Source organism: Massilia sp. CT11-108 (genome assembly GCF_047302915.1).
Lineage (GTDB): Bacteria > Pseudomonadota > Gammaproteobacteria > Burkholderiales > Burkholderiaceae_D > Telluria > Telluria orientalis.
This window is the reverse complement of record NZ_JBKYMO010000003.1, coordinates 1-56,339: the sequence shown is the minus strand read 5'-3', so window position 1 is coordinate 56,339 and position 56,339 is coordinate 1. Positions and strand designations below refer to the sequence as shown.

The following is a 56,339-nucleotide window of genomic DNA, read 5'->3' as shown; positions in this document are numbered from 1 at the left end:
ACGGCGAGCCGCGCGTGCTGGGCTGGCGCCGCTCCGGCGCGTATCCGCTCGTGGCCCTCGTCGCGCTGTCGCATACGGCCGTGCTGGAAGCGGCCGACGCCTACTGGACGGACAGCCGCAACCACACGCTGGTGGCCACCGCCGTGCTGACCCTGCTGGCGCTGGGTGCGAGCATGCTGTCGCTGCGCGCGGCGGCGCGGGCGCGCGAGCGGGCCGAGATCCAGCGCGCCTACCGCACGGCCACCGACAGCGGCAACGACGGTTTCTACATGATCGCGCCGGTGCGCGACCGCAAGGGGCAGACGGTCGACTTCCGCATCGTCGACTGCAACGAGCGCGGCGCCTTCTTCTACGGCACGACGCACGCGCAACTCGTCGGCAGCCTGATTTCGCAGCTCCACCACGGCAAGTCCTTCGACGACCTGACCGCCAATTACCGTACGGCGCTGGCCGTCGGCTTCCACCAGGAAGACCGGCGCATGCCCGACAACAACCGGCTGAACATCCGCTGGGGCCATCGCCGCATCGTGCGCGTGGGCGACAACCTCGCCGTCACCCTGCAGGACATCAGCGAGCGCAAGGAACACGAATCCCAGCTCGCGCGCCTGGCCAACGAGGATAGCCTCACCGGCCTGCCGAACCGCCACTGGTTCCTGAACTTCGTGCCCGTGGCGCTGGCGCGCGCGGACGACGGCGACCACGGCGCGGCGCTGCTGTTCATCGACCTCGACGAATTCAAGCAGGTCAACGATACGCACGGCCACGCCGTCGGCGACCGCCTGCTCCAGCTGGCGGCCGAGCGCCTGCTGTCGCAACTGCGTCCGGGCGACAGCGTGGCGCGTTTCGGCGGCGACGAATTCGTCGTCTTGCTGAGCCCCTTCGACAGCGACCAGCAGGTGGCCATCGTCGCCACGCGCATCGTCGAAGCCTTCAGTAAACCGTTCCCGATCGCCGACGACCAGCACATGATCGGCGCCTCGGTCGGCATCGCCGTGTACCCGCGCGACGGCCTCGATGCGGCCACCTTGATCCGCCACGGCGACATCGCCATGTACGCGGGCAAGGCCGAGGGCAAGGGCCAGTACCGCTTCTTCGACCCCGCGCAGTCGAACATCCTCAAGACGCGCACCCAGCTGCGCCAGCGCCTGCTGGAAGCGATCGACAAGCGCCAGTTCGTGCTGCACTACCAGCCCCGCGTGGACACGTGCACGGGCGAGCTCCTGAGCATGGAAGCGCTGCTGCGCTGGGAGCATCCGCAGCTGGGCATGATCCGCCCGGACGAATTCATCCCGCTGGCCGAATCCAGCGGCCTGATCGTGCCGATCGGCGCCATCGTGATCGACCAGGCCTGCGCCCAGCTGGCGGCCTGGCGCGCGCACGGCGCCGTGCCGGTGCCGGTGTCGATCAACGTCTCGCCGAAGCAGTTCCTGCGCGGCAGCGTGCAGCGCGAGCTCGAAGACGCGCTGGCCCGCCACGCCGTGCCGGCCGGCCTGCTCGAAGTGGAGATCACGGAGTCCGCGATGATGGGCGACCAGGCCGAGATCCTCGCCGAGCTGGCCGCGATCCGCGCGCTGGGCGTCAAGCTGCACGTCGACGATTTCGGCACCGGCTACTCGTCGCTGTCGCAGCTGCAGCGCATGAAGATGGACGTCCTGAAGGTCGACCGCTCGTTCACGGCCGAACTGGGACGCTCGCGCGAAGGCACCGTGTTCTTCCAGGCCATCGTGTCGATGGCGCACGCGCTCGGGATGGAAGTCGTGGCGGAAGGCGTCGAGAACGAGGAGCAGCTGCAGATCCTGCGTGCGCTGAAGTGCAACGAGGTGCAGGGGTATTTTGTTGCGAGGCCGCTGCCGGCGGCGGCGATCGCGCCGTTGCTGGCGCAGCGTTACCTGTTCAAGGAAGCGCTGGCCGCCTAGTCGTCGTCCCCGCGAAAGCGGGGATCCATGCTGAGCTTCCGAATCCTGCGCCTCAGCATGGATTCCCGCGTGCGCGGGAATGACGGTTCAGGCGCCCAACAGACTCCCCGTCCGCCAAGCCTCCGCCCCCGCGATCTTGCAGACGTGCATCCCGCGCAGCAGATGCCGATGCGCCGTACTGGCGAACAGCACGCCCGACTGCGTGGGCCGCAGGGTCGTCGTCCTGCCGCTGACCGGATCGACGATGTCGGCGACGGCGTCGCCCGCCTGCACCTGGTCGCCCAGTTTTTTCAGGAACACGAGCACCCCCGCATGTGGCGCGTGCAGCGGTTCCACGCCTTCCAGTGGCGTCGGTTCGCACAGCGGCGCCGGCAGCGGCGCGACGGGCAGGTCGACGACGCCTTCGCGCGCCAGGTATTGCAGCAGCGCGTGCGCGTCCCGTTCGGCCAGGTCGTAGCGCACGTCGTTCTCGCCGCGCAGCTCGACCGTCACGCCCACGCAGCCGGACGGGATCGGGAAGCGGCCGCCGAAGTGTTCCGCCAGTTCCCACCACACGCGGCTGCACGCTTCGTCGAACGGCTCGCCGCCGGATTCCGTCGCCAGCAGCACGGCGTGCGCGCCCATCAGCGCGGCCAGCGGTTTTACCCGCCCGGCGAGCGGCGTGCCCGTGTACATGTGCAGCACGGCCTCGTTGTCGCAGTGGAGGTCGAGCATGATGTCGGCGTCGATCGCCATGCCCAGCAGCGTCTTCTTGAGCTCTTCCGTCGCGCTCGATGGCAGCCATGCGGCCACCTCGCGGCGCGCGTGCTCGCGCACGAGGGCCGCGTTGGCGGCGGGATCCGCGCCGAGCTTGTCCTGCAGCGACGCCTTCAACGCCGCGGCCACGTGCCGGTACGAGCGGTTGAAATTGGTGCCGGTAGCGAGGTCGAAACGCCCGAACGGCGCGCCGTGGATCACCTGCGACAGCCCGATCGGATTCGCGGCCGGCACCAGGATGATCTCGCCGGTGACCTTGTTCTCCGCATCCAGCCGGCCGAGCTCACGGCGCAGCACGTGCGCGACGAGCATCGCGGGGACCTCGTCCGCGTGCAGCGAGGCCTGGATGTAGACCTTCCTGCCGCTGCCTGGCGTACCGTAGTGGAAGGAGGTCAGGCGGTAGGCGGCGACGTTGTCTTCGGTGGCGATCGGGTGGGTCTGCTGGCGCATCGGTGGCTCCTGGTTGCAACAGATGCATTATGTCCGAGATCGCGGCCGGAAAGCGCCGGGTTATAATGGCGCCCGTTTTTTCCTCATTCTTTCATTCCCCATGTCCGCCGATACGCCTACCAACGAGCAGGGCCGCCCGATGCTCTACGACCCGACCGACCGCCGCATCCGCAGTTTCGTCACCCGCGCCGGCCGCCTGTCGACCGGCCAGGCGCGCGCGCTGGAAGCGTATGGTCCGCATTACCTGATCGAGTACCGCAAGGCCCAATTCGATTTCCACGCCCCGTTCGGCCGCACCGCGCCGCTGATCCTGGAGATCGGCTTCGGCATGGGCGACACGACGGCGCACATCGCGAAGGCGATGCCGGACAAGGATTTCGTCGGTGTCGAAGTGCACACGCCGGGCGTGGGCAGCCTGCTGAAACTGGCCGGCGAACAGGACATCCAGAACCTGCGCCTCATCCAGCACGATGCCGTCGAGGTACTGAACAACATGATCGCCGACGGTTCGCTGGCGGGCGTGCACATCTTCTTCCCCGACCCGTGGCACAAGGCGCGCCACAACAAGCGCCGCCTGATCCAGCCGCCGTTCGTGCAACTGCTGTGCCAGAAGCTGGCGCAGGGCGGTTACATCCATTGCGCGACGGACTGGGAAGATTACGCGGTGCAGATGCTGGAAGTGCTGGGCAACGAGCCGGCGTTGCAGAACACGGCCGAGGGCTATGCGGAAAAGCCGTCGTACCGGCCGCTGACCAAGTTCGAGAACCGCGGCCTCAAACTCGGCCACGGCGTGTGGGACCTCGTCTTCACGAGGAGATAACGACGCGTGGGGTGATTGATGCCGGGGGCATCAATCACGGTGCCCACGAAAAAAACACCTCAAACCATCTCGCTGATGATCCCGACGATCTCGTCGCCGTAGGACGTCAGCTTCTTCTCGCCGACGCCCGAGACGCCGCGCAACTGGTCGAGCGACACCGGCTTGACCTTGGCGATCTCGCGCAGCGTGGCGTCCTGGAACACGACGTACGCGGGCACGCCGTGCGCGCGCGCCGTCTCGACGCGCCACCAGCGCAGCTTGTCGAAGATCGCCTGCTCGGACTTCGACAGCTCGACTTCCTCGTAACTGCCGCGCGGCGTCGACGTGCGCTTGGGTTTCACGGGCTTCTGGTACTGGCGCAGCTGCACTTTCTGCTCGCCTTTCAGCACCGGCCGCGCCGCTTCCGTCAGCTTGAGTGAACTGAACGCGTCGTGGTCGACGGTGACGAGGCCCAGGGCGATCGTCTGGCGCACGATGGCGCGCCATTCCTGCTCGCCGCGCTCGGCGCCCACGCCGAACACGGTCAGCTTGTCGTGGTGCCACTGGACGATGCGTTCGGACGACACGCCGCGCAGCACGTCGATCACGTGGCCGGCCGCGAAGCGCTGGTCGACGCGGTAGATGGCCGACAGCAGCTTTTGCACGGGCACCGTCGCGTCGAACGACGTCGGCGGAATGAGGCAGGTGTCGCAGTTGCCGCACGGGCCGGAGCGCTCGCCGAAGTATTCGAGCAGGCGCATGCGCCGGCAGCTGAGCGTCTCGCACAGGCCCAGCATCGCGTCGAGCTTCGACGACAGCACGCGCTTGAAATTCTCGTCGGCCTCGGACTCGTCGATCATCCGGCGCTGCAGCACGACGTCCTGCAACCCATAGGCCATCCAGGCATTGGACGGCAGGCCGTCGCGGCCCGCGCGGCCCGTTTCCTGGTAATAGCCCTCGAGCGATTTCGGCAGGTCGAGGTGGCAGACGAAGCGCACGTCCGGCTTGTCGATGCCCATGCCGAACGCGATGGTGGCCACCATCACGATGTTGTCTTCACGCAGGAAGCGCGCCTGGTTGTCGGCCCGCAGCGAATACTCCATGCCCGCGTGATAGGGCAGGGCGCGGATGCCGTTCTCGTTGAGGAATTCCGCCGTCTCCTCGACCTTTTTTCTCGACAGGCAGTAGACGATGCCCGAGTCGCCCGGGTGTTCCGCCGTGATGAAGTCGAGCAGCTGCTTGCGGCCGTTCGTCTTTTCGACGATGGAATAGCGGATGTTCGGGCGGTCGAACGACGACACGAACTGCCGCGCCTCTTCCAGCTGCAGGCGCTGGGCGATTTCCGCGCGCGTGAGCTGGTCGGCGGTTGCCGTCAGCGCGATGCGCGGCACGTGCGGGAAGCGCTCGTGCAGGATTGACAGGCGGATGTATTCGGGCCGGAAGTCGTGGCCCCATTGCGACACGCAGTGCGCCTCGTCGATGGCGAACAGCGAGATGTGCGCGGACTCGAACAGTTCCAGGCAGCGCGGCGTCATCAGGCGCTCGGGCGCCACGTAGACGAGGTCCAGCTCCCCGGTGCGCACCATGCGTTCGATGCGCAGGGTCTCTTCGAACGTCTGCGTCGAGTTCAGGAACGCGGCGCGCACGCCCACTTCGGCCAGCGCGTCGACCTGGTCCTGCATCAGCGCGATCAGCGGGGAGACGACGACGCCGACGCCGTCGCGCAGCAGCGCGGGAATCTGGTAGCACAGCGACTTGCCGCCGCCGGTGGGCATCAGCACGAGCGCATCGCCGCCGGACGCCACGTGCTCGACGATGTCGGCCTGCTGACCGCGGAAGGCGGGGTAGCCGAAGACCGTCTGCAGGATCTGCAGCGCGCGTTGCTCGATGTCGCTCGTCATGATGGTACTTGCTGCTCTCGAATTATTCGGCCCAGACCACCCAGCCGAAATGGGCGGTGATCAACACGACCACACCGAACACGATACGGTACCAGGCGAAGCCCGTGAAGTCGTGCGTGCTGATGAAGCGCAACAGCCAACGTACGCACAGGAAGGCGGAAATGAACGCCGCCACGCCGCCGATCAGGAACAGCGGCAGGTCGGACGCGTGCAGGTCGTGGCGCGCCTTGAAGACGGAATACACGGTCGCGGCCAGCAGCGTGGGAATCGCGAGGAAGAACGAGAACTCCGTCGCGGCCGTGCGCGACAGGCCGAACAGCATGCCGCCGATGATCGTCGCACCCGACCGGCTCGTGCCCGGGATCAGCGCGAAGCACTGGGCGCAGCCGACCTTGAACGCGTCGAGGATGCTCATGTCGTCCACGGTCTGGATGCGGTGCGCGCCCGGCAGCACCTTGTGGCGGCGCTCCGCCCACAGGATCACGAACGCGCCGACGATGAACGCCAGGGCCACGGGCACCGGCGCGAACAGGTGTGCCTTGATCGCCTTGCTGAACAGGAAACCCAGCACGGCCGCCGGCAGGAACGCGACGATCAGGTTGATGACGAGCTTTTGCTGGCGCGGATCGGACGTGATGCCACCCAGCACGGCACCGATGCGCGCACGGTATTCCCACATCACGGCCAGGATCGCGCCGGCCTGGATGGCGATTTCGAACACTTGGGCCACTTCGCCAGTGAAATTGATCAGACTACCGGCCAGGATCAGGTGTCCGGTGGACGAGATCGGCAGGAATTCGGTGAAGCCCTCGACGAGGCCCATGATGATCGCTTTCAGGGCGAGAATGATATCCATTGGTGTGTGCGGTTCGGTAGGGTTGGGGACGCGTGCGCGGCAGATATTGCGCGGGCCGCAAGCTTACCATGAGGAAGGGGACTGCCGTCGAGTTACCGTGTCGCCATGTCAGGCTGTCAAGCGCTCCAGTTCGGCCAGGAAGAACATCGCGTGCTCGCGCGTGTCGCCGCACATCTCGCGCGACGGCGGCAGGCTGCCGCACACGCGCGGGCGGCCCGGCTGCCCGAAAATCTTGCAGCCGTCGTGCTCGTCCAGCTGCACGCAACGCACGCCCGCAGGTTTGCCGTTTGGCATGCCTGGAATCGGAGACGTGATCGACGGCGCGATGCAGCAGGCGCCGCAGCCGGGGCGGCAGGAAACAGGAGAAGGCGGGATATGCATGTAAAGACCGGGGACAGGCAAGCAGACAGTATACTACGGTGAAGGCGGCCGTTCTTGACTGTCCCTATCCCCAGGTCTATATTTGCTGACTCAATAGTTAGTTGTCGGACAGAAGCATGCCATGCCCTTTTGACACCAAGCCGCGCTGGGAGCGCCGTAAGGACGCGCGGCCCCAGGAGTTGCTGGAGGCGGCCATCGACCTGTTCGTCGAGCGTGGCTACGCCGCCACACGCCTGGAAGACGTCGCGCGCCGCGCCGGCGTGTCCAAGGGCACCTTGTACCTGTATTACGAGAACAAGGAAGAGCTGTTCAAGGCCGTCGTGCGCAGCAATATCGTGCCCGTGATCGGTGAGGCGGAGGCGTCCGTCGCCGAGTTCGACGGCCACAGTGCCGACCTGCTGCGCCAGCTGATCCACTCCTGGTGGCAGCGGCTGGGCGCGACCAAGGCCTCCGGCATCATCAAGCTCGTCATGGCCGAAGCGGACAATTTCCCGGAACTGGCCCGCTTTTACCAGGAAGAAGTGATCACCCGCGGCACCAATGCCATGGCGTCGATGCTCGAACGGGGCATCGCGCGCGGCGAATTCCGCAAGATCGACGTCAACACGATGACCCAGGTGCTCGTCGCCCCGATGCTCACCCTGATCATCTGGAAGCATTCGGTCGGCCCGTGCCCGCGTGCGGAGCTGGAGCCGCTGGCCTTCCTCGACACCTTCCTCGACATGGCGCTGCATGGCCTCCTGCCGGCCGCGCCTCCCGTTTGACCCCGTTTTCCTACGTCAAGACGCTGTTTTCCGGGGTTCATGCCCCGGAAACTGCAGACTGTCGCAATTTCCGCTGGCACTCAGCCCCATGTCGTTAAGATATGTTTGCTGAAGCCGTTCAACGATAAAATATCGGATTATTTATTTTCCCACCGAGTCTAAAGATGAATATCGAACAAGCCCGCTTCAACATGATCGAACAGCAGATCCGTCCGTGGAACGTGCTGGACCAGGATGTGCTCGACCTGCTGCACGTCGTCAAGCGCGAACAGTTCGTGCCGGCAGCGTACCAGAACCTGGCGTTCGCCGACGTCGAGATCCCGCTGCCGGGCGGTGACGCCATGCTGGCGCCGAAGTTCGAGGCGCGCATCCTGCAGGAAACAGGTGTGAAGAAGCACGAGACCGTGCTGGAAATCGGTACGGGTTCGGGCTACATGGCCGCCCTGCTGGCGCACCGCGCCGCCAAGGTGACCACCGTGGAAATCAATCCGGAAACGGCGGAACAGGCCAAGAAGAACCTGGCCAATGCCGGCGTCCACAACGTGACCGTCGAAGTCGGCAACGGCGCCCAGGGCTGGGAAAAAGGTGCGCCGTACGACGTGATCGTGATCTCGGGCGCGCTGGAAGTGCTGCCGGAAGCGATCCTGAAGCAGGTGAAGGTGGGTGGCCGCATCGCCGCCATCGTCGGCCAGGCACCGGTGATGGAAGCCTCGATCATCACCCGTACCGGCGACAACGCCTACAGCACGGTCAAGGTGTTCGAGACCAACGTGCGCTACCTGACGGGCGCCCCGGTGCCGTCGCACTTCCAGTTCTGAGAGGCGAACGACGCATGCAGCACATTACCGCCCCCGAGTTGGCCGCCTGGCTGGCCGACTCGTCGCGTCCGCAGCCGCTGCTGCTCGACGTTCGGGAAAACTGGGAATTCGAGACCTGCCATCTCGAAGGCTCGACCCAGATCCCGATGAACCTGATTCCGATCCGCGTGAGCGAGCTGGACGACGGCCAGGACATCGTCTGCGTGTGCCACCACGGCGCACGCAGCATGCAGGTGGCCGCCTTCCTGGAGCGCAACGGATTCAGCAACATTACCAACCTTACAGGCGGGATACACGCCTGGGCCGTGCAGGTCGACCCTTCGATGCCGAAGTATTGACTCTGCGTCCTTAACTATTGATGACTCCGACGGAGAAAGTAATGCAGAAGCCCCTCATCGCCGTACTGTTGGCCAGCGCGTTTTCGCTCAATGCCCAGGCGGCCGATCTGATCCAGGTGTACCAGCAGGCATTGGCGAACGACGCCACATATGCCAGCGCCCGCGCGTCCGCCGCGGCGGGTCGCGAACGTATCACCCAGGGGCGAGCCGGCCTGCTGCCGACCGTCGGCATCAATGGCGACATCACCAAGAACAACAGCAGCACCGACCCGTGGAACAACGTACCGAGCCCCGGCAGCAACCTGCGCACCAACGAGATCCAGGTGACCCTGCAGCAGCCGCTGTTCCACTGGGACCGCTGGCAAACCTACCAGCAGAGCAAGCTGTCGCAAGCCATTTCCGAAGCACAGTTCGCCCAGGCCCAGCAGGACCTGATCACGCGCGTCGCGCAAGCCTATTTCGACGTGCTGGCCGCCCAGGACACGCTGGAATCCACGCGCGCACAAAAAGTCGCCGTGACCGAGCAGCTGGCTTCCGCCAAGCGCAACTTCGAAGTCGGCACGCAGACCATCACCGACACCCATGAAGCGCAGGCCGCATACGACCTCGTGGTGTCTCAGGAAATTGCTGCCGTCAACGATCTGGAAACCAAGAAGACGGCGCTGCAAGCCATCATCGGCACGCCGCCGTCCACGCTGGCGACCTTGCGCACGGGCGTGTCCCTGACGGCGCCGCAGCCGATCAACGTCGACCAGTGGGTGTCCGCCGCCGAGAACCAGAACTACGCCGTGACCGTGGCCCAGCTGCAATTGGAATCGGCCAAGCGCGACATCTCGAAGAACCGCGCCGGCCACTATCCGACCGTGGACCTCGTCGCATCGTCGCTGCACCGCGACGTCAATGGCCAGACGATCCAGTCGGGCAAGACCACGAGCAACTCCATCGGCATCCAGTACAGCATCCCGATCTTCAACGGTTTTGCAGTGACGAGCAAGGTGCGCGAATCGATCGCGCTGGAAGACAAGGCCCGCAACGACCTGGAAGCGAACCGCCGCAACGCCGCGCTGGTGGCGCGCCAATCGTTCCTCGGCGTGAACAGCGGCCTCGCGCAAGTGAAGGCGCTGGAAGCGGCCGAAGTGTCGAGCAATTCCGCGCTGGAATCGAACAAGCTCGGTTACCAGGTCGGCGTGCGTATCAACATCGACGTGCTGAACGCGCAGCGCCAGCTGTACCAGACCCGCACCGACCTCGCGCGGGCGCGCTACAACACGATCCTGGCCGGCCTGAAGCTGAAGGCCGCGGCGGGTTCGCTGCGCGAGGAAGACCTGCAGCCGATCAACGCGTTGCTGCAGCAGCCTTGAACACCGGGGTCAGAGCCCGATTTTTGGCAATTTCCTGAAAACGGGCTCTGACCCCGGTTTGAAAAGACGGCGCTCGATGCGCCGTTTTTTATTGCCCTCGAAAATCTCGCTTGAGACGCCCCAAGCAAGCTCCTCATTCATCGAACTCGCGCGACACGCACTCCTACACTCAAGCGTGAACCATTCGAAAGCGAGGTCGCCATGTTCACGTTCTCCCGCGCATCCGCATCCGCCGCTGCGCTCGCATTCACACTGACGCTGACCGCCTGCGGCGGTGGCCACCATCACGGCAATCCGGGCGGGCCCGGGCCCGGTCCCGGTGACACGGGACCTACCTACGACGTCATCCCGATCGGCCTGCCGGGCATCGCGTATGGCGAGGTCACGCGCCGCGGCATCGCGAACGGCGGCATCGTCGCCGGCACGTCGCGCGGCGCGGACGGCGTCGCGCACGCATTCCTCTACGACGGCAGCAAGACGATCGGGCTGGGCACGCTCGGCGGCGATTTCTCCCAGGCCATGGCAGTGAACGCCTGCGGTCATGTGACGGGCTGGTCCACGACAAAGGCCGGCCTCGTGCATGCCTTCCTGTACGACGGCACCATGCACGACCTGGGCACGCTCGGCGGCAGCGAATCCGAAGGCACCGTGATCACCCATTGCGGCCAGATCACGGGCTGGGCGGCGACGGCCGCCGGGCAGACCCACGCGTTCCTGTACGACGGCAAGAAGCTGAACGACCTCGGTTCGCTCGGCGGGAATTCGTTCGGAAACGGGCTGAACAACCTGGGCGTGGTGGTGGGCTATTCGTACGGCCCGGGCAATGCCTGGTTCCACGCCTTCCTGTACGACAGCCGCACGGGCGGACCGTTGGTCGATCTCGGCTCGCCGGTCGGCAATTCCGTGGCCGTCGACATCAACGATGCCGGCCAGGTCACGGGCTGGTTCCGCAACGGCGAGGGGCCGATCGGGGCGTTCCTGTACGAGCTGGGCAAGATCCGCGACATCGGCACGCTCGGCGGCGCCGGCGCGGAAGCCGTTGCGATCAATGGTGCGGGCCTCGTCATCGGCATTTCCGCAACTGCCGACGGCAGCAACCGCGGCTTCGTCCACGACGGCACGACCATGACGAGCATCGGCGCTCTCCCGGGCGGCAATTTCTCGACCGCGGAGGCGATCAATGCGAGCGGCCTCGTTGTCGGTGCGTCCGCGACGGCGACCGAGGCGCATGCCGTGTCCTGGACCCGCAGGGACGGCCTCGTCGACCTGAACGACCGCCTCCATGCGCCGCCGGCCGGCCTCGTGCTCGTGCACGCGCTGGCGGTGGCCGACGACGGCTACATCGTCGTGCGCACCAACCAGGGCCTGGCATTGCTCAAGCCCAGGAAGTGAGGCGGTCTACGCGGCTTGCTGCTCGTTGCGCGACCGCCAGGCGATCAGCTCGGCGATGGTGAGGATCGGAAAGCCGCGTTCGCGCGCGAAGCGTTCGATGGCGTCGCCGCGCATCATCGTGCCGTCCTCGTTCATCAGCTCGCACAACACGGCCGCCGGCTGCAGGCCGGCCAGCACGGCCAGGTCGACGGAACCTTCCGTGTGGCCCTTGCGGCCCAGCACGCCGGCCGGGTTGGCACGGAGTGGGAACACGTGGCCCGGACGCACGAGGTCGGACGGCTTCGCATCCGGCGCGATGGCCGCGCGGATCGTCGTCACGCGGTCGGCTGCGGACACGCCCGTGGTCACGCCGTCGCGCGCTTCGATCGAGACGGTGAACGGCGTGCCGTAGCGGCTGCCGTTGTCCGCCGCCATCGGCGGCAGGTCGAGCGCGCGAATCTTGTCGGCCGACAGGCACAGGCACACGATGCCGCTGCATTCGCGGATCATCAGCGCCATGGAAGCGACGGTCAGTTTTTCGGCCGCGACGATCAGGTCCGCTTCGTTCTCGCGGTCGAAATCGTCGAGCAGGATCACGGGAATGCCCGCACGGGTGGCATCGAGGGCGGCGGCGATGCGGCCGTCGAGATCCTCGCTATATAGAGTAAAAGTTTGGGTGGTCATTGAGACGCTCCTCGCAAAAAATTGGCACACAAAGGCGCAAAGCGAAAAACGCATCAGGGCAAAGCGAAACGACGCGCACGCCCATGCCTGGCGGCACAGCGTACGCATGATGACGCACATCTTCTTTCATCCGGACTATACCGTCGGCCCTGGCATCTCACCAGGTCTGCTGACCCTGCAACCGCAGGCGCTCGCGGGCTCGGCCATCGTGATGGCCATACCGCCGGTGGGGAATTTCACCCCGCCCCGAAGACGTATTAAATTGTCGCCCGTCGCGAAACGGGCGCGGTGATTGTAGCAGGGTGGGTAATTAGCTGCCGAGGCCGCCGCCGCCGGCGTTGTCGGCGCGCTCGATCAGTTCGACCTTGTAGCCGTCCGGATCGGTGATGAAGGCGATCACCGTCGTGCCGCCCTTGACCGGGCCCGGCTCGCGCGTGATGTTGCCGCCGGCCGCGCGGACCTGGTCGCAGGTTTTATAGATGTCGTCGGCCGAGATCGCGATGTGGCCGTAGGCCGAGCCCATGTCGTACTTGTCGACGCCCCAGTTATAGGTCAGCTCGAGTTCCGCATGGTCCGGATTGTTGCCGTAGCCGACGAAGGCCAGCGTGTATTTGTATTCCGGATTCTCGCTCGTGCGCAGCAGTTTCATGCCGAGCACCTTGGTGTAGAAATCGATGGAGCGCTGCAGGTCGCCGACGCGAAGCATGGTGTGCAGGAGGCGCATGGTTGTCCTTGTTGCTTTGTTGATTGGGAGGGAAAGCAGGAATTCTATGCGCTTGAAAGGATTTGTGCAGGCGTGCCGCGCGATGCGGCACGCCCTGTGTTTACGCTTGCAGTTTCGCGTCCAGCGTGATGTTCGCATTGAACAGCTTCGACACCGGACACCCTTCCTTGGCCTTGCGCGCCGCTTCCTGGAACGCTTCCTCGCTCGCGCCGGGAATCGTGGCGACGAGCTCCAGGTGCACGGCCGGGATCGCGAAGCCGCCGTCGGCCTTGTCCAGCGACACGGTGGCCGTCGTCTCCAGCTTCTGCGCCGTCATGCCGGCCTCGCCCAGCTGGGCCGACAACGCCATCGTGAAGCAGCCGGCGTGCGCGGCCGCCAGCAATTCTTCCGGATTCGTGCCCGCGCCATTTTCGAAGCGGGTGTTGAAGCCGTATTGTGCCTGGTCGAGGACGCCGCTCTGCGTGGACACGGTGCCCTTGCCATCTTTCAGTCCGCCGCTCCAGACGGCGCTTCCCTTCCGTTTGATCATTGTTTTGCTCCCTGGTTAGTGGCGGCCGGAGTGATCCGCCAGACAATGTTGCCGACGTCATCCGCCAGCAGGATGGCCCCGGTCCGGTCGACCGCGACCCCGACCGGGCGCCCGTACGCGTGCTCGTCCTTGCCGAGGAAGCCCGTCAGGACGTCCTGCGGCGGACCGCTCGGCTTGCCGTCGGTGAACGGCACGAACACGAGCTTGTAGCCGGAGTGCGGCTTGCGGTTCCACGAGCCGTGCTGGCCGATCAGCGCGCCGTTCCTGAATTGCGGCAAGAGATCTCCGTCGTAGAACGCCAGGCCCAGCGACGCGGTGTGCGCGCCCAGCGCATAGTCGGGCGGGATCGCTTTCGCGACGAGGCCGGGATTCTGCGGCTTGACGCGCGTGTCGACGTGCTGGCCGTAATAGCTGTACGGCCAGCCGTAGAACGCGCCGTCCTTCACGGCCGTCATGTAGTCCGGCACGAGGTCGTTGCCCAGTTCGTCCCGCTCGTTGACGACGGTCCACAAGGCCTTCGTCTGCGGCTGGAAGTCCATCCCGTTCGGATTGCGCAGGCCGCTCGCGTAGATGCGCGACTTGCCGCTGGCGAGGTCGTATTCCCAGATGGCGGCGCGGCCCTTTTCGATCTCCATGCCGTTCTCGGCCACGTTGCTGTTCGAGCCGACCGTGATGTACAGCTTCTTGCCGTCGGGCGAGGCGACGACGTTCTTCGTCCAGTGGTGGTTGATCCCCGCGGGCAGGTCGAGCACCTTGGTGCCCTTGGCCGTGATGCTCGTCTCGCCGGATTTATACGGAAACTTCCACAGCGCGTCGGCATTCGCGACGTACAGCTCGTTGCCGACGAGGGTCATGCCGAACGGCGACGTGAGGCCCTGCATGAACGTGGTCTTCGTATCGGCCGTGCCGTCTGGCTTGAAGCCGCGCAACAGGATGATCTTGTCGGGCGACTCGACGCCGGCGCCCGCCTTCTTCTGCGCCAGTCCCTGCACCTTGGCGCGTATGCCTTTTTCCTTGGGCGCATTGCCGGGCTTGTTGCTCTCGGCGACGAGCACGTCGCCGTTCGGCAGCACGTACAGCCAGCGCGGATGGTCGAGGCCAGTCGCATACGCGGTGACGGCCAGGCCCGCGGCCGGCGTCGGGCGCGTGCCTTGCGGCCATGCGTCCGCCTCGGCGATGTTGATGGTCGGGATCAGCGATCTTTCGGGTGCCGGCAGGGCCGGATTCGGTCCCCAGCCGACGGGATACTGCTGGGCGTGCGCCATGCCGGCGCCCAGCAGAGGAAGGATCAGGAGCGCAAGCCTGGCACGTGGTGTCATCGGTTTTGCCCTCCGTCCGGAATGGTCGAATCGTGGTCGCGCATGTCGCGGTGGCGGTCGGGCTGCGGGTTGGCCTGGCCCGTGGCGCCCGGTGCCGGGTTCACGGCTTCGCTGGCGCCCGGAGTCGCGCGCGCATCGGTGTCGACGAGGCCTTGCTCGAGATCTTCCGCCGCCTGCTTCATGATGCCGCGCGGCCTGACGCCTTGCCCGTCCGGCGATTCGTCGCGCTCGTGCGGTTCGCGCTTGTAGCTCTGCTCCTCGATCTTCCGGTCGGTGTTCACGACGCGGTCTTTTTCTTCCTGCACCATAGCAACCTCCTTCGATTCAATTGATTAAATCCTAATCCTTCGAATCGAAGGCGGTCGCGCAATTGGAAGATGCTTTTTTGCAATGAACTGTTTAACATGCTGGTTCATATGACAAACCATTCTCACGACACCGCCAGCGATTGCCCGAACTGCGGGGCCATCGTTTCCGGTAATTTTTGCCACGAATGTGGCCAGGAAACGGTCCTGCATCCGCCCAGCACGCGCGAGTTCCTGCACGAGTTCATCGGCCATTACGTCGCGCTGGAAGGCAAGCTTTGGAAGTCGCTGCTGCTGCTTTTGTTCCGTCCGGGGCAGCTGACTTTGGAATACATCAATGGCCGCCGCGTGCGCTACATCCAGCCGCTGCGCCTGTACCTGACGTTCAGCCTGATTTTCTTCGCGATCGCGAAATACGGCGGCCACGACCAGGTCCCGGCACCGGCCGGGCAGGGACATGCGCCGGTTGCCGCACACGGCCAGGCGGACAGGCAGGGCGGCCTGGTGCGCGAAGACGCGCCGGGTGAAATCGCCGAGGGGACGGTGGACCTGCGCAAGAGCATCGGCAGCGTCAACGAGCACTGGGGCGAGCAGGCGGACCGGTTCGCGAGGATGTCGCCGGCGGAGCGGGACAAGGTGATGCGGACGGCCTTCGGTAGCTACGTGCCGTATGCCGTGTTCCTGATGATGCCGCTGTTCGCGCTGTACCTCAAGATCCTGTATCTCGGATCGGGACGGCGCTACGGCGAACACCTGCTGTTCGCGCTGCACGTGAATGCGTTCGCATTCCTGGCGCTGACCCTGCTGATGGTGGTGCCGGATATCGTCGGCATCGTCTCCTTCGTGCTGTGGGCGTGGCTCCTGCTCTACACCCCTGTCGCGATGCGGCGCGTGTACGGCGGCTCGCGCCTGGTGACCGGCGTGCGCTGGCTCGTGCTGATGGCGCTGCACGTGACCGGGGTCGGGGTGGCGATCGGCGCCGCGTTCGCATTCGGCATCCTGCATTGAAGCGGGCTCGACTGTCCGCTTGCCGGAAGTCCATCCGCCCAACTATACTGTGCGTTTGTACAGTATTTGCTGAGTTGCGATAGTGCAGAAGCCGGGCGAATCGGTTAATCTTCTGTCTCCCTAACACCTGCTGCCGAGAGTCGTATGTCCGTGACGCCTGAATCGCAACAAACCATCGCGCTCGTCGTACGGCACAACACGGCCGGGATCGACGAGCCCGTGCAGGCCATCGTCGACTTCCTGCAGGGGGCCGGCTATCGCGTCGTGTTCGAGCAGGAAACGGCGGGGCACGTGAAGGTCGCCGGCGTGGCCGCCATGACCATCGACGAGATCGGCGCGCACTGCGGCACCGCCATCGTCGTCGGCGGCGACGGCACGATGCTCGGCATCGCCCGCCAGCTCGCGCGCTACCGCGTGCCGCTCATCGGCATCAACCAGGGCCGCCTGGGCTTCATGACCGACATCCCCATCGACCGCATGCTGCCCGCGTTGGGCGAGATCCTCAGCGGCAAGGCCAAGGCCGAGGAACGCTCGCTGCTGGAGGCGCGCGTCGTGCGCGACGGCGTCGAGATTCACTGCTCCGTCGCCGTCAACGACGTCGTCGTCGCGCGCGGCTCGGGCGCCGGCATGGCCGAGCTGAAGGTCACGGTGGACGGCACGTTCATGTACAACCAGCGCTCGGACGGCCTGATCGTCTCGACGCCCACCGGGTCGACGGCGTACGCGCTGTCGGCCGGCGGCCCGCTGCTGCATCCCACGCTGGCCGGCATCGTGCTGGTGCCGATCGCGCCGCACGCGCTGTCCAACCGCCCGATCGTCGTGCCGAACACGAGCGACATCGTCGTCGAGATCATCAACGGCCGCGACATCAGCGTGAACTTCGACATGCAGACCTTCACCAGCCTGCAGCACGGCGACCAGATCATGATCTCGCGCTCGCCCAACACCATCACCTTCCTGCATCCGGAAGGGTGGAGCTATTACCACACCCTGCGCGAGAAGCTGCACTGGAACGAATATCCGTCCGGTGACGGCAAGCTCAAATAAATCCAGCATCCATCAGGAGACCTGTTTCTTCATGTTGCGCACACTGACCATCCGCGACTTCGTCATCGTCGATACGATCGAGCTCGAGTTCTCGAACGGCTTCACGGTGTTCACCGGCGAGACCGGCGCCGGCAAGTCGATCCTGATCGACGCGCTCCAGCTCGCGCTCGGCGGCCGCGGTGAGGCAAGCATGGTGCGCGAAGGCGCGGCCAAGGCCGACATCAGCGCCGACTTCGCGCTGACCCAGGCCGCGAGCATCTGGCTGGAGCAGAACGAGTTCGAAACCGACGAAGGCGGCGCGCTGCTGCGCCGCGTGATCGACAACGCCGGCCGCTCCAAGTCCTACATCAACGGCATCGCGGCGACGGCCAGCCAGCTGCGCGAACTGGGCGAGCTGCTCGTCGACATCCACGGCCAGCACGCGCACCAGTCGCTATTGAAACTCGATGCCCAGCGCGCGCTGCTCGACAACCAGGTCGCCGTGCGCGACCCGGGTGCGACTGCGCAGGTGCAGGAAGTCGCGAGCGCGTATAAAGCGTGGAAGGCGCTGGCGCGCCAGCGCGAGGAATTCGAGACCAACGCGAAGAACGTGCTGCTGGAACGCGAGCGCCTCGAGTGGCAGGTCGGCGAGCTCGATAAACTCGCGGTGAAGCCGGGCGAGTGGGCCGAGATCACGAATGAACACAGCCGCCTGTCGCATGCGGCGAGCCTGATCGAAGGCGCGCAGGAAGCGCTGAATGCGTTGTCGGAATCGGAACAACCGATCCTGTCGCAGCTGTCGTCGCTGAACCTGAAGTTGTCCAAGCTCGCGGGTGTCGACGCGGACCTGCAGGCCGTGCTCGACTGCATGGAGCCGGCGCGCATCCAGCTGCAGGAAGCCGTGTACGCGCTGAACACCTATGTCGACAAGGTCGAGCTCGATCCGGACCGCCTGTCGCAGGTCGATGGGCGCATGGACGCCATCCACAGCACGGCCCGCAAGTTCCGCGTGACGCCGGAAGAACTGCCGGAAGAACACGCGACCCTGAAGGCCAAGCTGCAGCAACTGGCCGACGCGAGCGACGTGGACGGCCTGCGCAAGCAGGAAGAGAAGGCGAAGGCCGTCTACATGGCGGCTGCGCAAAAGCTGTCCGCGACGCGTGCGCAGGCGGCGCAGCGGCTGTCGTCGCAGGTGTCGGAAGCGATGCAGGAACTGTCGATGAGCGGCGGACGCTTCGTCGTCGCGCTGAACCCGTGCGAGCCGGCCGTGTACGGCTGCGAGCAGGTCGAGTTCCTCGTGGCCGGCCACGCGGGCGTCGCGCCGCGGCCGCTGGCCAAGGTGGCGTCGGGCGGCGAACTGGCGCGTATCTCGCTGGCCATCTCCGTCATCACGGCGAACGCGACGACGGTGCCGACCTTGATCTTCGACGAGGTCGACACGGGCATCGGCGGCGGCGTGGCGGAAGTCGTCGGCCGGTTGCTGAAGCGCCTGGGCCAGAGCCGGCAGGTGCTGTGCGTCACGCACCTGCCGCAGGTCGCGAGCCAGGCGAACCAGCACTTCCAGGTCGCCAAGGGCACGACGGATGGCGGCAAGACCGTGTCGCGCATCGACGTGCTCGACAACAAGGCCCGCGTGGAAGAGGTGGCGCGCATGTTGGGCGGCATCGAGATCACCGAGACCACGCGCAAGCATGCGCGCGAGCTATTGGCTTCCTGACCCATGGCATTCAACAAAGAACCGGTGCACGAGCACGGCACCGTCGCGAAGAGTGCCATCGTCCTCGTCAACCTCGGCACGCCCGACGCGCCGACGCGGCCCGCGGTGCGCCGCTACCTGAAGCAGTTCCTGTCCGACCCGCGTGTGGTGGAGATTCCGCGCGCAGTCTGGAATTTGATCCTGCACTTCGCGATCCTGCCGTTCCGCTCGGGGCAGTCGGCAAAAAAATACGCGACGATCTGGAGCCGCGAAGGCTCACCGCTGAAGGTCTACACGGAACGGCAGGCGAACCAGCTCCAGGCGCTGCTCGAACAGCGCGGCCACCACGACGTCGACGTGGCGATGGCGATGCGCTACGGCTCGCCCGCGCTGCCGGACGTGCTGGACGAACTGAAAGCGCGCGGCGTCGAGCGCATCGTCGTGCTGCCCGCGTATCCGCAATACTCCGGCACGACGACCGCGTCGATCTGGGACGCCGTCTTCGACCACTTCAAGAAGGTGCGCAACATCCCCGAACTGCGCCTCGTGAAGCACTACCACGACCACGAGGGCTATATCGACGCGCTGGCCGCGTCCGTGGAGACGTACTGGGAGACGCACGGCCGCGGCGAAAAGCTGGTGATGAGTTTCCACGGCGTGCCCAAGCGCACGCTGCTGCTCGGCGACCCGTACCACTGCGAATGCCACCGCACGGCGCGCCTGCTGGCGGCACGCCTGCGCCTGACGCCGGAGCAGTACATCGTGACGTTCCAGTCGCGCTTCGGCAAGGCCGAATGGCTGCAGCCGTACACGGCGCCGACCGTCCAGCAGCTGGCGAAGGACGGCATCAAGCGGATCGACGTCCTGTGTCCCGGTTTTACCAGCGACTGCCTGGAGACGCTGGAAGAGATCAACATGGAAGTCCGCCACGACTTCGAATCGAACGGCGGCCAGGATTATCACTACATTCCGTGCCTGAACGACAATCCGGCCTGGATCGTCGGCATGGCCGAGATTGCCGAACAGCACCTGATCGGCTGGCCGACGATGCTCACGCCCGTGCAACGCGAGGCGCAGCGCAAGGATGCGGAAATCGCGCGCGCACACGCCGTGAAATTGGGCGCGTAGGGCGTATGCGGTTCGCCGGCGTCCGCGTGGGCACATGGTGCCCACCCTACGGCTCACCACCGATGGGATGTTAGAATGCCACGTTTTGCGGCGCCGCCCCGAGCTCCGCCAGGCAGATCGCAGCCAGCGCAAGCAGGGTGTAGATGAGCACGGCGCCGCTGATCAGATGCAGTTTCATGTTCTTTCCCATCGTGTCGATAGACGGATGTCTTAACGACACGATAGTAGAACGGCTGGCTGTCGATGGTGACTACGAGCAAGTAAATCTTGTAACAAAAGAATACGCACATCTGCATATTAGTTCTGTGTCCCCTTGAAAATGTAGGCGAATGCCCAATATGGGGCGCTGTGTGACTGCAACAGTCGTCCAACCAATCAGCCAAGTCCTTGATTTCAGGAGTTTTTTCGATGCAAGACCAAGAAAACCAAGAGGTGAGCAATCAGCCGGAAGCCGCCGATGCGGCTGCACCCGCGGCAGCGCAGGCCGCACCGGCCAACGAGCCCGGCCTCGAAGAACAGCTGAGCGCCACCGAAGCCAAGCTGGCCGAGATGCACGATGCCTTCATGCGTGCCAAGGCCGAGGCGGACAATATCCGCCGCCGTGCCCAGGAAGATGTGAGCAAGGCCCACAAGTTCGCCATCGAAAGCTTCGCGGAGGCCATGGTGCCCGTGCGCGACAGCCTCGAGATGGCGCTGAAAGTCGAAGCGCCGACGGTCGAATCGATCAAGGAAGGCGTCGAGATGACCCTGAAGCAGCTCACCGCCGCGTTCGAGAAGAACCGCCTGGTCGAAGTGATGCCGCAGCCGGGCGACAAGCTCGACCCGAACAAGCACCAGGCCGTGGCCGTGGTGCCGTCCGACCAGGAAGCGAACACCGTGGTGGCCGTCCTGCAGAAGGGTTACATGATCGCCGACCGCCTGCTGCGCCCGGCCATCGTGACCGCCGCCGCACCGAAATAATGTTGCTGCAAGGCTGAATAAGCTCTTGAAACTACGCGACATTTCCCAATATTCGACACATCTGAAAACTTAGTACTAAAAAGGAAAATATTATGGGCAGAATCATCGGTATCGACCTGGGCACCACCAACTCCTGCGTGGCGATCATGGAAAATGGTCAGCCCAAGGTCATCGAAAACGCGGAAGGCGCCCGTACTACGCCTTCGATCATCGCTTATCAGGAAGATGGCGAGATCCTGGTCGGCGCGCCGGCGAAACGCCAGGCCGTCACCAACCCGAAGAACACCCTGTTCGCGGTCAAGCGCCTGATCGGCCGTAAATTCGACGAGAAGGAAGTCCAGAAGGACATCAGCCTGATGCCGTACACGATCACGAAGGCCGACAACGGCGACGCGTGGGTCGGTGTGCGCGACAAGAAACTGGCTCCGCCGCAGATCTCGGCCGAAGTGCTGCGCAAGATGAAGAAGACTGCCGAAGACTACCTCGGCGAAGAAGTGACGGAAGCCGTCATCACGGTCCCGGCGTACTTCAACGACTCGCAGCGCCAGGCAACCAAGGACGCCGGCCGCATCGCCGGCCTGGACGTCAAGCGCATTATCAACGAGCCGACCGCGGCCGCGCTGGCATTCGGCCTGGACAAGACCGACAAGGGCGACCGCAAGATCGCCGTGTATGACCTCGGCGGCGGTACGTTCGACGTGTCGATCATCGAGATCGCCGACGTGGATGGCGAGAAGCAGTTCGAAGTGCTGTCGACCAACGGCGACACGTTCCTGGGCGGTGAAGACTTCGACCAGCGCATCATCGACTACATCATCGACGAGTTCAAGAAGATCAACGGCCTCGACCTGTCGAAGGACCCGATCGCGCTGCAGCGCATCAAGGCTTCGGCCGAGCGCGCGAAGATCGAACTGTCGTCGTCGCAGCAGACCGAGATCAACGAGCCGTACATCGCCATGGCGAACGGCGCGCCGGTCCACCTGAACCTCAAGATCACCCGCGCCAAGCTGGAAGCGCTGGTCGAGGAACTGATCGCCAAGACCATCGAACCGTGCCGCATCGCCATCAAGGATGCGGGCGTGAAGGTCTCGGACATCGACGACATCATCCTGGTCGGCGGCATGACCCGTATGCCGAAGGTGCAGGAAAAAGTTAAAGAGTTCTTCGGCAAGGATCCGCGCAAGGACGTGAACCCGGACGAGGCCGTCGCAGTCGGCGCCGCCATCCAGGGCTCCGTGCTGTCCGGTGAGCGCAAGGACCTGCTGCTGCTGGACGTGACGCCGCTGTCGCTGGGTATCGAAACCCTGGGCGGCGTGATGACCAAGATGATCCAGAAGAACACCACGATCCCGACCAAGTTCTCGCAGGTGTTCTCGACCGCCGACGACAACCAGCCGGCCGTGACCATCAAGGTCTACCAGGGCGAACGCGAAATCGCAGTGGGCAACAAGGCGCTGGGCGAGTTCAACCTGGAAGGCATCCCGCCGGCACCGCGCGGCACGCCGCAGATCGAAGTGACCTTCGACATCGACGCCAACGGCATCCTGCACGTGGGCGCGAAGGACAAGGCCACCGGTAAGGAAAACAAGATCACCATCAAGGCCAACTCGGGTCTGTCGGAAGACGAGATCCAGAAGATGGTGAAGGACGCCGAGCTGAACGCGGAAGAAGACAAGAAGGTCAAGGAACTGGCCGAGTCGCGCAACCAGGCCGACGCGCTGGTGCACTCGACCAAGAAGTCCCTGACCGAGTACGGCGACAAGCTGGACGCCGGCGAGAAGGAAAAGATCGAAGCCGCGATCACCGACCTGGAAGGTTCGATCAAGTCGGGCGACAAGGCCGAGATCGACGCCAAGGTGGCTGCGCTGTCGACCGCCGCGCAGAAGCTGGGCGAGAAGATGTACGCCGACATGCAGGCCCAGCAGGGCGCCGCGGGCGCGCAGGCTGGCGGCCAGCAGCCGGGTGCCGAGTCGGCCAAGCAGGAAGACGACGTCGTCGACGCCGACTTCAAGGAAGTCAAGGACGCCAAGTAAGGACGTCCTGGCGGGGCGGACCTGATGCAAGGCCCGCCCCGCCGCCGCAACCCCGAGCCGAAGCGACCTCATGGTGCCCGGCTCGTTTTTTTGTGGTGTGTCCAACATCAGCGGGAGCGATTCGGCCGTTGTTTTTACGGCCGAGTCGCGCAAGCCCGACATGCTCACTGTATACTCGTATCCTTTTGGGCTGTGCGATCGCAGGTGTCAGCCTGGTCCGCCACAGTTCTTTTGTAGATAGACAGCAAGGTGCCGACAAATGGCAAAGCGTGATTTTTACGAGATCCTCGGCGTCGCGAAGACCGCTTCGGAAGACGAGATCAAGAAGGCCTATCGCAAGCTTGCGATGAAGTACCATCCGGACCGCAATCCCGACAACAAGGAAGCGGAAGAGAAGTTCAAGGAGGTCAAGGAAGCCTACGAGATGCTGACCAATCCGGAAAAGCGCGAGGCTTATGACCGCTACGGTCACGCTGGCGTCGATCCGAACGGCGGCATGGGCGGCGGCTTCGGTGCCGGCGGCTTCGGCGATGCGTTCGGCGACATCTTCGGCGACATCTTCGGCGGCGGCCGCGGCCGCAGTTCCGGCCCGCAGGTGTACCGCGGCGCCGACCTGCGCTATAACCTGGAAATTACGCTGGAACAGGCAGCCGCCGGCTTCGACACGACGATCCGCGTGCCGAGCTGGGACAAGTGCGACACCTGCCACGGCAGCGGCGCCAAGCCGGGCACGTCGCCCATCACCTGCACGACCTGCCACGGCCACGGCCAGGTGCGCATGCAGCAAGGCTTCTTCTCGATCCAGCAGACCTGCCCGAAATGCCACGGCAGCGGCAAGATCATCCCGGAACCGTGCGCATCCTGCGGCGGCGCCGGACGCATCAAGCGCAACAAGACGCTGGAAGTGAAAATCCCGGCGGGTATCGACAGCGGCATGCGCATCCGCTCGACCGGTAACGGCGAGCCGGGTACGAACGGCGGGCCGCCGGGCGACCTGTACGTCGAGATCCACATCAAGCCGCACACCGTGTTCCAGCGCGAAGGCGACGACCTGCATTGCGAAATGCCGATCTCGTTCAGCAAGGCTGCACTGGGCGGCGAGATCGAGGTGCCCACGCTGGGCGGCAAGGTCTCGTTCACGATCCCCGAAGGTACCCAGACCGGCAAGACCTTCCGCCTCAAGGGCAAGGGCATCAAGGGCGTGCGCTCGGGTTACTCCGGCGACCTGTTCTGCCACGTCGTGATCGAGACGCCCGTCAAGCTCACCGAGAAGCAGAAAGACCTGCTGCGCGAATTCGACCGCCTGACGAACGAAGGCGGTTCGAAGCACAGCCCGCAGAGCAAGGGCTGGATGGACAAGGTGAAGGACTTCTTCGAGTAAGATAGCGGATGGACCGCCGGGCGCGCGAGCCCCGGCGGTTTTTTTTGACCAGAATGTGGTCGATTAAACAAGTTTTAGAGCAAGGTAAAACGTCATGGCAAAGACCCCTACCGGCCTCACCGCCGCAGACCTCTTCGAACGCAACCGCCAATGGGCGGCGGCGATGATCCAGGAGGATCCTGATTTCTTCAAGGACCTGGCCTCCCAACAATCCCCGGAATACCTGTGGATCGGCTGCTCCGACAGCCGCGTGCCCGCGAATGAACTCGTCGGCATGGCGCCGGGCGAACTGTTCGTCCACCGTAACATTGCCAACGTCGTCTCCCACTCCGACCTGAACTGCCTGACGGTGCTGCAGTTCGCCATCGACGTGCTGAAGGTCAAGCACATCATCCTGTGCGGCCACTACGGCTGCTCGGGCGTGGGCGCGGCGCTGAACAACACCCGTGTCGGCCTGGCCGACAACTGGCTCGGCCACGTGCGCGACGTGCGCGACAAGCACGGCAAATACCTGGGCAATGTCGCCGGTACGGCCGCCACCAACCGCCTCGTGGAACTGAACGTGGCCGAGCAGGTCATCAACATCGCCCAGACCACGGTCGTGCGCGATGCGTGGGAGCGGGGCCAGGACATCACCATCCACAGCTGGGTCTACGGCGTGCATGATGGCCTGCTGCGCGACCTCGGCGTCACCGTCCGCAGCTACGACGAGATCCAGCCGAAGCTGGACAAGATCCTGCAGGGCTACCTGAAGTGACGCAGCCCGGCGGCGAGCTCGACCAACTGCGCGCCATCGTGCGCCAGTTCGTCGAGGAGCGTGACTGGGACCAGTTCCACACGCCGAAAAACCTCGCGTCCGCGCTGACCGTGGAAGCGGCCGAGCTGCTGGAACACTTCCAGTGGCTGCAGCACGGCCGTGCGGACGAACTCGGCGCGGACAAGCTCGTGGAAGTGCGCCACGAGATGGCCGACGTGCTCGTCTATCTCGTGCGCCTGGCGGACAAGCTCGACGTCGACCTGCTCGCCGCCGTGCAGGAAAAGATGGTGCTCAACCGCGCCAAATACCCGGCCGACCAGGTACGTGGCGACGCGCGCAAGTATCACGAGTACAAAAAGTAGGGCGGGCACGTTTTCAATTGAGGCCCCCGGCCTCAATTGCCCGCCCTACGTCAGCGCCCAGGATGGAAAAGCGTGCGCACCATGACGATTCGGTTGCCCATCACATCCCGCCCAGGCAGATGTACTTGATGACGAGATAGTCATCCATGCCGTACTTCGACCCTTCGCGCCCGAGCCCGGATTGCTTGACCCCGCCAAACGGTGCGACTTCATTGGAGATCAGGCCAGTGTTCACGCCCACCATGCCGGACTCGATCTGCTCGGCCACGCGCCACACGCGGCCGATGTCACGGGCGTAGAAGTACGACGCCAGCCCGTACTCCGTCGCGTTGGCCAGGGCGATCGCTTCCTCGTCGGTCTTGAAACGGAACAGCGGCGCCACGGGGCCAAACGTTTCCTCGTCCGAAATCAGCATCTGCGGCGTGACGTCGGCCAGCACGGTCGGCTCGAAGAAGGTAAGTCCCAGCGGGTGGCGCTTGCCGCCGAGCAGCACACGGGCGCCCTTGCCGAGCGCATCGGCGATGTGGTGTTCGACCTTCTCGACGGCTTTTTCTTCGATCAGCGGCCCCTGGTTCACGCCCGGCTCCATTCCGTTGCCGACCTTCAGCTTCGCGACGGCGGCCGTCAGCTTTTCGGCAAACGCCTCATAGACGCCATTCTGCACGTAGATGCGGTTCGCGCACACGCAGGTCTGCCCCATGTTGCGGTATTTCGAGGCCATCGCGCCTTCGACGGCGGCATCGAGGTCGGCATCGTCGAACACGATGAACGACGCGTTGCCGCCCAATTCCAGCGACAGTTTCTTGACGGTCGGCGCGCATTGTTCCATCAGCAATCGGCCGACCTGCGTGGAACCCGTGAAACTGAGCTTGCGCACGATGGGGTTCGCGCACATCTCCGCGCCGATCGCTTTGGAGTCCCCGATCACGATCGAAAAGACGCCCTTCGGCACGCCGGCGCGCTCCGCCAGCACGGCCAGCGCGAGGGCGGAATAGGGCGTCAGCTCCGCCGGTTTCAGCACGATGGGACAGCCCGCCGCGAGCGCCGGGCCGACTTTACGGGTGATCATCGCGGCCGGGAAATTCCACGGCGTGATCGCGGCGCACACGCCGATCGGCTCCTTCGTGACGACGATGCGGCGGTCGCGCGCGGGCGATTCCAGCACGTCGCCCTCGATGCGCTTGGCCTGTTCGCCGAACCATTCCAGGAACGAGGCGGCGTACGCGATTTCTCCCTTCGATTCGGCCAGCGGCTTGCCCTGTTCGGCCGTCATGATGGCGGCCAGGTCGTCCGCGTTGTCCAGCATGAGGTCGTTCCATTTGCGCAGGATGAGGGCGCGTTCGCGCGCCGTCTTCTTGCGCCATGCGGGCCAGGCCGCCTGTGCCGCATCGATGGCGCGCCGGGTTTCCTGTGCGCCCATGTGGGGCACGGTGCCGAGCGTTGCTCCGGTGGCGGGGTTGATCACGGGGACGGTCTTGCCGTCGTCGGCGTCGCACCAGGCGCCGTCGATGTACGCCTGCTGGCGCAGCAGGGAAGAATCATTGAGGTTCAGCATGGGTTCCTCGTTGTCATGTCATTCGGGCGGGAACAACATAGCACGATGCTCGCCAAGGCCCCGTTTGTGTTGGCATCGTTCTTCAGTTGACGTTAAGCTTTTGCTACGGGTTACAACCGCGAACCCGCTCGACTAGCAGATCCCAGGAAGCGTTTGCAATGGGAACGCGGTTTCCTTGATCTGAAACAACGGCCACTCGCATTCGGACCACTTTGTACGTATGATGGTTCCTGTGCGCTCACTACAAGGTAGAGACCATGCGCCCGATCGTTTTCGTCCCCGCTTGCACCCGCGATTTCGGTGAACACCCTTACCACGCGGCCCAGCACAAGTATGTCGACGCCGTCGTCCTCGGTGCCGACTGCGCCCCGCTGATCCTGCCGTCGCTGGGGGAAGCGCTCGACCTGGAAACGATGCTCGCGCTGTGCGACGGGATCATGCTGACCGGCTCGGCATCGAACGTTCATCCCAGCTATTACTCCGAAGAATTGCTCGACCCGTCGCTGCCGCAGGACCCGGCACGCGACCAGACCACGTTGCCGCTGATCCGCGCGGCCGTGAAACGCGGCGTCCCGATCATCGCAATCTGCCGTGGTTTCCAGGAAATGAACGTGGCGCTGGGCGGCAGCCTGTTTCAGGCGGTGCAGGCGGTACCCGGGCACTTCGATCACCGCGAGAATCCCGAACTGGGCATGGACGAGCAGTACGGCGACGCGCACAAGGTGCAGCTCGTCGAAGGCGGCATGCTGCACCAGATCATCGGTCTGCCGGAAATCCCCGTGAATTCCCTGCATGGCCAGGGCGTGAACGAACTGGCGTCGGGCCTCGTCGTCGAAGCGACGGCGGAAGATGGGCTCGTGGAAGCCTTCTCGGTGAAGGACGCGCCCGGTTTTACGCTGGCCGTGCAATGGCATCCGGAATGGCGCATCGTCCACAATCCCCATTCGATGAAGATGTTCGGCGCATTCGGCGCCGCCTGCCGCGCCTACAGATCAAAGAAACGGACACCATCATGACCCCCGACGCGACATGGGCGGTCACGCCTGTCCCATAGCTTCCCTGATCTCTGCTCGATCCCACGCAGCCCGCGGGCGGCGCGTTTGCGCTCGCGGGCAATCCATTAACGGACAGAGGAAACATCATGGCTATCCGCGACAATTTTTCGTACAACGACATGGACGAGTGGCTCAACGGCAAACGAGTCACCGAAATCGAATGCCTGGTGCCCGACCTGACGGGCGTCGCGCGTGGAAAAATCCTCCCGCGCGTGAAATTCACCGAGGACCGCGGCATGCGCCTGCCGGAAATCGTGCTGGGCATGACCGTGACGGGCAATTCGCCGTCCGACGACGACGCGTTCGACCGCGCGATCTCCACCACCGACCGCGACATGATCCTGAAGGCCGACCCGGGCACGATCACGATGGTGCCGTGGGCCGTCGATCCGACGGCGCAGGTGATCCACGACTGCTATTTCTCCGACGGCAAGCTGGTCGATTTCGCGCCACGCAGCGTGCTGCGCCGCGTGCTGAAGCTGTACGAGAAAAAGGGGTGGAAGCCGCTCGTCGCGCCCGAACTGGAGTTTTACCTGACGGCGAAAAACATCGACCCCGACCTGCCGCTGGCCGCCCCGATCGGCCGCAGCGGGCGCTCCGAGACGAGCCGCCAGGTCTACAGCATCGACGCCGTCAACGAATTCGACCCGCTGTTCGAGGACATCTACGATTACTGCGACATGATGGGCCTCGATGTCGACACCCTGATCCACGAGATCGGCGCCGGTCAGATGGAAATCAATTTCCAGCACGGCGAACCGCTGGGCCTCGCCGACAAGGTCTTCTACTTCAAGCGCACCCTGCGCGAAGCGGCGCTGAAACACGACATGTACGCCACCTTCATGGCCAAGCCGATGGCTGGCGAGCCCGGCTCGGCGATGCACGTGCACCAGAGCGTCGTCGACGCGGAATCCGGCCGCAACATCTTCAGCAATGTGGATGGATCGCCGTCCGACCTGTTCCGCCACTACATCGGCGGCCTGCAGAAATACATGCCCTCCGCGATGGCGATCGTCGCGCCGTACGTCAATTCCTACCGCCGCATCGTGCGCCACACGGCCGCCCCGATCAACCTGCAATGGGGCGTGGACAACCGCACCGTGGGCTTCCGCGTGCCCGTGTCCGGCTCGCAGGACCGGCGCGTGGAAAACCGCGTGATCGGCGCCGACGCCAATCCCTACCTCGCGCTCGCCGTTACGCTCGCCTGCGGCTACCTCGGCATCCAGGAACAGCTGGAACCGACACCGAAGGTCGAAGGCAGCGCCTACAAGATGAAGGTCGAGCTGCCGCAAGGCCTGTCCGAAGCGCTGACCCTGCTGCGCGGCGAAGACCGCCTGCGCGACATCCTCGGCGAGCGCTTCGTCGACGTCTATTCCGCGGTCAAGGAACTGGAGCACCAGGAATTTATGACGGTCATTAGCCCGTGGGAACGGGAGCACCTGTTACTGCACGTATGACCATGCGACGACGACGACAAGGAGATCATCATGACTTTCGACACCATGGCATTCGAGGCAGGCCTGCGCGCGCCGGTCCGTGAGGACCATGACACCCGCACATTGCAACAGCTCGACAGCGCCCACTTCCTGCATCCATTCACCGACCACGGTGCCCTGAGCGCGAAGGGCGCGCGCGTGATGGTGCGCGGCGAGGGCATCTACCTGTGGGATTCGGACGGCAACAAGACCATCGACGGCATGTCCGGCCTGTGGTGCGTGAACGTGGGCTATGGCCGCACGTCCATCACGCAAGCCGTCTCACGGCAGATGGATGTTTTACCGTTCTACAACAGCTTCTTCAACACGACGAACGTGCCGGCCGTGAGGCTGGCGGAGAAGCTGGCGAGCCTGGCACCGCCCGGCTTCGAGCACGTGTTCTTCACGAGTTCCGGTTCCGAGGCGAACGATACCGCGCTGCGCATGGTATGGCGCTACTGGCAGCTGATGGGCCAGCCGGACCGGCAGATCGTCATCAGCCGGCGCAACGCCTATCACGGCAGCACGATTGCCGGCGCGTCGCTGGGCGGCATGGCGGCGATGCATGCCCAGGGCGCGCTGCCGATCCCGCACATCCACCACATCGAGCAACCGCATTTCGGCGAGCACGGCCGCGGCCTGTCCGAAGCGGAATTCGGGCTGCTGGCCGCGGACTGGCTCGAACAGAAGATTCTCGAATCAGGGCCGGACAAGGTCGCCGCGTTCATCGGCGAACCGGTGCAGGGCGCGGGCGGCGTCATCATCCCGCCGCAGACCTACTGGCCGCAGATCCAGCGCATCTGCGACAAGTACGGCATCCTGCTCATCTCGGACGAGGTCATCTGCGGCTTCGGCCGGCTGGGCACGTGGTTCGGCAGCGAGCGCATGGGCACGCGGCCGGACCTGATCCCGTTCGCGAAGGGCGTCACGTCCGGCTATGTGCCGCTGGGCGGGGTGCTGGTCGGAGAGCGGGTGGCGCGCGCGCTGATCGAGCGCGGCGGCGACTTCAACCACGGTTTCACCTATTCCGGCCACCCCGTCGCGTGCGTGGCGGCGCTGGAAAACCTGCGCATCATCGAGGACGAGAAACTGGTCGACAAGGTCGCGCGCGAGACGGGGCCGCATTTGAAAGCCGCGTTCGCGCGGCTGGCCGAGCATCCACTCGTCGGACACGCGGAGAGCATCGGCATGACCGCCGGCCTGAACCTCGTGCGGCGCAAGGGCGCGACGGTGCACGACTGCGAACCGTTCGCACGCGACCTGGCGGTGGGGATGGTGTGCCGGCAGCACATGTTCGACAACGGCGTCATCATGCGCGCCGTCGGGGACCGGATGATCGTCGCGCCACCGCTTGTGATGACCTGTGCGCAGATCGACGAGATGGTGGCGCGGATACGGGATTGCCTCGACCTGACGCTGAAGGATGTGACCGGACGGGGATGGATGGACTAACCGCGTGCGGCGTGGGCACCCCGTGCCCACCCTATGCGATTACACGCTGACCGCCGTCTTGTGCGGCTCGTGCCGGTTCTTGAGCACCTGCGGCGCCAGCGAGCCGACGAACATGCCCGCGAACGCCGCCAGCAGGCCCGCCAGCTGGCCCGGGAAGACTTCGCCCAGCGGCGAGATCTGCGGGAAGAACACGATCCACGTGGCGATGCCGGCGACCAGCGACAGGATCGCGCCCTGCGTCGTCGCGCGCTTCCAGTACAGGCCGGTGACGAGCGGCACGAAGGCGCCGACGAGCGTTACCTGGTACGCGGACGACACGAGGTCGTAGATCGACGTGCCCTTCATCGCGATGGCGTAGGCCAGCACGAGCGAGGCGAACACGACGATGGTGACGCGCATCGCGAGCAGTTGCTGGCGGTCGCTCATGCCCGGGCGCAGGTTTTTCAGGATGTTTTCCGTGAAGCTCGTCGACGGGGCGAGCAGCGTGGCGGACGACGTGCTCTTGATGGCGGACAGCAGGGCGCCGAAGAACAGGATCTGCATGATCAGCGGCATCTTCGTCATCACGAACGTGGGCAGCACGCGCTGGTAATCGCTCTTGGCCAGTTCCAGCGCATCATTGCCCATCACGATCACGGCGCACGCGACGACGAACATCGGCACGAACGCGAAGATGATGTAGCTGGCGCCGCCGATCACGGCGCCGGCGCGCGCGGTCGGGGCGTTCTTGGCGGACATCACGCGCTGGTACACGTCCTGCTGCGGAATCGAGCCCAGCATCATCGTCACGGCCGAGCCGACGAAGAAGGCGATGTCGGTGAACTTCGGCTCCGGCAGGAAGTGCCACAGGTTCGCGTTGTTGGCCATGTCGATGACGGCACCGGTGCCGCCGGCCAGCTTCGCCGAGAACACGGCGATGATGGACAGGCCGACCACGAGCACGATCATCTGGATGAAGTCGGTGATCGCGACGGCCAGGAAGCCGCCGATGACGACGTAGATCAGCACGGCGAGCGTGCCGACGATCATGCCGGCCGTCTCCGACATCGCGCCGTTCGTCAGCACGGAGAACACGAGGCCCAGCGCGGTGATCTGCGCCGCGACCCAGCCGAGGTAGGACAGGATGATGGCGGCCGAGCAAAAGACTTCGATGCCCTTGCCGTAGCGGGCGCGGTAGTAGTCGCCGATGGTCAGCAGGTTCAGTTTATAGAGGCGGGCGGCGAAGAACAGGCCGACGAGAATCAGGCAGGTGCCGGCGCCGAACGGGTCTTCCACCAGCGCGCCCAGGCCGCCCTGCACGAATTTCGCCGGGATGCCCATCACGGTTTCGGCGCCGAACCAGGTGGCGAACGTCGTCGTGATGACCATGATCAGCGGCAGGCTGCGGCCGGCGACGGCGAAGTCGGACGTGTTTTTGATCCGCGTGCCGGCCCATACGCCCAGGCCGAGCGTGCCGAGCAGGTAGAGCACAACGGACGTAATCAGAATAGTGTTCATTAAATGCTCCGCGGCAGGCGATTAACTGAAATTACGGCGGGGAAAAATTCGCGATTATAGCGGCAGAAATCGGCATTTGGATCGATTTTGTTTGCTAGTATCGGCCTGACAACAAGTTGTAATCTCGATGGAGGCATTATGACCACGCCAGGCTGGCATGAGCGTTCCAAAAGGGTGCATATCGACGGCCGCGCCGTCGTCGAGGGCCGGCGGATCGACGCCGCATCGGGCGCCCGTTTCGACAATATTTCTCCCATCGACGGCCGCATCCTGGGCGAGATGGCCCGCTGCGACGCGGCCGACGTCGATGCCGCCGTCGCCAGTGCCCGCGCCGCGTTCGAGGACGGCCGCTGGGCGAGTAAAGCCCCGGCGGAGCGCAAGCGCACCCTGATCCGCTTCGCCGACCTGATGCTCGCGCACGAAGACGAACTGGCCCTGCTGGAAACCCTCGACATGGGCAAGCCCATCCGCTACAGCAAGAGCGTGGACGTGCGGCTCGCGCAGAACTGCATCCGCTGGTACGGCGAAGCCATCGACAAGATCTACGACCAGGTCGCGCCGAGCCCGCAGGACAGCCTGGCCCTCATCACGCGCGAACCGGTCGGCGTCGTCGCCGCCATCATCCCGTGGAATTATCCGATGCTGATGGCCGCGTGGAAGATCGGCCCGGCACTCGCGGCCGGCAACAGCGTCGTGCTGAAGCCGTCGGAAAAGGCGCCCCTGAGCTCCTTGCGGCTGGCCGAGCTGGCGCTGGAAGCGGGCGTGCCGGAAGGCGTGTTCAACGTGCTGCCCGGCTACGGCGACGAGGCGGGCCGCGCGCTCGCGCTGCACATGGATGTCGACTGCATCGGTTTTACCGGTTCCACGCGCGTGGGCAAACAAATCCTGCAGATGGCGGGGCAGTCGAACCTGAAGCGGGCGTGGACGGAGCTGGGCGGCAAGTCCGCGAACATCGTGTGCGCGGACTGTCCCGACCTCGACGCGGCCGTCGCGGGCGCCATCGGCGCGATCTATTTCAACCAGGGAGAAAGCTGCAACGCGCCGTCGCGGTTGTTCGTCGAGGAATCGATCCGGGAAGCGTTCCTCGACAAGGCCCTGGCGTTGATCCCGCAGTACGCGCCGGGCGACCCGCTCGACGAATCCACCGTGATGGGCGCGATCGTCGATTCGATCCAGATGAAGACGGTGCTGGGCTATATCGAGGACGGCAGGGCGGCCGGCGCGCGCCTGCTCGCGGGCGGCAACGCGGCACGCGCGGAGACCGGCGGTTTGTACATCGAACCGACGCTGTTCGACGGCGTGGAGTCCACGATGCGCATCGCGCGCGAGGAAATCTTCGGGCCCGTGCTGTCCGTACTGTCGTTCACGGACCTCGACGAGGCGGTGCGCCAGGCCAACGCGACACCGTATGGCCTCGCGGCGGCCGTGTGGACGTCCGACATGAGCCGCGCGATCCGCACGTCACGCAGGCTGCGCGCGGGCACCGTGCACGTGAACCAGTACGACAACGACGACATCACGGTGCCGTTCGGCGGCTACAAGCAGTCGGGGAACGGCAGGGACAAGTCGCTGCACGCGTTCGACAAGTACACGGAACTGAAGACGACGTGGATTCAAATCTGACCCGTATACCCAAGACCGACGTTGGTTTATTGCGCGTCTGATTAAATCGCCATCTCCCTGAGCACCTTCGACGCTTCCCGGCTCGCCGTCAGCACGGCGCCGTCGCGCATCGTGATCTCGAGCTGCGACTGGTCGTCCGCGCGCATGGAATCCACGAAGTCGAGGTTCACGAGCGCCGAGCGGTGGATGCGGATGAAGCGGCCCGGGTCCAGCTGGGCTTCCAGTTCCGAGATCCCGATGCGCACGAGGAAGGTGTGGCCGCGCGCGGCGATCGCCGTGTATTTCGCATCCGCCTTCAGGTAGGCGATCTCGTTCACGGACAGCGGAAAGATGCGGCCGCGGTCGCGCACGAGGATGCGTTCGATGCGGCTCGGCACACGATCGACCGCCAGCGTGAGCGCGCCGCCGATGACGTCGGGCGCTGGGACGGACGATCCCGGCGTCTCCAGCAGGCGCGCGACGGCCGCGTCGAAGCGGGCGCGCGTAAAAGGTTTCAGCAGGTAGTCGACGGCATTCAGTTCGAACGCGGTCACGGCGTACTGGTCGTATGCAGTCGTGAACACGATGTCCGGCACGACGGTCAGGCGGCGCAGCACGTCCAGGCCCGTCATCTCGGGCATCTGGATATCCATGAAGACGATGTCGGGGCGGATGCGGGAGATCTGCGCGAGCGCGCTGGCGCCGTCCGCCGCTTCGCCCACGAGGCGCAGGCCCGCATGGGCATAGATGAAGTCGCGCAGGACGTCGCGCGCGAGCGGTTCGTCTTCCGCGATGAACACGGTCCGGGCATTCATGTGAATTCCTTGTCGTTGGCGGGCACGGGAATGGCCATCGTGACGACGAAGCCGGCGCCCGGCGCCGTGTCGATGGCGAGTCCCTCCTCGGTGCCGTATTCCAGTTGCAGGCGGCGCTCGACGGTGCGCAGGCCCAGGCCGTTCGACGCGCGCACGCGGCCGATGTCGGCGCCGGGGCCGTCGTCGCCGACGGACAGCACGAGCCTGCCCGTGTGCGCGTCGAGGCGCGTGCGGATCAGCAGGCGGCCCGGCCGGCTGTGCGGGTTGAACGCGTGCTTGATGCTGTTCTCGACGAGCGGCTGCAGCGACAGCGCGGGCAGCAGGTGGCTGGAGGCGGCATCGTCGAGCTCCCAGTCGACGTGCAGGCGCGCGCCGAGGCGCAGGCTTTCCAGTTCCAGGTAGTCGCGCACGAAGCGCAGTTCGTCGTCCAGCGTCACACGGTCGTTGCCCGTCTTTTCCGTGTCCAGCACGTAGCGCAGCATGTCGGAAAACTGGAACAGCGCGGTCTCGGCGGCGTTCGGGTCCTTGCGCGTGAGGGCGATGATCGAGTGCAGCGTGTTGAACAGGAAGTGCGGATTGAGCTTGCTGCGCAGCGCGTTCAGCTCCGTCGCGACGAGCAGCGCGTGCGCCTGCTGCACGGCGACTTCCTGCCGGCGGCGCGCATCGTTGGCGCGGATCATGTGGAACGCGGTGGCGATGACGCCATAGCCCATCATCGAATACAGCACGGGCCACACGTAGAACGACAGCGGCTGCGTCGTCTCGTAGAGGAGCCCCGGCAGCGCGTACGACAGGATGGCGTACGTCGGCGCGCCCACGCCGTGGATCAGGCAGCGCGTCGCGAACGGGACGTGGCGGCGTTCCATCCAGCCGCTGAGCGGCCAGTGCAGGGCGAGCACGAAGGCCTGGGGCACGATCCACAGCATCGGGATCAGGCCGCGCCAGTTGTAGCCGTGCTGGCTGGAGTCGGCGAGCCGCAGCACGACCGCGAGCAGCACCATGTACGCGAGCCAGGCGCAGGCGTAGTTACGCCACATGCGGGTGGTTTTCGGCTGTGTCGTGGTCGTCAGCTGTTCCATTCATAAAGTATGACGCAGGACGGCGCTTGGCGGAACGGCGATGACGCGAAGTGCGGTATCGCGGCAACTAATTGAGGAAATGAGGCGAAAGCGGGGCCGCCCGACCCGCGCGCGGCCTAAAAATCGCCGATGCTATATTGACTCGCATCGAGTCAAGCGAGGGTGTGATGGATTCCGAAGCGCATAATCCGATGCGCGATTTTCTGCGCGAACACAATATCCACGAAGTCGAGTGCGTCATCGCCGACATGACGGGCATTGCCCGCGGCAAGATCCTTCCGAAAGACCTGTTCCTGGCGGGCGAGCACATGCGGTTGCCGAAAAGCGTGCTGCTGAACACGGTCCATGGCGAACAGCCGAACAACACGCCGTACGTCGGCTCCATCGATCCCGACATGGTCTGCGTGCCCGACCCGGCCACGATCCGCGTCGTGCCCTGGGCGACGGAGCGCGTCGCGCTCGTGATCCACGATTGCACGAACTTCGACGGTACCCTGGTCGACCTCGCCCCGCGCTCCGTGCTGCGCCGCGTGCTGGGCCTGTACGCCGAACGGGGCTGGCGGCCCGTCGTGGCGCCCGAAATGGAGTTTTATCTCGTCGCGCGCACGACGAATCCGCACGAGCCGTTGAGTCCGCCTACGGGCCGCAGCGGCTTCACGGAGCAGGGCCGGCAGTCGTATTCGATCGATGCCGTCAACGACTTCGATCCGTCCTTCCTGGAACTGTCGGCGTTCTGCAAGCAGCACGAGCTCGGTGTCGAGACGCTGATTCACGAGGCCGGCGCCGGGCAGATGGAAATCAATTTTACGCACGGGGACGCGCTGGAGCTGGCCGACCGCGTGTTCCTGTTCAAGCGGGCCGTGCGCGAAACGGCGCTACGCCACGGCATCTTTGCCACGTTCATGGCCAAGCCGATGGAGACGGAGCCAGGGAGCGCCATGCACGTGCACCAGAGCATTGTCGACGCGGACGGCCGCAACATCTTTTCCAACGACGACGGGTCGGAGAGCACCCTGTTCCGCCACTTCATCGGCGGGCTCGAACGCTACGTGCCGGCGGCGACACTCCTGTTCGCGCCGCACGTGAATTCCTACCGGCGCCTGTCGCGCTTCCAGTCGGCGCCGATGAACGTGCACTGGGGCTACGACAACCGCACGTGCGGCATCCGCATCCCGAACTCGAGCCCGGCCAGCCGCCGCGTGGAAAACCGCGTGCCCGGTGTCGACGTGAATCCGTATCTTGCGATGGCGGCCACGCTGGCCTGCGGCTTCCTCGGCATGGTCGAAGGGCTGGAACCGTCGGCGCCAACGCCCGAGAGCGCGGAGCACATCCACGGCGACCTGCCGCGCAATCTCGAAGATGCGATCGTGCAGCTGCGCGGGTGCCCGGCGCTGGCCGACATGCTGGGATCCTTGTTCGTGCAGGCATTCTGCGAAGTGAAGGAGCTGGAGTTCGCGACGTTTTCGCGCGTGATCAGTTCGTGGGAGCGGGAGCACCTGATGCTCCTCGTCTGATCATACGCAGGGCAGGGTGATGGTCAGGCGCGTGTGCCCGTCGCCCGTCTCCATGGTGGCGTCGCCGCCCTGGACCTCGGCCATCAGGCGGATCGAATAGGTGCCGAGGCCCATGCCGCCCTGCTTGCCGGCCGTGGCGTACTTGTCGAAGAAGCGGCCGCGCATGGTCAAGGGAACCTCGCCCTCGTTGTCGATCACGACGTGCAGGCTGCCGGGCCCCGGCGCCACGTCGACCTTGATCGTGCCGCCCGGCGGCGCCGCCTCGGCCGCGTTCTTGAAGGCGTTCGAGAACATCGAATAGCACAGCAGCGATTCGCCCAGGCAGACGGTGTCGCCCGGCGCGGCGAAGCGGATGGCGATGCGACGATCCGTGAACGCGAGCTCGGTCTGCTGCGCGACGCGCGACAGCAGCGCTTTCATGTCGAACGGCTGCAGCGCCGGCTGGTACTCGCCCTTTTCCATCTTGTGGATGTCGAGCGTGCGGTTGATCATGTCGAGCGCGTGATTGGCGGCCATCTCGATCATGTGCGCATGTTCGCGGTGCGCATCCAGCAGGTCGCCCGCGAGCAGCGCCTGGCTCGCGTGCAGGGTGACGGCGATGGGGCTCTTGAGGTCGTGGCGCGTCATTCGCTCCACGTCTTCGCGCAGGTGCGCGTTCTCGATCAGCAGTTCGTTCTGGCGCTTCAGGTCGCCCATCGCAGTGGCCAGCGCCAAATGTGTCGCGATGCGCGCCTTCAGGATCGTCGGGTCCGCAGGCTTCGACACGTAGTCGACCGCGCCCAGGCGCAGGCCGCCCACGATGTCGTCGACGGCGTCCTTCGCGGACAGGAAGATGATCGGGATGTGCGCCGTCTTCGGATCGGCTTTCAGGTGGCGGCACGTCTCGAAGCCATCCATCACGGGCATCATGATGTCGAGCAGGATGATATCGATGGGGAAGGCGGCCGCGATCTCCAGCGCCTTGCGGCCGCTGATCGCCACCTTGATCGCGTACTCGTCCTTGAGCGCGCCGGCCAGCACCTCGATATTGGTCGGCACGTCGTCCACGATCAGCACCGTGCAGCGCTTCAGGCGCTCGGCCAGCGGGGCCTGCAGGCCGATGACGTCGGCCTGGACGGGCGTCGGCTTCAGCACCGGCGGCGGCGCGGAATCGGGCCGCGGCACGGGTTCCGGCGCAGGCTCGGACTCTTGCACCGTGCCGATCATCGCCATGAACTTGCTGGCGAAGCTGTGCACGGTGAACGGCTTGATCATGTACGCGTTGACGCCGGCCCGCAGCGCGCTGCGCACGGAAGCGGGATTCGCCTCGGCCGTCAGCATCATGAACGGCGTCTTCGCATAGCGCGCGTCATGGCGCATCCAGTGCAGCAGGTCCAGGCCGCTCATCACCGGCATGCCCCAGTCGCCGATGACGATGTCGATCGTCTGCTTGCGCATGAGGTCTTGCGCGGTCTTGCCGTTCTCGGCCTGGAACACGTTGGAAAAGCCGAGTTCCGTCAGCACCTGGCGCACGGCGGTGCGGATCAGGAGATAGTCGTCGACGATCAGGATGGCAGCGGACTTATGCATATTGTTCTGATAATGAATGCAGCGAGTGTAGCAATGATTAGGCCGCCAACCAACCACCAGGTCGCCTGTATGCATGAATGTGCGTGTTTGTATTGATTATTGCTGGTTTGTGCGTAAACGTGTAAAGTGTGTGCATTCAAGGAGACATATATGCAACTGGCGGAAGAACGACGCCAACACATCGTCGACACGGTCGAGCAGCAGGGCAAGGTGCTGGCGGCCGAACTGGCGCAGCGGTTCAATACATCGGAAGACACGATCCGCAGGGACCTGCGCGACCTGGACGCGGCGGGCCTCTTGCGCCGCGTGCACGGCGGCGCGATGCGGCGCACGCAGCCGGTGCCCAGCTTCGGCCAGCGCGTCGATGCCGACGAAGCGCGCAAGGAGATGCTCGCGCGCGCGCTGGCCGACAGCGTGCAGCCGGGCGACACCGTGCTCGTCGATGCGGGCACGACCAATCTCGCGTTCGCGCGCCAGCTGGAAGACGGCCGGGCCGCGACCATCATCACCAACAGTCCGCAGATCGCGCTGGGCCTGGGCCATTTGCGCATTACCCGCGTCGTGCTGCTGGGCGGCGTGTATTCCGCTCACGTGGGCGCCGTGATGGGCGCGCAGACGCTGGCCGAGATCCAGCGCCTGCGCGTGGACGTGTCGGTCGTGGGCGTGTGCAGCGTCGAGGCCGAGCGTGGCCTGGGCGCGAGCGACCCCGAGGAAGCCATCCTCAAGCAGGCCATCCTGGCCGCGGGCAGCCGGCGCGTCGTCGCCGCGCTGAACGAGCGGCTGGAAGCGCCGGCGCCGTTCCCGATCGCGCCGCTGGCGGACATCGACCGCCTCGTGCTGGAAGCGGATGCGGCACCCACCGTGGTCGCGCGCCTGCGCAAGGGCGAGCGCGCACCTGAAATCGTACTGGCAGCAAGGAGCCGCGCATGAGCCGCATCGACGACACACTATCCCTCCAAAGGGCGCCGGCCGCCAGCGTGAACGCCGCGCGCTGGTCCGTGTCGATCATCTTCCTGCTGAACGGCGCCGGCATCGGCGTGTGGGCCGCGCACGTGCCGCTCGTGCAGGCGCGTGCCGGCATCGACACGGGCGTGCTCGGCTTCCTGCTGCTCACCATCGCGGGCGGCGCGATCTCCGCGATGCCGCTGTCCGGCTGGATGGCGGGACGCTGGGGCACGCGCGCCGTCGTCGTCGGCAGCGGCCTGCTGTTCGCGCTGACGAGCGACATCCTGATGAACGTGAGTGGCCTCGTGCCGCTGTTCCTCGCGGCGTACGCATTCGGCGCCAGCAACGGCGTGCTGGACGTGGCGATGAATGCCAACGCCAGCGAGGTCGAGGCGGCGCGCGGCATCCCGACGATGTCCTCGTTCCACGGCTTCTACAGCCTCGGGGGCCTGATCGGCGCGGCGCTCGGCGGCCTCATGATCGGCGCGGGCCTCGGCGACGGCCGCGGTGCCATGATGGTGAGCGCCGCCATCTTCTCCGCCGTGGTGTCGTGCGGCGGGCGTTTGCTGGTCGTCCCGCCGGCGCCGCATGCGAGCCATTTCGCCTTGCCGCGCGGACCCGCGCTGTTCCTCGGTTTATTGGCCCTGCTGTGCTTCGCCATCGAGGGCGCGCTCGTGGACTGGAGCGCGCTGCTGCTGAAGGAGCGCACGCAGGTCGATGCGGCGACGGCGGCGCTCGGCTACTCCGCGTTCTCGGTGACGATGGCCGCCTGCCGTTTCGCGGGCGACCGGCTCGTGCTGCGTTTCGGTCCGCTGCGCGTGATGATCGTCGGTGGCCTGGGCATGTTCGCGGGCCTGATGCTGGCCGTGGTCAGCACGCAGTTCTGGCTGTCGGCGCTGGGCCTCGCGCTGATCGGCCTCGCCGCGGCGAACGTCGTGCCGCTGATCTTCGCGGCGGCCGCGCGCATGCCGGGGATGTCGGCCGGCGGCGGCCTCGCGACGGTCGCCACGCTCGGTTACGCGGGCCTGTTGATGGCGCCGCCGCTGCTCGGGGCGATTGCGGCGCACACGAACATCGCCGTGGCGCTGGGCATCCTGTCGTTGTCGGGGATCGTGATCGCGGCGAATGCGCGGATCGTGAAGCGGAACGGTTAGCGGTATTCGCGCAGCACCGTGTAGGTGCCGGCGTGCGATGCGACGAGGGCGTAATGCGTGATCGCCCAGTCGATCGCGGGACCGGCGGCGGGGATGACCGCGCCGTTCGCGCGCCGTGCCATCGTCACGTGCGGGCGATAGGCGCGGGCTTCCGGCGTCAGTCCCAGCGCCATTAAAGCGTCGGACAGCCGCGCATGCAGGTCCAGCAACCCTTGCGGTTCGCTGAGCGGCTCGATCCACGCGATGCCGCTGCGCTGCAGCGCGGCGCGGCCGAACTGCAGGTCGAACGGTTCGAAAGGCACCCGGAAGCCGTCCAGGAAGTCGGGCAGCCGCGCGGTGGGCTGGTTGCCGAGGAAGTGCAGGGTCACGTGCAGTTTATCCGTGTGGACAGGCGTCGCGCCGCGCGGCCACGTCCACGCGTCGCGCCACGCGCGCAACTGGTCACGCACGGGCTCAATCGGCCACAGGGCCAGGAAGAGGCGGGCGGTGTCCGGCTGCGCGCTCATCTCAGAAGCAGTGTTCCGGCGCCGGGAAGCTGCCGTCCTTCACGGCCGCGACATAGGCCTGCACGGCGGCGTCGATGCTCGTCTGGCCTTCCATGAAGTTCTTCACGAAGCGCGCCTTGCGGCCCGGGAAGACGCCCAGCAGGTCGTGCATGACGAGCACCTGGCCGGAGCAGTCCGGACCCGCGCCGATGCCGATCGTCGGCACCTGCAGGATGCCCGTCACTTCCTTGCCCAGCGCCGCGGGCACGGCTTCCAGCAGCACCATCGCGGCGCCGGCTTCCTGCAGCGCCAGCGCGTCGCGCTTGAGCTGCTCCGCGCCTTCGTCCGTCTTGCCCTGCACCCGGTAGCCGCCCAGCTGGTGGACGAATTGCGGCGTCAGGCCGATGTGGGCGCAGACGGGAATGCCGCGCTCGGTCAGGAAGCGGACCGTTTCGGCGAGCCACTCTCCGCCTTCGATCTTGATCATCTGGGCGCCCGCGCGCATCAGGGCGGCGCAGCTGTCGTAGGCCTGCTGCAGGGTGCCGTAGCTGCCGAACGGCAGGTCGGCCAGCACGAACGCGTTCTTGCGGCCGCGTACGACGGACGCCGTGTGGTAGGCCACGTCGGCCACCGTCACGGGCAAGGTCGAGTCGTAGCCGGCGCACACCATGCCCAGCGAATCGCCGATCAGCAGGATGTCCACGCCGCAGCGGTCCATCAGCGACGCGAAGCTGGCGTCGTAGCAGGTGAGCATGGCGATCTTCTCGCCGGACGCGCGCATCGCCAGCAGCGAGGGCAAGGTCACGGCCTTGCGTACCGGTGCTTCGTTCGTCGAGGTTCCGCCCAGGTAAGCGCTCATAGTATTCCTTTGCAAATCAAAATAGGCCGTGCCGGAGGATCGCCCCGGCGTGCCACGCGTCCGGGCAGGCATGCGGTCACAGGCGTGCCCGGTATCGTTTGTTAAGATGCGCGATCTTACCCGAAAACGCCGCCGGCATTCGTGCAACCCCATGGCCACAACAATCCTCATCATCTTCCTCATCGTCTATCTTGGCATGATCCTCGGCGGCCTGCCGTTCCTGCGCCTCGACCGGACCGGCGTCGCGCTGCTCGGGGCGATTGCGCTCATCAGCATCAATGCGCTGACGCTGGAGCAGGCGGTGGCATCGATCCATTTGCCGACGATGGCGCTCCTGTTCGCGTTCATGGTCGTCTCCGCGCAGATGCGGCTGGGGGGATTCTACGACTGGGTCACGCAAAAACTGGCGGGGCTGGCGCTGAGTCCCGCCAGCCTGCTGGGCGTGCTGATAGGCGTGTCCGCCGCGCTGTCGGCCGTCTTCAGCAACGACATCGTCTGCCTCGCGATGGCGCCGCTGCTCGTCGACGCGTGCCGCCAGCGCCAGCTCGCGCCGGTCCCGTATCTGCTGGCGCTCGCGTGCGCCTCCAACATCGGCTCGGCCGCGACCCTGATCGGCAATCCGCAGAACATGCTGATCGGCCAGACAATGCGGCTGTCGTTCGACGGTTACTTCCTCGACGCGATCCTGCCCGTCGCGCTGGGCCTCGCCGCCTGCTGGGTGCTGATCGCCTGGCAGACGAAAGGGCGCTGGAAAGAGCGCGCAGCCGCCGCCGAATCCCAAGCCGCAACGGTGCCTTTCGATGCGTGGCAGACGACGAAGGGCCTGCTGATCGCGGGCGCGCTGCTGGTGGCGTTCCTCGTCGCGCCATGGCCCCGTGAGCACATGGCGCTGATCGGCGCGGGCATCCTGTTGATGAGCCGCCAGCTGCGTTCGCAGAACATGCTGGGCCTCGTCGATTGGGAATTGCTCGTGCTGTTCATGAGCCTCTTCGTCGTGAACGCCGCGTTCCAGGGCACGGGCTTCACGACGCATGCGATTGCCTGGCTCGCGTCGCTCGGCGTGCGGCTCGACCAGCCGGGCTTCCTGTTCGCCGCCACGTTCGTGCTCTCGAACCTGGTCTCGAACGTGCCCGCCGTGATGCTCCTGATGCCAGTCGTGCACCATCCGCTGGGCGGCGTCATGCTGGCGCTGGTCAGCACCCTGGCCGGCAACCTGCTGATCGTCGGCAGCATCGCGAACATCATCGTCGTGGACGCGGCGGCGCGGCGCGGCATCGTCATCGACTGGCGGCGCCACGCGCGCGTGGGCGTGCCGGTCACGTTGATGACGCTGGCCGTCTCCGGCGTCTACCTGGCGCTGCGCTTCTGAACGGTTGGATGCCACGTTTTTCCAAAAATATTACTTTTAATTGGAAGTTGAATTGCTAGCTAATAGCAAAATGATTGCCGTCGGGTGAATTTTCCGTGATAGGATCTGTTCAATAACGAACCGTTATCCATCATGCCCAACACCCGTTCCACGTCATTGGCTGCTGCCCACCTGGCGGTAGCGCTGCTGTCCCTCGATGCCGCCGGCGCCGAGCCGGTCCCGCAGGCCCGGGTCGAGGTACGCGGCTCGGCCGCGCAATACGATGCGCGGCGTGACGACACCTCGACCAGGATCGTGGTGACCCAGGAAGAACTCAGGAAATACGGCGACAGCACCGTGGCCGACGTGCTCAGGCGCCAGCCGGGCATCTCGATCAGTGGTGGTGGTCCCGGACGGGGCGGCGAGATCCGCATGCGCGGCCTGGGCAGCGGCTATACGCAGATCCTGCTCAACGGTGAACCGGCGCCGAACGGTTTCTCGCTCGATTCGCTGGCGCCGGAGCTGGTGGAGAGAATCGACATCCTGCGCGTGGCGACCGCCGACATGAGTGCGCAATCGATCGCCGGCACCATCGACATCATCCTCAAGCGCAAGGTGCGGCAGGGGCAGCGCGACCTGAAGCTGCAGGCCGAACATTCCAACGTGTTCTTTTCGCCGAGCGCGTCGCTGCAGATCGCGGACAAGGGCAAGGCGATGTCCTATTCCGTCGTGGCGGACGTGCGCAAGGGCAGCTTCGAACAGGATTACGACCAGGTCGAGCAAGGCTGGGACGGCGCCGGCCGGCCGGTGTTGCTGCGCAAGGTGGCGCGCAAGAACGACGGCGGGTTTCGCGCGCTGTCGCTGACGCCGCGCGTGAACTGGACGCTGGACAACGGCGACACGCTCAGCTCGCAGTCCTTCGTCCGCGTGCAGCGCTCGGACAGCCGGACCGAAGGCCACTGGAGCGCCACCCTGGGCGACCTGCCCGACTACCCGAACGACCGCACCTGGCCGGACGATCGGCGCAGCCAGCTGCGGTCCGACCTCAATTGGATGCACAAGCTCGGCCCGGACGAGAAGCTGGAAGCGAAAGCGGGCCTGAACGCCAGCCGTGTACGCAACCGCCAGCACGAAGCCGGCTACGGCACGGCCGGGGAGCGAACGCTGGACCGCGACGTGCACAACGATACGGACGGGCGTGGGGCTACGTTGACCGGCAAGTACAGCAAGTCCTACGCGAGCGGCCATCAGTTCAGCGCCGGCTGGGATGCGGCGCGCCAGTCCACCGAGGCCGCGCGCGCGTCCCGCGAACTGCAAGGCCTGGCCGGCACGCCGGTGCGGGACGACCGGCAGTACGACGCCACGCTGCATCGCCTCGCCTTGTATGCGCAGGATGAATACGCCATCACGCCGCGGCTGTCGACGTACCTGGGCCTGCGCTGGGAGACGCTGCGCACCCGCAGCGCAGGCAGCGATTTCAGTGCCATCCACAACACGGCCAGCATGCTGAGCCCGATCCTGCAGGGCCTGTGGAAGCTGGACGGCAAGCAGGACCAGCTACGCGTTGCCTTGTCGCGCACCTACCGTGGCGTCGACCTGGAGCGTTTGATTCCGCGCGTGACCCGCTCGCTGAACAACACGGAGGTCACCCCTGACACCGCCGGCAATCCGGCATTGAAACCGGAGCAGGCCTTCGGCGTCGACGCGGCCCTGGAACACTTCGGCGGCCATGGCGAGCAGGTGAGCCTGTCCGTGTACGCGCGCCGGATCAGCGACACCATCCACGACGACACCCGCCTCGTGGCGGGCCGCTGGGAGACGACGCCCGTGAACGACGGCAGCGCACGCACGCGCGGCATCGAGTTCGACGCCAGGCTGCCGCTGCGCACGCTGCTCTCCCGCGCCGCCAATGTCGACCTGCACATGAACGTGACGCGCAACTGGTCCAGCGTGAGCAACGTGCCCGGCCCGGACAACCGCCTGGCCGGCCAGACGCCGCTCACGGCCAACGCCGGCTTCGACTACCAGTTCGGCGCGACCGTCAGCTGCGGCGCGAATTTCACGTTCCGCGGCGGTGGACCGCAGCGCATCTCGCGCACGACGGGCACCTATTCGACCGCCAAGCGCGAACTGGACCTGTATGCGTTATGGAAGCTGACGCCGAAGACGCAACTGCGCGTGACCGCCGTGAACCTGTTGGCCGAACCTGCCACCGAGGAGACGCGCTACGGCGACGCGTCCGGCAGCCTGCGCAAGACGTCCGTCTATCCGTTCAGCGCCATCCTGCGCGTGGGACTGGAAACGCAGTTGTGATTCAGCCGAGCCGTTCGATCGCCTGGTCCGCGACCTGCGCGCGCAACGCGCTCACGGCACCGCGGCCGGGGATGACGAGATCGGGCGCGACTTCGGCCAGCGGCGCGAGCACGAACGCGCGCTCGTGCATGCGGGGGTGAGGGACGATCAGCGTGGGCGCATCGTCGATGACCTGGTCGCCGTAGAGGAGCAGGTCGAGGTCCAGCGTGCGCGGCGCGTTGCGGTAGGGCCGCTCGCGGCCGTGCGCCTGCTCGATGGCGAACAGGGCCTGCAGCAGGGCGTGTGCGCCGAGCCCGGTGTCGAGCATTGCCACGGCGTTGATGTAGTCGTCGCCCGAGGAATCGATCGGCGCCGTGCGGTACAGCGGCGACGTCTGCAGCAGCCTTGCCCCAGGCAGGCGCGACAGGCGCTCGATCGCATCGAGCACGTTCGCGCGCGCGTCGCCCAGGTTGGCGCCGATGCCGACCCAGGCGATCATTCGCCGCCTGCCGCCCGCTGTGCCTCCGCCGATGCGTCTGCAGGCGCCGCACCTTCGCCTTCCGCGCGGCGCGGGCCGCGGCGGCGCGGGCGTTTCTTCTGGCTGGACGGCTGGACGTCGCGCGCGGAATTGACCAGGCGTTCGCGCTCGGCGATGTCGCCGGCGTAGAACGTCGCCCACCAGTTGCCGATCTCCGCATCGAGCTCGCCCGATTCGCAGCGCAGCAGCAGGAAGTCGAAGCCGGCGCGGAAGCGCGGGTGCTCCAGCAGCTTATACGGGGTCTTGCCGGTGCGGCGCTCGAAGCGCGGCTGCATGGCCCAGATGTCGCGCATGTCGGTCGCGATGCGGCGCTGCAGGGCGAGGTTGTCGGTCTGGTTGTCGAGGACGTCGTCCGCCGCGAGGTGCAGCGCGGGGATCGGCGATTCGCCGGCGGCGCGGTACGCATTCCACTTTTCCAGCACCTGGTGCCACAGCAGCGACGCGAACAGGAAGCCCGGCGACACGCCCTTGCCGGCTTTTACGCGCGTGTCCGTGGATTCGAGGGCCAGGGTCACGAACTTCATGCCGATCGGCTGTTCCAGCACGACGTCCAGCAGCGGCAGCAGGCCGTGGTGCAGGCCGGACGAGCGCAACTCCTTCAGGCAGGCCAGCGCGTGGCCGCTCATCAGGAGCTTCAGCATTTCGTCGAACACGCGCGCGGCCGGCACGTTGTTGATCAAGGGGGCCATCACGGGGATCGGGGCGCGGGTCGCCGGCTCGATCGTGAACTGCAGCTTGGCCGCGAAGCGCACGACGCGCAGCATGCGGACCGGATCTTCGCGGTAGCGCGCTTCCGGCTGGCCGATGATGCGCAGGACCTTGGCGCGGATGTCCTCGATGCCGCCGTGGTAGTCGAGCACCGACTGCGTGGCCGGGTCGTAGTACATGGCGTTGATGGTGAAGTCGCGGCGCTCGGCATCTTCGTGCTGCGGACCGAAGTTATTGTCGCGCAGGACGCGGCCATGTTCGTCCTTCGGCGCGTTGTCGCTGCCCTTGCCGCGGAACGTGGTCACCTCCAGCAGGTCCTGGCCGAACATCACGTGCACGATCTGGAAGCGGCGTCCGATGATGAAGGCGCGCCGGAACAGCTTTTTCACTTCCTCGGGCGTCGCGTCGGTGGCGATGTCGAAGTCCTTCGGCTTCACGCCCAGCAGCAGGTCGCGTACGGCGCCGCCGACGACGAACGCCTTGAAGCCGGCTTCCTGCAAGGTCTGCGTGACGCGCACCGCGTTGTTCGACACGAGCTTCGGATCGATGCCGTGCTGCTCCGGCCCGAGGATGACGGGTTCGGTCGGGTCGCGCTCGTCTTTGACGCCCAGGATTTTGCGGATGAATTTTTTAATCATTGAAAAGGTGCAGTGAAGTCCAGCCGAGGGCGTTGGCGTGTTGGTTCAGTTTCTCGCTCGGGTTGGTCGCCACCGGGTGCGAGACGACCGACAGCAGCGGGATGTCATTGTGCGAATCGCTGTAGAACCAGCTGCGCTTGAAACTGTCGAACGGGCGGCCCAGGCCGTCCAGCCACGCGTGCATGTGCGTCACCTTGCCTAGTCCCTGCGTGGGCGTGCCGGCCAGCTTGCCGGTCGGGTGGCCGCGCTCGTCCAGCTCGGGGCGCGCGGCGATCAGGTGCTCGACGCCGAATTCGCGCGCGATCGGCGCGGTGACGAACGCATTGGTCGCCGTGATGATCGCCACGAGGTCGCCCGCGTCCTGGTGCTTGCGTACGAGATCGAGCGCCTTCGGACGGAGCGCCGGGCGGATCACCTCCCGCATGTACTGCGCCTGCAGGTCTTTCAGATGGGCCGGATCGAAGCTGGCCAGCGTACCGAGGGCGAATTCGAGGTATTCGACCGGGTCGAGCGTGCCGGCGTTGTACTGCGCGAAGAAGGCGTCGTTGCGGCGCTGGTGTTCGGCGGCGTCGACGACGTTCTCACGCACGAGGAACTGGCCCCATTCGTAGTCGGAGTCGATCGGCAGGAGGGTGTGGTCGAGGTCAAACAGCGCGAGGTCGTTCATTCTTTTGGTTCGGAGTGTGGACTGCCGGGATTGCCCTGAAGCAAGAGATCGCGCAGCAGCGGTACCGTGACCGGACGCTGGGTCTCGAGCGAATACTGGTCGAGCGCATCCAGCATGGTCGACAGGGAGCGCATGTCGCGCTTGAAATGGGACAGCAGATAGGGTAACACGCTGGCGGACAGCGTCAAACCGCGGGCCTCGGCGGCCTGCGTGAGGGCGGCGATCTTCTGGTCGTCGGACAGGCCGTGGATCTGGTACACGAGACCCCAGCCCATGCGGGTCCGCAGGTCTTCGCGCACCGGGAGCACGGCCGGCGGCACCGGCCCCGTGCAGACCATGTAGGCGCCATGCTCGCGCACCTGGTTGAACAGGGCGAAGGCGTCGATCTGGCGTTCGGGCGACAGCTGGTCGACGTCGTCGACGAGGTACAGGCTCACGTCTTGTGTCAATACGAAGTCGTCCGCACCGCTCGTCGCCGCGATGTAGCGCGCGCCATCGGTGGCGGCGAGGCCTTGCAGCAAATGCGTCTTGCCGGCGCCCGTTTCTCCCCACAGGTAGCAGAAATGCTCGCGCGATGCGCGCTGGGCGAACTGGTGCATCAAGTGCGCCATTTCGGCATTTTCCCCTATCTGGAAGGTGTCGAGGCTTTGCGCCGGCTCGGCGCCCAAGTCGAGCACCAGCTGTTTCATGGCTCGGTTCTCTTCATGTCGTGTGCGTAGGAACTAGGCATTATAAAAGCTGCTGCGCAGATAGTGGCGTTTCAAGTGACGGAAAGCCACCATCAGCACGGCCGACGCCGGCAACGCCAGCAGCACGCCCACGAAGCCGAACAGCTGGCCGAAGGCGAGCAGGGCGAAGATCACGGCCAGCGGATTCAGCCCGATGCGCTCGCCCACGAGGCGCGGCGTGAGGAAAAAACCTTCGATGACCTGGCCCGCGCCATAGATCACCGCGACGGCGATCACGCCGCTCCAGTCGGAAAACTGCAGGATGGCGGCCGTCAGCGCCAGCACGAGCCCCAGGCCGTAGCCCAGGTAGGGGATGAAGACGAGCAGGCCCGTCAATATGCCGACCGGCAGCGCCACCTCGAAGCCGGCCAGCGCCAGCGCGGCCGAGTAATACAGCGCCAGCACGAGCATCACGAGCAGTTGCCCGCGCAGGTACTGGGCCAGCAGCGCGTTGACTTCCTGGGCCATGCCCACCGTCTGGCGCACCCAGCGGCGCGGGACGGCGTTTTCAAGTTGCAGCAGCAGGCGGTGCCAGTCCAGCAGCAGGTAGAACAGCACGACGGGGATCAGGATCGCCGTGGCGACCCAGCCGAGCAGGGCGCTGCCGCCCACGCGCGCGGACGCGAGCACGGTCGTCCAGATCTCGTCGCTGGACGTCATGATCTGCTGCGTGAGGATGGTGCGCAGGCTGCTGCCGTCCAGCTTGATGTGAATGCCCAGCTGCGCCAGGCGGGGCGACAGGATGGTGTCGATGCGGGCCAGCGCGTCCGGGATCTGGGCCTGCAGCAGCGGCAATTCCGTGCGCAGCACCGGCACGACGATCAGCACGAGGGCGGTGACGGACGCCAGGAACGCGAGGATCACGACGACGACGGCGAGCGAGCGCGGCAAATGGAACTTGCCGAGACGCGTGCGTTCGAGCCGGTCGACGGCGCCGTTCAGGGCGTAGGCGAGGATGGCGGCGGCGATGAATGGGGTGAGGATGGGGCCGAGGGCGTACAGCAGCAGACCGCAAGCGAGCCAGAGTGCCAACCAGAACGCTGACTGTTTTTGCTCCGGGCTGAGGGAAAAAGGCATCTAATTGTTGTTCTTGACCGTTAAAACGGTGCCGCGGCAGGCCGTTTTGATAAAATAATGGATTGATCGACTGGCTACTGCCGGTGCACGCTGTTAAATGCCCAGTTGTCAACCGCCTACTATTTTACCGCCTCCGCTGCCAAATACCATGAGCCAACCATCTAATGTTTCTCTCTCCTACCGCGACGCTGGTGTCGATATCGATGCCGGCGACGCCCTGGTCGAAGCGATCAAACCTTTTGCCAAGCGCACCATGCGCGAAGGCGTGCTCGGCGGCATCGGCGGTTTCGGTGCGCTGTTCGAAATCAGCAAGAAGTATAAAGAACCGGTCCTCGTGTCCGGCACCGACGGCGTCGGCACCAAGCTGAAACTGGCGTTCGAACTGAACCGCCACGACACGGTCGGCATCGACCTCGTCGCCATGAGCGTCAACGACATCCTCGTGCAGGGCGCCGAGCCGCTGTTCTTCCTGGATTACTTTGCTTGCGGCAAGCTGGACGTGCCGACCGCGACCGCCGTCGTCAAAGGTATCGCCACCGGCTGCGAACAGGCCGGCTGCGCCCTGATCGGCGGCGAAACGGCCGAAATGCCGAGCATGTACCCGGACGGCGAATACGACCTGGCCGGCTTCGCCGTCGGCGCCGTGGAAAAATCGCAGATCATCGACGGCACGAAAATCGCCCCGGGCGACGTCGTGCTGGGCCTGGCTTCGTCGGGCATCCACTCGAACGGCTATTCGCTGGTGCGCAAGATCATCGAGGTGTCGAAGCCGGACCTGGAAGCCGACTTCCACGGCCGCAAGCTGTCCGACGCGCTGATGCAGCCGACCCGCATCTACGTGAAGCCGCTGCTGGCGCTGATGCAGGCGATGGAAGTGAAGGGCCTCGTGCACATCACGGGCGGCGGTCTCGTCGAAAACATCCCGCGCGTGCTGCAGGATAATCTGACGGCCGTGCTCGACAGCAAGTCGTGGACCCTGCCGCCGTTGTTCCAATGGCTGCAGCAGCACGGCGGCGTGGCCGACGCCGAGATGCACCGCGTGTTCAACTGCGGCATCGGCATGACCGTGATCGTCTCGAAAGAGAACGCGGACGCGGCCGAAGCCCAGCTGAAGGCGGCCGGCGAGACCGTGTACCGTATCGGCGAGATCCGCGCGCGTGGCGAAGGCCAGGCGCAGACGATCGTCGAATAAGTCTTTCATGACCCAGCCCGTCGGTGCCGCGGAGCGGCGGCACCGCGCCGGCCACGACGGCGCGGTGGTGTGGATCACCGGGCTGTCCGGCGCCGGCAAGACGACGCTGGCGCTGGCCCTCGAGCGCGCCCTGTTCGACCGGGGATGCACCGTGTTCGTGCTGGACGGCGACAAGGTCCGGCACGGCCTGTGCGCCGACCTCGGCTTCTCTCTCCCCGAACGCTCCGAAAACATCCGCCGCATCGGCGAGACGGCGCGCCTGTTCTACGAGGCGGGCCAGATCGTGATCGTTTCCGCCATCTCCCCGCTGCGCGCCGACCGCGCCCGCGCCCGGGCCCTGATTCCCGCCCCGTATTTCATCGAAGTCCATTGCCGCTGCCCGCTCGCCGTGTGCGAGGCGCGCGACCCGAAAGGCCTGTACCGCAAGGCGCGCGCGGGCCTGCTGCCGGAATTCACCGGCATTTCCTCGCCCTACGAGGCACCGGATGCGCCCGAGGTGCTCGTCGACAGCGCCGCGTCATCGGTCGCGCAGGAAGTCGGACGCATCCTGGCCGAGCTGGAACGCCGCGCCATTGTTGCGAATTCGGTTCAAGGCGCTTAACAATTTATTGCTTCGGTTATAAATTTCGTTCATCATTTCTGGGTGTCAACAGTTGGCCGATGCCTGGGTGGTGCCATGACGTACCAGACGTTCCACTTCATTTCCGGCCTTCCGCGGTCGGGCTCGACGCTGTTGTCGGGCATCCTCCTGCAAAATCCCCGTTTCCACGCGGGCATGACGAGTCCCGTCGGTTCGTTGTGCACGGCCGTCCTGGGCCAGGTCAGCGCCGGCAGCGAGTTCGCGCCGGTCGTCGGCCGCGACAAACGCAAGGCGCTGCTGCGCGGCCTGTTCGACGCTTACTACGGCGACGTCGGCCGGCCCGTCGTGTTCGACACGAACCGCAGCTGGTGCGCGCGCATGCCGCTCGTGCGCGACCTGTTCCCGCAGGCGAAGGTGATCGCGTGCGTGCGCAACGTCGCGTGGATCATGGACAGTTTCGAGCGTATGTACCGCGCCGATCCGTACGAGCACACGCGCCTGTTCGGCGCGGGCGGCGCGCGCGGCACCGTGTACAGCCGCCTCGAAGGCCTCGCCCAGCACGACCAGACGGTCGGCCATGCGTGGTCCGCCCTGCGCGACGCGTTTTACGGCGAGCACGCGGCGTCGCTGCTGGTGGTCGACTATGAATTGCTGACGCGCGCGCCGGCCAAGGTCATGCGCCTCGTCTACGACTTCCTCGGCGAGCCGTATTTCGAGCACGACTTCGACAACGTCGAGTACGACGCCGAGGAATTCGACGCCCAGCTGGGCGCGCCCGGGCTGCACAAGGTGAAGGCGCAGGTGAAATTCACGCCACGCCCGACCGTCATCCCGCCCGACCTGTTCGACAAATTCAACCAGATGTCCTTCTGGAACGACAAGGCGGGCAGCGCCGCCAACGTCATCGCCGTCCAGAACGCCCAACCAGGAACAACGTCATGACCTCCAATGCCCACGACGCCGACCTCGGCGACCTGACCATCGCCCGTCCGCGCACGGAAATCGTCTTCATCGAAGACAACGTGGCCGATCTCGGCACCTTGCTGGGCGGCATCGGGCGCGGCAAGGACGTCGTGATCCTGGATTCCGGCCAGGACGGCCTGCACCAGATCGCGCAGGCGCTGGCGGGGCGCAGCGGCATCGACGCCGTGCACATCGTGTCGCATGGCGCGGCCGGCACGCTGAACATGGGGACGCTGACGCTGGATGCGGCCACGCTGAACGCGCACGACGCCGACCTGCACGCCATCGGCAACAGCCTGCGCGCGGGCGGCGACATCCTGCTGTACGGCTGCGATACGGGCGCGGACGCCGGGTTCATCGACCGTCTTGCGCTCGCGACGGGGGCCGACGTCGCCGCCTCGTCCAACCCGACGGGCAGCGCCGCGCTGGGCGGCGACTGGGATCTGGAAGTGCGCGCGGGGCAGGTGGAGACGCCCAGCCTCGTCACGCCTGAACTGGCGGCCGCGTACCAGCAGGTGCTGGCGCTGTCGAACAAGACCGTGAGCTTTTCCACGGGCGCGAATTTCATCAGCAGGCCGAATACCGTGTACGACGGCGCCAATGGCGACGTGGTCTACAAGGTCGATGGCAACATCAATTACCTGCTGCGGGTCGATGCGGCCAGCACGGCGGTGGCGGCCTACGGTATCGCGCCGGGCTATGCGAACATCGCCGGGCAGTCGAGCTGGGACCAGGAACGAAAAGTCACGTTGTCGTTCGATACGGGACAGGTTTTCACGCCGAGCTCCGTCCAGCTCACGAACTTCCAGAGCCCCTCGACGCTGCCCCAGTACTCGGCAGCGCAGACCCTCACGTTCACGGCCTACGCCGCCGACGGCCACCTGCTCGGCACGCAGTCGGTGTACGTGCCGTCGGCCACCGGCTGGACGACGGCGGACCTGACCGCCTTCCAGGACGTCAAGAAGCTCACGATCACGACCACGGACAACGACGGCTTCCTGAAATTCGTCGCGCTGGACAACCTCGCCTTCAGCGCCGTGCACGCTCCCGTCGTCGCGCCTGCAGTGACGATGGTCGACGCGAGTACCGCCGACGGCGCCTACCGGGCCGGCCAGACAGTCCACGTCGCCGTGACGTTCGACCAGGCGATGACCGTCGACCTGGCGGGCGGCGCGCCGACGCTTACGCTGGAAACCGGCACGACGGACCGGAAGGCCGTGTATGCCGGCGGCAGCGGCACCGATACGCTGCTGTTCGACTACACGATCCAGGCCGGCGACACGAGCACCGATCTCGATTACACGAGCACCGCCGCCCTCGCGCTGAACGGCGGCACCATCAAGGGGGCCGGCAGCGGTACCGATGCGACCCTGACCCTGCCCACGCCCGGCGGCATCGGCTCGCTGGGCGTGAATGCCGCGATCGTGATCGACACGACCGCGCCGAACACGCCGTCGACACCGCAGTTGGCGCTGGCTTCGGACACCGGCACATCGAACAGCGACCAGATCACCAACGACACGACGCCGACCTTCACCGGCACGGCGGAATCCGGCTCGACGATCACGGTGTGGGACGGCGGCGACATCATCGACAGCATCACGGCCAGCGGCGGCACGTATTCGTGGACACCGGCGACCCCGCTGGCGAACGGTACCCACGCGATCGCCGTCTCGTCCACGGACGCCGCCGGCAACGTCAGCGCGACGTCGGCCGGCAATGGGATACAGATCGACACGGTCGCGCCCACGGTGACGGTCACGAGCGACACGTCCGCGACCCTGAAGGGCGGCGACACCGCCACGGTCACCTTCACGTTCAGCGAGGACCCGGGCGCAACGTTCACGGCGGCCGACGTCGTCGTCAGCGGCGGCACGCTGGGTGCGCTCTCCGGCACGGGCACGACGCGCACCGCGACATTTACGCCGACCGCGAACACGAACAACGGCACGGCCAGCGTCGCCGTGACGGGCTCGTCCTACATCGACGCCGCCGGCAATTTCGGCGGCACCGGCACGGCCCTGCAGATCGCGTACGACACCCTGGCCCCGACGCTGACGATCACCAGCGACAAGGCGACGCTGGCGGCCGGGGAGACCGCCACGATCACGTTTACGTTCAGCGAGGATCCGGGATCGACGTTCACGGCAGACGACGTTACCGTCAGCGGCGGCCAGCTGTCCGCGCCGTCCGGCAGCGGCACGACGCGCACGGCGACCTTCACGCCGGACGCCAACACGGACGGCGGCACCGCCAGCATCACGATCGGCGCCGGCAGCTATGCCGACACGGCGGGCAACACGGGCGGCGCGGGGACGACCCCGTCGCTTCACTTCGACACGCTGGCGCCGGCGGTGCCGCTGGCGCACCTCTCGCCGCTCAGCGACAGCGGCGCCGTTCCGGTCGACGGCGTGACCAGGGTCGTGACGCCGACCTTCGAGGGCTTCACCGAAGCCGGTGTCACCATCACGTTGTACGATACCGACGGCACCACGGTGCTGGGCAGCACGGTCGCCACCAACGGCATCTGGTCGATCACGACGTCGACGCTGAGCGAGGGCGCACACACGATCACCGCCAGGGCGAGCGATGCCGCCGGCAACGCGAGCGCCGCATCGCTCGGCACGCAGGTCACGATCGACACGACGGCACCGGACGCGCCGTCGACGCCGACGCCGGGCGCCACCACGACCAGCGACACGACCCCGACGTTCACGGGCACCGCCTCGGCGGGCGCCGCCGTCGACCTGTTCGATACCGACGGCACCACGGTGCTGGGCTCGACCGTTGCCGACGGCAACGGCGCCTGGAGCATCACGGCCACGACGATGGACGAGGGCACGCACACGGTGACGGCCAAGGCCACGGATCTGGCCGGTAACACCAGCGCCGCCTCGCCGGCGCAGGGCGTCACGATCGACACCAGCGC

At 65.8% G+C, this 56,339-nt stretch carries 50 protein-coding genes and 1 riboswitch; of the genes, 29 read left to right on the top strand and 21 right to left on the bottom strand.

The features are described from left to right. Positions 1–1,916: putative bifunctional diguanylate cyclase/phosphodiesterase (locus ACEN88_RS00955; protein WP_413336969.1), on the top strand; the 1,916-nt coding region annotated here is incomplete at its 5' end. An 87-nt stretch (positions 1,917–2,003) separates the two neighbouring features. Here the strand turns inward: ACEN88_RS00955 and ACEN88_RS00950 are convergent. Continuing rightward, entirely contained in the window at positions 2,004–3,122 is a 1,119-nt protein-coding gene (locus tag ACEN88_RS00950; RefSeq protein WP_413336968.1) for a succinylglutamate desuccinylase/aspartoacylase family protein, read from the bottom strand. 139 nt (positions 3,123–3,261) lie between these two features. Between ACEN88_RS00950 and trmB the strand changes: the two genes are divergently transcribed. Then, on the top strand, positions 3,262–3,942 hold the full coding sequence (trmB, locus tag ACEN88_RS00945; protein WP_413336970.1) for a tRNA (guanosine(46)-N7)-methyltransferase TrmB: 681 nt from the start codon (positions 3,262–3,264) through the stop codon (positions 3,940–3,942). A 59-nt stretch (positions 3,943–4,001) separates the two neighbouring features. Here trmB and recQ read toward each other — a convergent pair whose 3' ends face one another. From recQ to ACEN88_RS00930, 3 genes are all read right to left on the bottom strand, one after another. Further along, positions 4,002–5,822 carry a DNA helicase RecQ gene (recQ, locus tag ACEN88_RS00940; protein ID WP_413336967.1) on the bottom strand — a complete coding sequence of 607 codons (1,821 nt, stop codon included), beginning with the start codon at positions 5,820–5,822 and terminating at the stop codon, positions 4,002–4,004. Positions 5,823–5,844: 22 nt separating this feature from the next. Next, a complete protein-coding gene (locus ACEN88_RS00935) occupies positions 5,845–6,678 on the bottom strand; it encodes an undecaprenyl-diphosphate phosphatase (RefSeq protein ID WP_413336966.1) in 834 nt (277 codons plus the stop codon). 108 nt (positions 6,679–6,786) lie between these two features. Beyond that, a complete protein-coding gene (locus tag ACEN88_RS00930; protein ID WP_413336965.1) occupies positions 6,787–7,059 on the bottom strand; it encodes a YkgJ family cysteine cluster protein in 273 nt (90 codons plus the stop codon). Positions 7,060–7,175: 116 nt separating this feature from the next. On the opposite strand from ACEN88_RS00930, the gene ACEN88_RS00925 reads away from it, so the two are divergent. From ACEN88_RS00925 to ACEN88_RS00905, 5 genes are all read left to right on the top strand, one after another. Continuing rightward, positions 7,176–7,823, top strand: a complete 648-nt coding sequence (locus tag ACEN88_RS00925) for a TetR/AcrR family transcriptional regulator (RefSeq protein WP_160410642.1) — start codon at positions 7,176–7,178, stop codon at positions 7,821–7,823. Positions 7,824–7,987: 164 nt separating this feature from the next. Next, positions 7,988–8,641 carry a protein-L-isoaspartate O-methyltransferase family protein gene (locus ACEN88_RS00920; protein WP_413336964.1) on the top strand — a complete coding sequence of 218 codons (654 nt, stop codon included), beginning with the start codon at positions 7,988–7,990 and terminating at the stop codon, positions 8,639–8,641. Between the two features lie 14 nt (positions 8,642–8,655). Continuing rightward, complete coding sequence (locus tag ACEN88_RS00915; protein ID WP_413336963.1) at positions 8,656–8,979, top strand: rhodanese-like domain-containing protein; 324 nt, start codon at positions 8,656–8,658, stop codon at positions 8,977–8,979. 41 nt (positions 8,980–9,020) lie between these two features. Beyond that, a complete protein-coding gene (locus tag ACEN88_RS00910; RefSeq protein ID WP_413336962.1) occupies positions 9,021–10,340 on the top strand; it encodes a TolC family outer membrane protein in 1,320 nt (439 codons plus the stop codon). Between the two features lie 201 nt (positions 10,341–10,541). Continuing rightward, entirely contained in the window at positions 10,542–11,732 is a 1,191-nt protein-coding gene (locus ACEN88_RS00905; protein WP_413336961.1) for a hypothetical protein, read from the top strand. A gap of 6 nt (positions 11,733–11,738) precedes the next feature. Here the strand turns inward: ACEN88_RS00905 and ribB are convergent, their stop codons facing one another. From ribB to ACEN88_RS00880, 5 genes are all read right to left on the bottom strand, one after another. Beyond that, the gene (gene ribB / locus ACEN88_RS00900) at positions 11,739–12,395 is read right to left on the bottom strand and encodes a 3,4-dihydroxy-2-butanone-4-phosphate synthase (protein ID WP_413336960.1); all 657 of its coding nucleotides are present in this window, start codon (positions 12,393–12,395) and stop codon (positions 11,739–11,741) included. 114 nt (positions 12,396–12,509) lie between these two features. Beyond that, a riboswitch (FMN riboswitch) is annotated at positions 12,510–12,653 on the bottom strand. A 52-nt stretch (positions 12,654–12,705) separates the two neighbouring features. Further along, complete coding sequence (gene gloA, locus ACEN88_RS00895) at positions 12,706–13,119, bottom strand: lactoylglutathione lyase (protein ID WP_056124069.1); 414 nt, start codon at positions 13,117–13,119, stop codon at positions 12,706–12,708. A gap of 100 nt (positions 13,120–13,219) precedes the next feature. Next, positions 13,220–13,648 carry an OsmC family protein gene (locus ACEN88_RS00890; RefSeq protein WP_371767293.1) on the bottom strand — a complete coding sequence of 143 codons (429 nt, stop codon included), beginning with the start codon at positions 13,646–13,648 and terminating at the stop codon, positions 13,220–13,222. After that, on the bottom strand, positions 13,645–14,967 hold the full coding sequence (locus ACEN88_RS00885; protein WP_413336959.1) for a PQQ-dependent sugar dehydrogenase: 1,323 nt from the start codon (positions 14,965–14,967) through the stop codon (positions 13,645–13,647). The genes ACEN88_RS00890 and ACEN88_RS00885 overlap by 4 nt, the downstream gene beginning before the upstream one ends. Further along, positions 14,964–15,275 (bottom strand): hypothetical protein, encoded by a 312-nt coding sequence (locus ACEN88_RS00880; protein ID WP_413336958.1) that lies wholly within the window; start codon positions 15,273–15,275, stop codon positions 14,964–14,966. Before ACEN88_RS00880 ends, ACEN88_RS00885 begins: the two co-directional genes overlap by 4 nt. Positions 15,276–15,383: 108 nt before the next feature. Here ACEN88_RS00880 and ACEN88_RS00875 point away from each other — a divergent pair, with 108 nt between their 5' ends. The 9 genes from ACEN88_RS00875 to ACEN88_RS00835 all read left to right on the top strand — a co-directional run bounded on the left by ACEN88_RS00875 (position 15,384) and on the right by ACEN88_RS00835 (position 25,623). Next, positions 15,384–16,280: a DUF3667 domain-containing protein gene (locus ACEN88_RS00875; protein WP_413336957.1), complete on the top strand. Its 897-nt coding sequence runs from the start codon at positions 15,384–15,386 to the stop codon at positions 16,278–16,280. 144 nt (positions 16,281–16,424) lie between these two features. Further along, complete coding sequence (locus ACEN88_RS00870) at positions 16,425–17,327, top strand: NAD kinase (protein ID WP_413336956.1); 903 nt, start codon at positions 16,425–16,427, stop codon at positions 17,325–17,327. A gap of 31 nt (positions 17,328–17,358) precedes the next feature. After that, complete coding sequence (gene recN, locus ACEN88_RS00865; protein ID WP_413336955.1) at positions 17,359–19,023, top strand: DNA repair protein RecN; 1,665 nt, start codon at positions 17,359–17,361, stop codon at positions 19,021–19,023. A 3-nt stretch (positions 19,024–19,026) separates the two neighbouring features. Then, positions 19,027–20,130 (top strand): ferrochelatase, encoded by a 1,104-nt coding sequence (gene hemH, locus ACEN88_RS00860; protein WP_413336954.1) that lies wholly within the window; start codon positions 19,027–19,029, stop codon positions 20,128–20,130. 408 nt (positions 20,131–20,538) lie between these two features. Further along, entirely contained in the window at positions 20,539–21,090 is a 552-nt protein-coding gene (gene grpE / locus ACEN88_RS00855; RefSeq protein WP_413336953.1) for a nucleotide exchange factor GrpE, read from the top strand. Positions 21,091–21,182: 92 nt separating this feature from the next. Continuing rightward, complete coding sequence (dnaK, locus tag ACEN88_RS00850) at positions 21,183–23,123, top strand: molecular chaperone DnaK (RefSeq protein WP_413336952.1); 1,941 nt, start codon at positions 21,183–21,185, stop codon at positions 23,121–23,123. A 259-nt stretch (positions 23,124–23,382) separates the two neighbouring features. After that, entirely contained in the window at positions 23,383–24,504 is a 1,122-nt protein-coding gene (gene dnaJ, locus ACEN88_RS00845) for a molecular chaperone DnaJ (protein WP_413336951.1), read from the top strand. Between the two features lie 94 nt (positions 24,505–24,598). After that, complete coding sequence (gene can, locus ACEN88_RS00840; RefSeq protein WP_413336950.1) at positions 24,599–25,261, top strand: carbonate dehydratase; 663 nt, start codon at positions 24,599–24,601, stop codon at positions 25,259–25,261. Next, positions 25,258–25,623: a nucleotide pyrophosphohydrolase gene (locus ACEN88_RS00835; protein WP_413336949.1), complete on the top strand. Its 366-nt coding sequence runs from the start codon at positions 25,258–25,260 to the stop codon at positions 25,621–25,623. The genes can and ACEN88_RS00835 overlap by 4 nt, the downstream gene beginning before the upstream one ends. A 100-nt stretch (positions 25,624–25,723) precedes the next feature. Here the strand turns inward: ACEN88_RS00835 and ACEN88_RS00830 are convergent, their stop codons facing one another. After that, entirely contained in the window at positions 25,724–27,178 is a 1,455-nt protein-coding gene (locus ACEN88_RS00830) for an NAD-dependent succinate-semialdehyde dehydrogenase (protein ID WP_413336948.1), read from the bottom strand. Positions 27,179–27,435: 257 nt separating this feature from the next. Between ACEN88_RS00830 and ACEN88_RS00825 the strand changes: the two genes are divergently transcribed. The 3 genes from ACEN88_RS00825 to ACEN88_RS00815 all read left to right on the top strand — a co-directional run bounded on the left by ACEN88_RS00825 (position 27,436) and on the right by ACEN88_RS00815 (position 31,160). Next, positions 27,436–28,194 carry a gamma-glutamyl-gamma-aminobutyrate hydrolase family protein gene (locus ACEN88_RS00825; protein WP_413336947.1) on the top strand — a complete coding sequence of 253 codons (759 nt, stop codon included), beginning with the start codon at positions 27,436–27,438 and terminating at the stop codon, positions 28,192–28,194. A gap of 125 nt (positions 28,195–28,319) precedes the next feature. Further along, positions 28,320–29,690 carry a glutamine synthetase family protein gene (locus ACEN88_RS00820; protein ID WP_413336946.1) on the top strand — a complete coding sequence of 457 codons (1,371 nt, stop codon included), beginning with the start codon at positions 28,320–28,322 and terminating at the stop codon, positions 29,688–29,690. 30 nt (positions 29,691–29,720) lie between these two features. Further along, on the top strand, positions 29,721–31,160 hold the full coding sequence (locus tag ACEN88_RS00815; protein WP_413336945.1) for an aspartate aminotransferase family protein: 1,440 nt from the start codon (positions 29,721–29,723) through the stop codon (positions 31,158–31,160). A 39-nt stretch (positions 31,161–31,199) separates the two neighbouring features. Here ACEN88_RS00815 and ACEN88_RS00810 read toward each other — a convergent pair whose 3' ends face one another. Then, entirely contained in the window at positions 31,200–32,657 is a 1,458-nt protein-coding gene (locus ACEN88_RS00810) for a sodium:solute symporter family protein (RefSeq protein ID WP_413336944.1), read from the bottom strand. Between the two features lie 138 nt (positions 32,658–32,795). Between ACEN88_RS00810 and ACEN88_RS00805 the strand changes: the two genes are divergently transcribed. After that, positions 32,796–34,280 carry an aldehyde dehydrogenase gene (locus ACEN88_RS00805; protein ID WP_413336943.1) on the top strand — a complete coding sequence of 495 codons (1,485 nt, stop codon included), beginning with the start codon at positions 32,796–32,798 and terminating at the stop codon, positions 34,278–34,280. A 41-nt stretch (positions 34,281–34,321) separates the two neighbouring features. Here ACEN88_RS00805 and ACEN88_RS00800 read toward each other — a convergent pair whose 3' ends face one another. Both ACEN88_RS00800 and ACEN88_RS00795 read right to left on the bottom strand, forming a co-directional pair. Next, a complete protein-coding gene (locus ACEN88_RS00800) occupies positions 34,322–35,074 on the bottom strand; it encodes a LytR/AlgR family response regulator transcription factor (protein WP_413336942.1) in 753 nt (250 codons plus the stop codon). Continuing rightward, positions 35,071–36,111: a sensor histidine kinase gene (locus ACEN88_RS00795; protein ID WP_413336941.1), complete on the bottom strand. Its 1,041-nt coding sequence runs from the start codon at positions 36,109–36,111 to the stop codon at positions 35,071–35,073. The genes ACEN88_RS00800 and ACEN88_RS00795 overlap by 4 nt, the downstream gene beginning before the upstream one ends. 233 nt (positions 36,112–36,344) lie before the next feature. On the opposite strand from ACEN88_RS00795, the gene ACEN88_RS00790 reads away from it, so the two are divergent. Next, entirely contained in the window at positions 36,345–37,667 is a 1,323-nt protein-coding gene (locus ACEN88_RS00790) for a glutamine synthetase family protein (protein ID WP_413336940.1), read from the top strand. Here the strand turns inward: ACEN88_RS00790 and ACEN88_RS00785 are convergent, their stop codons facing one another. Beyond that, positions 37,668–39,236, bottom strand: coding sequence for a response regulator (locus tag ACEN88_RS00785; protein WP_413336939.1), 1,569 nt, complete (start codon positions 39,234–39,236; stop codon positions 37,668–37,670). Positions 39,237–39,386: 150 nt separating this feature from the next. Between ACEN88_RS00785 and ACEN88_RS00780 the strand changes: the two genes are divergently transcribed. Beyond that, a complete protein-coding gene (locus ACEN88_RS00780; protein WP_413336938.1) occupies positions 39,387–40,166 on the top strand; it encodes a DeoR/GlpR family DNA-binding transcription regulator in 780 nt (259 codons plus the stop codon). Further along, entirely contained in the window at positions 40,163–41,335 is a 1,173-nt protein-coding gene (locus ACEN88_RS00775; protein WP_413336937.1) for an MFS transporter, read from the top strand. Before ACEN88_RS00780 ends, ACEN88_RS00775 begins: the two co-directional genes overlap by 4 nt. Here ACEN88_RS00775 and thpR read toward each other — a convergent pair. Beyond that, positions 41,332–41,841, bottom strand: a complete 510-nt coding sequence (thpR, locus tag ACEN88_RS00770) for an RNA 2',3'-cyclic phosphodiesterase (RefSeq protein WP_413336936.1) — start codon at positions 41,839–41,841, stop codon at positions 41,332–41,334. The two genes, ACEN88_RS00775 and thpR, sit on opposite strands and share 4 nt — an antisense overlap. A 1-nt stretch (position 41,842) precedes the next feature. Further along, positions 41,843–42,679 carry a 3-methyl-2-oxobutanoate hydroxymethyltransferase gene (gene panB / locus ACEN88_RS00765; protein WP_413336935.1) on the bottom strand — a complete coding sequence of 279 codons (837 nt, stop codon included), beginning with the start codon at positions 42,677–42,679 and terminating at the stop codon, positions 41,843–41,845. A gap of 151 nt (positions 42,680–42,830) precedes the next feature. Here panB and ACEN88_RS00760 point away from each other — a divergent pair, with 151 nt between their 5' ends. Together ACEN88_RS00760 and ACEN88_RS00755 are read left to right on the top strand one after the other, a co-directional pair. Then, positions 42,831–44,048, top strand: coding sequence for an anion transporter (locus ACEN88_RS00760; RefSeq protein ID WP_413336934.1), 1,218 nt, complete (start codon positions 42,831–42,833; stop codon positions 44,046–44,048). Between the two features lie 132 nt (positions 44,049–44,180). After that, positions 44,181–46,340, top strand: a complete 2,160-nt coding sequence (locus ACEN88_RS00755; RefSeq protein ID WP_413336933.1) for a TonB-dependent receptor plug domain-containing protein — start codon at positions 44,181–44,183, stop codon at positions 46,338–46,340. Between the two features lies 1 nt (position 46,341). Here ACEN88_RS00755 and folK read toward each other — a convergent pair whose 3' ends face one another. From folK to ACEN88_RS00730, 5 genes are read right to left on the bottom strand one after another with little or no spacing between them, the layout of a single operon-like run. After that, complete coding sequence (folK, locus tag ACEN88_RS00750) at positions 46,342–46,818, bottom strand: 2-amino-4-hydroxy-6-hydroxymethyldihydropteridine diphosphokinase (RefSeq protein WP_413336932.1); 477 nt, start codon at positions 46,816–46,818, stop codon at positions 46,342–46,344. Then, positions 46,815–48,203: a polynucleotide adenylyltransferase PcnB gene (gene pcnB / locus ACEN88_RS00745; RefSeq protein ID WP_413336931.1), complete on the bottom strand. Its 1,389-nt coding sequence runs from the start codon at positions 48,201–48,203 to the stop codon at positions 46,815–46,817. Before pcnB ends, folK begins: the two co-directional genes overlap by 4 nt. Next, positions 48,196–48,870 carry an HAD family hydrolase gene (locus ACEN88_RS00740; protein WP_413336930.1) on the bottom strand — a complete coding sequence of 225 codons (675 nt, stop codon included), beginning with the start codon at positions 48,868–48,870 and terminating at the stop codon, positions 48,196–48,198. Before ACEN88_RS00740 ends, pcnB begins: the two co-directional genes overlap by 8 nt. Then, positions 48,867–49,559, bottom strand: a complete 693-nt coding sequence (gene hda, locus ACEN88_RS00735) for a DnaA regulatory inactivator Hda (RefSeq protein ID WP_413336929.1) — start codon at positions 49,557–49,559, stop codon at positions 48,867–48,869. The genes ACEN88_RS00740 and hda overlap by 4 nt, the downstream gene beginning before the upstream one ends. Positions 49,560–49,592: 33 nt before the next feature. Then, the gene (locus tag ACEN88_RS00730; RefSeq protein ID WP_413336928.1) at positions 49,593–50,675 is read right to left on the bottom strand and encodes an AI-2E family transporter; all 1,083 of its coding nucleotides are present in this window, start codon (positions 50,673–50,675) and stop codon (positions 49,593–49,595) included. A gap of 148 nt (positions 50,676–50,823) precedes the next feature. Here ACEN88_RS00730 and purM point away from each other — a divergent pair, with 148 nt between their 5' ends. The 4 genes from purM to ACEN88_RS00710 all read left to right on the top strand — a co-directional run. Continuing rightward, complete coding sequence (purM, locus tag ACEN88_RS00725) at positions 50,824–51,867, top strand: phosphoribosylformylglycinamidine cyclo-ligase (protein ID WP_036239287.1); 1,044 nt, start codon at positions 50,824–50,826, stop codon at positions 51,865–51,867. 7 nt (positions 51,868–51,874) lie between these two features. Continuing rightward, positions 51,875–52,468 (top strand): adenylyl-sulfate kinase, encoded by a 594-nt coding sequence (gene cysC / locus ACEN88_RS00720; protein ID WP_413336927.1) that lies wholly within the window; start codon positions 51,875–51,877, stop codon positions 52,466–52,468. A 75-nt stretch (positions 52,469–52,543) separates the two neighbouring features. Beyond that, positions 52,544–53,389 (top strand): sulfotransferase family protein, encoded by an 846-nt coding sequence (locus ACEN88_RS00715; RefSeq protein ID WP_413336926.1) that lies wholly within the window; start codon positions 52,544–52,546, stop codon positions 53,387–53,389. Continuing rightward, on the top strand, positions 53,386–56,339 hold a 2,954-nt coding region (locus ACEN88_RS00710; protein WP_413336925.1), incomplete at its 3' end, for a DUF4347 domain-containing protein. The genes ACEN88_RS00715 and ACEN88_RS00710, both read left to right, overlap by 4 nt.

What these genes read in the sequence shown, in the direction of transcription:
- hemH (WP_413336954.1), top strand. Translation starts at nt 19,027, where the DNA reads ATGGCATTCAACAAAGAACCGGTGCACGAGCACGGCACCGTCGCGAAG.
- ACEN88_RS00805 (WP_413336943.1), top strand. Translation starts at nt 32,796, where the DNA reads ATGACCACGCCAGGCTGGCATGAGCGTTCCAAAAGGGTGCATATCGAC.
- ACEN88_RS00890 (WP_371767293.1), bottom strand. Translation starts at nt 13,648, where the DNA reads ATGATCAAACGGAAGGGAAGCGCCGTCTGGAGCGGCGGACTGAAAGAT.
- ACEN88_RS00930 (WP_413336965.1), bottom strand. Translation starts at nt 7,059, where the DNA reads ATGCATATCCCGCCTTCTCCTGTTTCCTGCCGCCCCGGCTGCGGCGCC.
- ACEN88_RS00905 (WP_413336961.1), top strand. Translation starts at nt 10,542, where the DNA reads ATGTTCACGTTCTCCCGCGCATCCGCATCCGCCGCTGCGCTCGCATTC.
- ribB (WP_413336960.1), bottom strand. Translation starts at nt 12,395, where the DNA reads ATGACCACCCAAACTTTTACTCTATATAGCGAGGATCTCGACGGCCGC.
- recQ (WP_413336967.1), bottom strand. Translation starts at nt 5,822, where the DNA reads ATGACGAGCGACATCGAGCAACGCGCGCTGCAGATCCTGCAGACGGTC.
- ACEN88_RS00950 (WP_413336968.1), bottom strand. Translation starts at nt 3,122, where the DNA reads ATGCGCCAGCAGACCCACCCGATCGCCACCGAAGACAACGTCGCCGCC.
- ACEN88_RS00920 (WP_413336964.1), top strand. Translation starts at nt 7,988, where the DNA reads ATGAATATCGAACAAGCCCGCTTCAACATGATCGAACAGCAGATCCGT.
- ACEN88_RS00880 (WP_413336958.1), bottom strand. Translation starts at nt 15,275, where the DNA reads ATGGTGCAGGAAGAAAAAGACCGCGTCGTGAACACCGACCGGAAGATC.
- ACEN88_RS00820 (WP_413336946.1), top strand. Translation starts at nt 28,320, where the DNA reads ATGGCTATCCGCGACAATTTTTCGTACAACGACATGGACGAGTGGCTC.
- ACEN88_RS00790 (WP_413336940.1), top strand. Translation starts at nt 36,345, where the DNA reads ATGCGCGATTTTCTGCGCGAACACAATATCCACGAAGTCGAGTGCGTC.
- ACEN88_RS00785 (WP_413336939.1), bottom strand. Translation starts at nt 39,236, where the DNA reads ATGCATAAGTCCGCTGCCATCCTGATCGTCGACGACTATCTCCTGATC.
- ACEN88_RS00775 (WP_413336937.1), top strand. Translation starts at nt 40,163, where the DNA reads ATGAGCCGCATCGACGACACACTATCCCTCCAAAGGGCGCCGGCCGCC.
- ACEN88_RS00830 (WP_413336948.1), bottom strand. Translation starts at nt 27,178, where the DNA reads ATGCTGAACCTCAATGATTCTTCCCTGCTGCGCCAGCAGGCGTACATC.
- ACEN88_RS00915 (WP_413336963.1), top strand. Translation starts at nt 8,656, where the DNA reads ATGCAGCACATTACCGCCCCCGAGTTGGCCGCCTGGCTGGCCGACTCG.
- dnaK (WP_413336952.1), top strand. Translation starts at nt 21,183, where the DNA reads ATGGGCAGAATCATCGGTATCGACCTGGGCACCACCAACTCCTGCGTG.
- ACEN88_RS00740 (WP_413336930.1), bottom strand. Translation starts at nt 48,870, where the DNA reads ATGAACGACCTCGCGCTGTTTGACCTCGACCACACCCTCCTGCCGATC.
- ACEN88_RS00755 (WP_413336933.1), top strand. Translation starts at nt 44,181, where the DNA reads ATGCCCAACACCCGTTCCACGTCATTGGCTGCTGCCCACCTGGCGGTA.
- ACEN88_RS00825 (WP_413336947.1), top strand. Translation starts at nt 27,436, where the DNA reads ATGCGCCCGATCGTTTTCGTCCCCGCTTGCACCCGCGATTTCGGTGAA.
- trmB (WP_413336970.1), top strand. Translation starts at nt 3,262, where the DNA reads ATGCTCTACGACCCGACCGACCGCCGCATCCGCAGTTTCGTCACCCGC.
- folK (WP_413336932.1), bottom strand. Translation starts at nt 46,818, where the DNA reads ATGATCGCCTGGGTCGGCATCGGCGCCAACCTGGGCGACGCGCGCGCG.
- can (WP_413336950.1), top strand. Translation starts at nt 24,599, where the DNA reads ATGGCAAAGACCCCTACCGGCCTCACCGCCGCAGACCTCTTCGAACGC.
- pcnB (WP_413336931.1), bottom strand. Translation starts at nt 48,203, where the DNA reads ATGATTAAAAAATTCATCCGCAAAATCCTGGGCGTCAAAGACGAGCGC.
- ACEN88_RS00870 (WP_413336956.1), top strand. Translation starts at nt 16,425, where the DNA reads ATGTCCGTGACGCCTGAATCGCAACAAACCATCGCGCTCGTCGTACGG.
- gloA (WP_056124069.1), bottom strand. Translation starts at nt 13,119, where the DNA reads ATGCGCCTCCTGCACACCATGCTTCGCGTCGGCGACCTGCAGCGCTCC.
- panB (WP_413336935.1), bottom strand. Translation starts at nt 42,679, where the DNA reads ATGAGCGCTTACCTGGGCGGAACCTCGACGAACGAAGCACCGGTACGC.
- ACEN88_RS00885 (WP_413336959.1), bottom strand. Translation starts at nt 14,967, where the DNA reads ATGACACCACGTGCCAGGCTTGCGCTCCTGATCCTTCCTCTGCTGGGC.
- ACEN88_RS00730 (WP_413336928.1), bottom strand. Translation starts at nt 50,675, where the DNA reads ATGCCTTTTTCCCTCAGCCCGGAGCAAAAACAGTCAGCGTTCTGGTTG.
- ACEN88_RS00715 (WP_413336926.1), top strand. Translation starts at nt 52,544, where the DNA reads ATGACGTACCAGACGTTCCACTTCATTTCCGGCCTTCCGCGGTCGGGC.
- hda (WP_413336929.1), bottom strand. Translation starts at nt 49,559, where the DNA reads ATGAAACAGCTGGTGCTCGACTTGGGCGCCGAGCCGGCGCAAAGCCTC.
- ACEN88_RS00760 (WP_413336934.1), top strand. Translation starts at nt 42,831, where the DNA reads ATGGCCACAACAATCCTCATCATCTTCCTCATCGTCTATCTTGGCATG.
- grpE (WP_413336953.1), top strand. Translation starts at nt 20,539, where the DNA reads ATGCAAGACCAAGAAAACCAAGAGGTGAGCAATCAGCCGGAAGCCGCC.
- purM (WP_036239287.1), top strand. Translation starts at nt 50,824, where the DNA reads ATGAGCCAACCATCTAATGTTTCTCTCTCCTACCGCGACGCTGGTGTC.
- ACEN88_RS00935 (WP_413336966.1), bottom strand. Translation starts at nt 6,678, where the DNA reads ATGGATATCATTCTCGCCCTGAAAGCGATCATCATGGGCCTCGTCGAG.
- ACEN88_RS00925 (WP_160410642.1), top strand. Translation starts at nt 7,176, where the DNA reads ATGCCATGCCCTTTTGACACCAAGCCGCGCTGGGAGCGCCGTAAGGAC.
- ACEN88_RS00810 (WP_413336944.1), bottom strand. Translation starts at nt 32,657, where the DNA reads ATGAACACTATTCTGATTACGTCCGTTGTGCTCTACCTGCTCGGCACG.
- ACEN88_RS00800 (WP_413336942.1), bottom strand. Translation starts at nt 35,074, where the DNA reads ATGAATGCCCGGACCGTGTTCATCGCGGAAGACGAACCGCTCGCGCGC.
- recN (WP_413336955.1), top strand. Translation starts at nt 17,359, where the DNA reads ATGTTGCGCACACTGACCATCCGCGACTTCGTCATCGTCGATACGATC.
- thpR (WP_413336936.1), bottom strand. Translation starts at nt 41,841, where the DNA reads ATGAGCGCGCAGCCGGACACCGCCCGCCTCTTCCTGGCCCTGTGGCCG.
- ACEN88_RS00815 (WP_413336945.1), top strand. Translation starts at nt 29,721, where the DNA reads ATGACTTTCGACACCATGGCATTCGAGGCAGGCCTGCGCGCGCCGGTC.
- ACEN88_RS00795 (WP_413336941.1), bottom strand. Translation starts at nt 36,111, where the DNA reads ATGTGGCGTAACTACGCCTGCGCCTGGCTCGCGTACATGGTGCTGCTC.
- ACEN88_RS00780 (WP_413336938.1), top strand. Translation starts at nt 39,387, where the DNA reads ATGCAACTGGCGGAAGAACGACGCCAACACATCGTCGACACGGTCGAG.
- cysC (WP_413336927.1), top strand. Translation starts at nt 51,875, where the DNA reads ATGACCCAGCCCGTCGGTGCCGCGGAGCGGCGGCACCGCGCCGGCCAC.
- dnaJ (WP_413336951.1), top strand. Translation starts at nt 23,383, where the DNA reads ATGGCAAAGCGTGATTTTTACGAGATCCTCGGCGTCGCGAAGACCGCT.
- ACEN88_RS00910 (WP_413336962.1), top strand. Translation starts at nt 9,021, where the DNA reads ATGCAGAAGCCCCTCATCGCCGTACTGTTGGCCAGCGCGTTTTCGCTC.
- ACEN88_RS00875 (WP_413336957.1), top strand. Translation starts at nt 15,384, where the DNA reads ATGACAAACCATTCTCACGACACCGCCAGCGATTGCCCGAACTGCGGG.